General features: G+C 46.3%; 52 protein-coding genes. 16 read left to right on the plus strand and 36 right to left on the minus strand.

Annotation, left to right across the window (positions count from 1 at the left end):
• Positions 1-231: 231 nt before the first annotated feature.
• From fusA to fkpA, 8 genes are all read right to left on the minus strand, one after another.
• Positions 232-2,331 (minus strand): elongation factor G, encoded by a 2,100-nt coding sequence (gene fusA, locus R7Z10_RS21500; protein ID WP_005382794.1) that lies wholly within the window; start codon positions 2,329-2,331, stop codon positions 232-234.
• Between the two features lie 75 nt (positions 2,332-2,406).
• Entirely contained in the window at positions 2,407-2,877 is a 471-nt protein-coding gene (gene rpsG / locus R7Z10_RS21505) for a 30S ribosomal protein S7 (protein ID WP_005382796.1), read from the minus strand.
• Positions 2,878-2,978: 101 nt separating this feature from the next.
• On the minus strand, positions 2,979-3,353 hold the full coding sequence (rpsL, locus tag R7Z10_RS21510) for a 30S ribosomal protein S12 (RefSeq protein ID WP_004399892.1): 375 nt from the start codon (positions 3,351-3,353) through the stop codon (positions 2,979-2,981).
• 177 nt (positions 3,354-3,530) lie between these two features.
• Positions 3,531-3,806: a sulfurtransferase complex subunit TusB gene (gene tusB, locus R7Z10_RS21515; protein ID WP_053350705.1), complete on the minus strand. Its 276-nt coding sequence runs from the start codon at positions 3,804-3,806 to the stop codon at positions 3,531-3,533.
• A 7-nt stretch (positions 3,807-3,813) separates the two neighbouring features.
• The gene (gene tusC, locus R7Z10_RS21520) at positions 3,814-4,170 is read right to left on the minus strand and encodes a sulfurtransferase complex subunit TusC (RefSeq protein ID WP_053350706.1); all 357 of its coding nucleotides are present in this window, start codon (positions 4,168-4,170) and stop codon (positions 3,814-3,816) included.
• Positions 4,167-4,562 (minus strand): sulfurtransferase complex subunit TusD, encoded by a 396-nt coding sequence (tusD, locus tag R7Z10_RS21525; protein WP_053350707.1) that lies wholly within the window; start codon positions 4,560-4,562, stop codon positions 4,167-4,169. Before tusD ends, tusC begins: the two co-directional genes overlap by 4 nt.
• Entirely contained in the window at positions 4,559-5,281 is a 723-nt protein-coding gene (locus tag R7Z10_RS21530; RefSeq protein WP_005382804.1) for a transcriptional regulator, read from the minus strand. The genes tusD and R7Z10_RS21530 overlap by 4 nt, the downstream gene beginning before the upstream one ends.
• Positions 5,282-5,424: 143 nt before the next feature.
• Positions 5,425-6,207, minus strand: coding sequence for an FKBP-type peptidyl-prolyl cis-trans isomerase (gene fkpA, locus R7Z10_RS21535; protein WP_017821751.1), 783 nt, complete (start codon positions 6,205-6,207; stop codon positions 5,425-5,427).
• A 128-nt stretch (positions 6,208-6,335) separates the two neighbouring features.
• On the opposite strand from fkpA, the gene R7Z10_RS21540 reads away from it, so the two are divergent.
• Positions 6,336-7,322, plus strand: a complete 987-nt coding sequence (locus tag R7Z10_RS21540; protein ID WP_017633742.1) for a WD40 repeat domain-containing protein — start codon at positions 6,336-6,338, stop codon at positions 7,320-7,322.
• Positions 7,319-7,546, plus strand: a complete 228-nt coding sequence (locus R7Z10_RS21545; RefSeq protein ID WP_005381455.1) for a SlyX family protein — start codon at positions 7,319-7,321, stop codon at positions 7,544-7,546. Before R7Z10_RS21540 ends, R7Z10_RS21545 begins: the two co-directional genes overlap by 4 nt.
• A gap of 83 nt (positions 7,547-7,629) precedes the next feature.
• Here R7Z10_RS21545 and R7Z10_RS21550 read toward each other — a convergent pair whose 3' ends face one another.
• The 5 genes from R7Z10_RS21550 to kefG form a co-directional block, all read right to left on the minus strand.
• Entirely contained in the window at positions 7,630-8,571 is a 942-nt protein-coding gene (locus R7Z10_RS21550) for an isoaspartyl peptidase/L-asparaginase family protein (RefSeq protein ID WP_031777285.1), read from the minus strand.
• 131 nt (positions 8,572-8,702) lie between these two features.
• Positions 8,703-9,254: a peptidylprolyl isomerase gene (gene slyD / locus R7Z10_RS21555; protein WP_005381451.1), complete on the minus strand. Its 552-nt coding sequence runs from the start codon at positions 9,252-9,254 to the stop codon at positions 8,703-8,705.
• Between the two features lie 92 nt (positions 9,255-9,346).
• Positions 9,347-9,547, minus strand: a complete 201-nt coding sequence (locus R7Z10_RS21560; RefSeq protein ID WP_005381449.1) for a YheV family putative zinc ribbon protein — start codon at positions 9,545-9,547, stop codon at positions 9,347-9,349.
• A gap of 33 nt (positions 9,548-9,580) precedes the next feature.
• Positions 9,581-11,377, minus strand: coding sequence for a glutathione-regulated potassium-efflux system protein KefB (gene kefB, locus R7Z10_RS21565; protein WP_017633740.1), 1,797 nt, complete (start codon positions 11,375-11,377; stop codon positions 9,581-9,583).
• Positions 11,361-11,954, minus strand: coding sequence for a glutathione-regulated potassium-efflux system ancillary protein KefG (gene kefG, locus R7Z10_RS21570; protein WP_005381444.1), 594 nt, complete (start codon positions 11,952-11,954; stop codon positions 11,361-11,363). Before kefG ends, kefB begins: the two co-directional genes overlap by 17 nt.
• Before the next feature lie 209 nt (positions 11,955-12,163).
• Here kefG and R7Z10_RS21575 point away from each other — a divergent pair, with 209 nt between their 5' ends.
• The 6 genes from R7Z10_RS21575 (at position 12,164) to crp (ending at position 17,777) form a co-directional block, all read left to right on the plus strand.
• Positions 12,164-14,083 carry an ABC transporter ATP-binding protein gene (locus R7Z10_RS21575; RefSeq protein WP_053303045.1) on the plus strand — a complete coding sequence of 640 codons (1,920 nt, stop codon included), beginning with the start codon at positions 12,164-12,166 and terminating at the stop codon, positions 14,081-14,083.
• Positions 14,080-14,568: a TIGR02444 family protein gene (locus tag R7Z10_RS21580; RefSeq protein ID WP_033907158.1), complete on the plus strand. Its 489-nt coding sequence runs from the start codon at positions 14,080-14,082 to the stop codon at positions 14,566-14,568. The genes R7Z10_RS21575 and R7Z10_RS21580 overlap by 4 nt, the downstream gene beginning before the upstream one ends.
• An 87-nt stretch (positions 14,569-14,655) precedes the next feature.
• The gene (locus R7Z10_RS21585; protein ID WP_033907159.1) at positions 14,656-15,663 is read left to right on the plus strand and encodes a hydrolase; all 1,008 of its coding nucleotides are present in this window, start codon (positions 14,656-14,658) and stop codon (positions 15,661-15,663) included.
• Positions 15,664-15,696: 33 nt separating this feature from the next.
• Positions 15,697-15,909 (plus strand): YheU family protein, encoded by a 213-nt coding sequence (locus R7Z10_RS21590; protein ID WP_005382815.1) that lies wholly within the window; start codon positions 15,697-15,699, stop codon positions 15,907-15,909.
• Positions 15,910-16,034: 125 nt separating this feature from the next.
• Entirely contained in the window at positions 16,035-16,904 is an 870-nt protein-coding gene (locus R7Z10_RS21595) for a phosphoribulokinase (protein ID WP_005381434.1), read from the plus strand.
• A gap of 240 nt (positions 16,905-17,144) precedes the next feature.
• Positions 17,145-17,777, plus strand: coding sequence for a cAMP-activated global transcriptional regulator CRP (crp, locus tag R7Z10_RS21600; RefSeq protein WP_005381432.1), 633 nt, complete (start codon positions 17,145-17,147; stop codon positions 17,775-17,777).
• Positions 17,778-17,913: 136 nt separating this feature from the next.
• Here crp and R7Z10_RS21605 read toward each other — a convergent pair whose 3' ends face one another.
• From R7Z10_RS21605 to R7Z10_RS21630, 6 genes are all read right to left on the minus strand, one after another.
• Entirely contained in the window at positions 17,914-18,705 is a 792-nt protein-coding gene (locus R7Z10_RS21605) for a DUF1338 domain-containing protein (protein WP_042523639.1), read from the minus strand.
• Between the two features lie 248 nt (positions 18,706-18,953).
• Positions 18,954-20,411: a succinylglutamate-semialdehyde dehydrogenase gene (gene astD / locus R7Z10_RS21610; RefSeq protein ID WP_258461037.1), complete on the minus strand. Its 1,458-nt coding sequence runs from the start codon at positions 20,409-20,411 to the stop codon at positions 18,954-18,956.
• 28 nt (positions 20,412-20,439) lie between these two features.
• On the minus strand, positions 20,440-21,459 hold the full coding sequence (gene astA, locus R7Z10_RS21615; RefSeq protein ID WP_005381422.1) for an arginine N-succinyltransferase: 1,020 nt from the start codon (positions 21,457-21,459) through the stop codon (positions 20,440-20,442).
• Between the two features lie 109 nt (positions 21,460-21,568).
• A complete protein-coding gene (locus R7Z10_RS21620; protein WP_005381420.1) occupies positions 21,569-22,780 on the minus strand; it encodes an aspartate aminotransferase family protein in 1,212 nt (403 codons plus the stop codon).
• Positions 22,781-23,141: 361 nt separating this feature from the next.
• A complete protein-coding gene (locus tag R7Z10_RS21625) occupies positions 23,142-23,729 on the minus strand; it encodes an aminodeoxychorismate/anthranilate synthase component II (protein ID WP_031780782.1) in 588 nt (195 codons plus the stop codon).
• 69 nt (positions 23,730-23,798) lie between these two features.
• Positions 23,799-24,278 carry a MarR family winged helix-turn-helix transcriptional regulator gene (locus R7Z10_RS21630; RefSeq protein ID WP_005381417.1) on the minus strand — a complete coding sequence of 160 codons (480 nt, stop codon included), beginning with the start codon at positions 24,276-24,278 and terminating at the stop codon, positions 23,799-23,801.
• 122 nt (positions 24,279-24,400) lie between these two features.
• Between R7Z10_RS21630 and R7Z10_RS21635 the strand changes: the two genes are divergently transcribed.
• From R7Z10_RS21635 to R7Z10_RS21650, 4 genes are all read left to right on the plus strand, one after another.
• Positions 24,401-25,273, plus strand: a complete 873-nt coding sequence (locus R7Z10_RS21635; protein ID WP_318105914.1) for an EamA family transporter — start codon at positions 24,401-24,403, stop codon at positions 25,271-25,273.
• A gap of 39 nt (positions 25,274-25,312) precedes the next feature.
• Positions 25,313-25,906 carry an NAD(P)H-dependent oxidoreductase gene (locus R7Z10_RS21640; RefSeq protein ID WP_318105917.1) on the plus strand — a complete coding sequence of 198 codons (594 nt, stop codon included), beginning with the start codon at positions 25,313-25,315 and terminating at the stop codon, positions 25,904-25,906.
• A gap of 147 nt (positions 25,907-26,053) precedes the next feature.
• Positions 26,054-27,226, plus strand: a complete 1,173-nt coding sequence (locus R7Z10_RS21645; RefSeq protein WP_005381411.1) for a M20 aminoacylase family protein — start codon at positions 26,054-26,056, stop codon at positions 27,224-27,226.
• 52 nt (positions 27,227-27,278) lie between these two features.
• Entirely contained in the window at positions 27,279-28,790 is a 1,512-nt protein-coding gene (locus R7Z10_RS21650; protein WP_053303039.1) for an AbgT family transporter, read from the plus strand.
• Between the two features lie 6 nt (positions 28,791-28,796).
• Here R7Z10_RS21650 and R7Z10_RS21655 read toward each other — a convergent pair whose 3' ends face one another.
• Positions 28,797-29,711, minus strand: a complete 915-nt coding sequence (locus R7Z10_RS21655; RefSeq protein ID WP_033907171.1) for a LysR family transcriptional regulator — start codon at positions 29,709-29,711, stop codon at positions 28,797-28,799.
• 167 nt (positions 29,712-29,878) lie between these two features.
• Entirely contained in the window at positions 29,879-32,833 is a 2,955-nt protein-coding gene (locus R7Z10_RS21660; RefSeq protein WP_318105920.1) for an ExeM/NucH family extracellular endonuclease, read from the minus strand.
• Between the two features lie 544 nt (positions 32,834-33,377).
• On the opposite strand from R7Z10_RS21660, the gene R7Z10_RS21665 reads away from it, so the two are divergent.
• Complete coding sequence (locus R7Z10_RS21665; protein ID WP_005381401.1) at positions 33,378-33,752, plus strand: hypothetical protein; 375 nt, start codon at positions 33,378-33,380, stop codon at positions 33,750-33,752.
• 55 nt (positions 33,753-33,807) lie between these two features.
• On the opposite strand, the gene trpS is transcribed toward R7Z10_RS21665, so the two are convergent.
• The 5 genes from trpS to nsrR all read right to left on the minus strand — a co-directional run bounded on the left by trpS (position 33,808) and on the right by nsrR (position 39,597).
• Positions 33,808-34,824: a tryptophan--tRNA ligase gene (gene trpS / locus R7Z10_RS21670; RefSeq protein ID WP_005381398.1), complete on the minus strand. Its 1,017-nt coding sequence runs from the start codon at positions 34,822-34,824 to the stop codon at positions 33,808-33,810.
• A gap of 116 nt (positions 34,825-34,940) precedes the next feature.
• Positions 34,941-35,627, minus strand: coding sequence for a phosphoglycolate phosphatase (locus R7Z10_RS21675; protein ID WP_318105923.1), 687 nt, complete (start codon positions 35,625-35,627; stop codon positions 34,941-34,943).
• A gap of 110 nt (positions 35,628-35,737) precedes the next feature.
• Positions 35,738-36,481 carry a 23S rRNA (guanosine(2251)-2'-O)-methyltransferase RlmB gene (gene rlmB / locus R7Z10_RS21680; protein ID WP_005381395.1) on the minus strand — a complete coding sequence of 248 codons (744 nt, stop codon included), beginning with the start codon at positions 36,479-36,481 and terminating at the stop codon, positions 35,738-35,740.
• Between the two features lie 67 nt (positions 36,482-36,548).
• Entirely contained in the window at positions 36,549-39,056 is a 2,508-nt protein-coding gene (rnr, locus tag R7Z10_RS21685; protein ID WP_017821742.1) for a ribonuclease R, read from the minus strand.
• A 115-nt stretch (positions 39,057-39,171) separates the two neighbouring features.
• Positions 39,172-39,597 carry a nitric oxide-sensing transcriptional repressor NsrR gene (gene nsrR / locus R7Z10_RS21690; RefSeq protein WP_017633731.1) on the minus strand — a complete coding sequence of 142 codons (426 nt, stop codon included), beginning with the start codon at positions 39,595-39,597 and terminating at the stop codon, positions 39,172-39,174.
• 157 nt (positions 39,598-39,754) lie between these two features.
• On the opposite strand from nsrR, the gene hmpA reads away from it, so the two are divergent.
• Positions 39,755-40,939: an NO-inducible flavohemoprotein gene (gene hmpA, locus R7Z10_RS21695; protein WP_213905010.1), complete on the plus strand. Its 1,185-nt coding sequence runs from the start codon at positions 39,755-39,757 to the stop codon at positions 40,937-40,939.
• Between the two features lie 80 nt (positions 40,940-41,019).
• Here the strand turns inward: hmpA and R7Z10_RS21700 are convergent, their stop codons facing one another.
• Together R7Z10_RS21700 and R7Z10_RS21705 are read right to left on the minus strand one after the other, a co-directional pair.
• Complete coding sequence (locus tag R7Z10_RS21700; RefSeq protein ID WP_054575294.1) at positions 41,020-41,655, minus strand: tetratricopeptide repeat protein; 636 nt, start codon at positions 41,653-41,655, stop codon at positions 41,020-41,022.
• A 216-nt stretch (positions 41,656-41,871) separates the two neighbouring features.
• Positions 41,872-43,188, minus strand: coding sequence for an adenylosuccinate synthase (locus R7Z10_RS21705; RefSeq protein WP_005381385.1), 1,317 nt, complete (start codon positions 43,186-43,188; stop codon positions 41,872-41,874).
• Positions 43,189-43,360: 172 nt separating this feature from the next.
• Here R7Z10_RS21705 and R7Z10_RS21710 point away from each other — a divergent pair, with 172 nt between their 5' ends.
• Positions 43,361-43,546, plus strand: coding sequence for a DUF2065 domain-containing protein (locus R7Z10_RS21710; RefSeq protein WP_005381383.1), 186 nt, complete (start codon positions 43,361-43,363; stop codon positions 43,544-43,546).
• 63 nt (positions 43,547-43,609) lie between these two features.
• Here the strand turns inward: R7Z10_RS21710 and hflC are convergent, their stop codons facing one another.
• The 8 genes from hflC to tsaE form a co-directional block, all read right to left on the minus strand.
• A complete protein-coding gene (gene hflC, locus R7Z10_RS21715) occupies positions 43,610-44,590 on the minus strand; it encodes a protease modulator HflC (RefSeq protein ID WP_005381382.1) in 981 nt (326 codons plus the stop codon).
• A 2-nt stretch (positions 44,591-44,592) separates the two neighbouring features.
• Positions 44,593-45,798: an FtsH protease activity modulator HflK gene (gene hflK / locus R7Z10_RS21720; RefSeq protein ID WP_005381381.1), complete on the minus strand. Its 1,206-nt coding sequence runs from the start codon at positions 45,796-45,798 to the stop codon at positions 44,593-44,595.
• Positions 45,799-45,843: 45 nt separating this feature from the next.
• Complete coding sequence (gene hflX / locus R7Z10_RS21725; protein WP_005381380.1) at positions 45,844-47,133, minus strand: ribosome rescue GTPase HflX; 1,290 nt, start codon at positions 47,131-47,133, stop codon at positions 45,844-45,846.
• 38 nt (positions 47,134-47,171) lie between these two features.
• Positions 47,172-47,435 (minus strand): RNA chaperone Hfq, encoded by a 264-nt coding sequence (gene hfq / locus R7Z10_RS21730; RefSeq protein ID WP_005381379.1) that lies wholly within the window; start codon positions 47,433-47,435, stop codon positions 47,172-47,174.
• A 194-nt stretch (positions 47,436-47,629) separates the two neighbouring features.
• Complete coding sequence (gene miaA, locus R7Z10_RS21735) at positions 47,630-48,562, minus strand: tRNA (adenosine(37)-N6)-dimethylallyltransferase MiaA (protein WP_005395375.1); 933 nt, start codon at positions 48,560-48,562, stop codon at positions 47,630-47,632.
• Positions 48,559-50,571 carry a DNA mismatch repair endonuclease MutL gene (mutL, locus tag R7Z10_RS21740; RefSeq protein ID WP_318105926.1) on the minus strand — a complete coding sequence of 671 codons (2,013 nt, stop codon included), beginning with the start codon at positions 50,569-50,571 and terminating at the stop codon, positions 48,559-48,561. Before mutL ends, miaA begins: the two co-directional genes overlap by 4 nt.
• A gap of 18 nt (positions 50,572-50,589) precedes the next feature.
• Entirely contained in the window at positions 50,590-52,299 is a 1,710-nt protein-coding gene (locus R7Z10_RS21745; RefSeq protein ID WP_005381374.1) for an N-acetylmuramoyl-L-alanine amidase, read from the minus strand.
• Positions 52,293-52,757: a tRNA (adenosine(37)-N6)-threonylcarbamoyltransferase complex ATPase subunit type 1 TsaE gene (gene tsaE / locus R7Z10_RS21750; protein ID WP_005381372.1), complete on the minus strand. Its 465-nt coding sequence runs from the start codon at positions 52,755-52,757 to the stop codon at positions 52,293-52,295. The genes R7Z10_RS21745 and tsaE overlap by 7 nt, the downstream gene beginning before the upstream one ends.
• Positions 52,758-53,033: 276 nt before the next feature.
• Here tsaE and queG point away from each other — a divergent pair, with 276 nt between their 5' ends.
• Positions 53,034-54,161: a tRNA epoxyqueuosine(34) reductase QueG gene (gene queG, locus R7Z10_RS21755; RefSeq protein WP_005381370.1), complete on the plus strand. Its 1,128-nt coding sequence runs from the start codon at positions 53,034-53,036 to the stop codon at positions 54,159-54,161.
• Positions 54,162-54,857 lie beyond the last annotated feature (696 nt).

The following is a 54,857-nucleotide window of genomic DNA, read 5'->3' on the forward strand; positions in this document are numbered from 1 at the left end:
TGTTTTACCGTGGTCAACGTGGCCGATAGTACCAACGTTAACGTGCGGTTTCGTACGTTCAAATTTTTCTTTAGACACGATCGTGTTCCTTCCTAGTTATGATTCGTCGTGATCATTATTGATCGACGACGCGCCAGAAATTGTTATTTTATGCGCCAACGCCCGTTAGCGCAATATTTGGACGCCCTGATCTCGCAAAAAGTCGTAAACTTTTTGCAGTTCAATCGTCAATTAGTAACCACGCTCTGCAATAATTTTATCTGCGAAGTTTTTCGGCACTTCAGCGTACTCGTGAAACTCCATAGAGTAAGACGCACGGCCTTGAGTTGCAGAACGTAGATCAGTTGCGTAACCGAACATTTCGGATAGTGGTACTTGAGCACGGATGATCTTAAGACCAGCCACACCTTCGTCCATGCCTTCAATGATACCGCGACGACGGTTTAGGTCACCAACAACGTCACCCATCCAGTCTTCCGGAGTGGTTACTTCGACATTCATCATAGGTTCTAGAATCACAGGTTGTGCTTCTAGTGCACCTTTCTTGAATGCCATCGAGCCAGCGATCTTAAACGCCATCTCGCTTGAGTCTACATCGTGGTAAGAACCATCAAATAGTGTAGCTTTAATATCTAGTACAGGGTAACCCGCTAGAACACCACTATTCATTTGCTCTTCGATACCTTTCGATACCGAGCTGATGTATTCCTTAGGAATCACACCGCCCACGATTTCGTCTACGAATACGAAACCTTCACCAGGCTCAGAAGGCTCAAGTTTGACCCAAACATGACCGTATTGACCACGACCACCTGATTGACGAACAAACTTACCTTCAACTTCCGCTTTACCACGAATGGTTTCACGGTAAGCAACCTGAGGTTTACCAACGTTACAATCAACGCTGAATTCACGCTTCATACGATCAACGATAATGTCTAGGTGAAGTTCACCCATACCAGAGATCAGAGTCTGACCTGATTCGTCGTCCGTTTCCACGCGGAATGATGGATCTTCCGCTGCTAGTTTACCTAGCGCGATAGCCATTTTCTCTTGGTCTGCCTTAGAACGAGGCTCTACAGCAATCTGAATAACTGGTTCAGGGAACTCCATGCGTTCTAGAATCACTTTGTGGTTCTGATCACACAGTGTGTCACCTGTTGTTACGTCTTTCAGACCGATAGCAGCTGCAATATCACCAGCGCGAACTTCTTTCACTTCTTCACGCTTATTCGCATGCATCTGAACGATACGACCGAAACGCTCTTTCTTCTCTTTTACTGAGTTGTAAACAGCGTCACCCGAGTTTACAACACCGGAGTAAACACGCATGAAAGTTAGCGTGCCCACGAATGGGTCAGTCGCAATCTTAAACGCTAGCGCTGAGAAAGGTTCGTTGTCGTCAGCATGACGCTCAACTTCATTTTCTCTTTCGTCGACACCTTTAATTGCAGGTACGTCAACAGGCGATGGCAAGAACTCAACTACTGCATCCAGTACCGCTTGAACACCTTTGTTCTTAAACGCACTACCACAAGTAGCCAGTACGATTTCGTTATTTAGTGTGCGAGTACGTAGAGCTTGTTTGAGCTCAGCTTCAGTCAATTCACCTTCTTCAAGGTACTTGTCCATCAGCTCTTCGCTAGCTTCAGCAGCGGATTCAACCATGTGGTTGCGCCACTCTTCAGCAAGTTCAATCATGTCAGCTGGGATGTCTTCGTAAGTAAACGAAGTGCCTTGATCGGCATCATTCCAGTTGATCATTTTCATCTTGATAAGGTCGATGACACCTCTGAACTCATCTTCCGCACCAACGTTCAGCTGGATTGGAACAGGAGTCGCACCAAGACGATTCTTAATTTGGTTCACAACGCGTAGGAAGTCTGCGCCCGCACGGTCCATCTTGTTTACAAATACCAAACGTGGAACGTGGTATTTGTCTGCTTGACGCCATACAGTTTCAGACTGAGGTTCAACACCAGATGAGCCACAGAACACAACCACAGCACCATCAAGTACACGAAGAGAACGCTCTACTTCGATAGTAAAGTCAACGTGTCCAGGGGTATCAATGATGTTTACGCGATGCTCAGGGAACTGTGCTTCCATACCACGCCAGAATGTAGTAGTCGCAGCGGATGTGATAGTGATACCACGCTCCTGCTCCTGCTCCATCCAGTCCATGGTTGCTGCACCATCGTGAACTTCGCCGATTTTGTGAGAAAGGCCAGTGTAGAACAGAATACGCTCAGTTGTGGTTGTTTTTCCTGCATCTACGTGAGCACAGATACCGATATTACGGTATAGCTCAATAGGAGTTTTACGAGCCACGATTGTATCCTCTTACTAAGGTGTACCTTAGAGTATAGAAAAGTGCTGCGAGAGAACCTCGCAGCACAGAAGGTATTACCAACGGTAATGAGCGAACGCTTTGTTTGCGTCAGCCATGCGGTGAACGTCTTCACGTTTCTTAACCGCAGTACCTTTGTTCTCAGACGCGTCTAGCATTTCAGCAGCTAGGCGTTGAGCCATAGATTTTTCACCACGCTTGCGCGCAGCTTCAACCAACCAACGCATAGCAAGTGCGTTACGGCGAACCGGACGTACTTCTACAGGTACTTGGTAAGTTGAACCACCAACACGGCGAGATTTAACCTCTACCGCTGGGCGAACGTTTTCAAGAGCTTCTTCAAAAATAGCTAAGTGGTCTTTACCAGACTTTTCAGCCATAGCATCTAGTGCAGTGTAAACGATTTTCTCTGCAGTAGATTTTTTACCGTCAACCATTAGGATGTTAACGAATTTTGCCAGCAATTCAGATTTGAATTTTGGATCTGGAAGGATCTTACGCTGACCAATGACGCGACGACGTGGCATGGATTTATCTCCGTTGTCTTCTTCAGGTTTTATCCAAAACTTTTCAGTTTTTTCAAAAAATTAAAAATAATTTAGTGTTTGGCCTTACTTAACGGAATCCATTAAGACTTAGGACGCTTCACACCGTACTTAGAACGACCTTGTTTACGGTCATTTACGCCAGCACAGTCTAGTGCGCCGCGAACAGTGTGGTAACGCACACCTGGAAGGTCTTTAACACGACCACCACGGATTAGAACAACTGAGTGCTCTTGAAGGTTGTGACCTTCACCGCCGATGTACGATGTAACTTCGAAGCCGTTTGTCAGACGTACACGACAAACTTTACGAAGTGCTGAGTTAGGTTTTTTAGGTGTAGTAGTGTAAACACGAGTACATACACCACGTTTTTGTGGGCACGCTTCTAGTGCAGGCACGTTGCTTTTAACAACTTGCTTTGCACGTGGCTTACGTACCAACTGGTTAATAGTTGCCATTAACTAGCTCCTGATTTACTTGAAAGTAAGCTTTGTGAAAAATCTATCCCCAACTGCCAATGCAGTTAGGGACGCAAAATTCTATGCAGCAGTGAGAGGTGTGTCAAGAAATATACGGATCTTTTTTGTTCAATTAGAACAATTCATCCGTAAAGCTTTGTCGACAGCAAATCTTGTTCAATCCCAAGTTAGGGATTTATCCTGATTTGCTGTTAGCTCAACGAAGCCTGAGTAATTCACAATCGTCAGCGATGGACTGATACGATTTGCAATACCGCGAGCTTGAGTATCGCTCTCTAACACAAATACGCTGCGGTTTTTTAGGTGGGAAAATGCTTTATGTTGCGAGTTAGCAGCGTACACTGCATCTTCTATAAGTAAGATGTCATCCTGTTCACTGCATAAGGGCATGGCGTCTTCTAGAGCAGAGACTGTTTTTATGATGTGTAACATAACTTCCTCAAAAAGACAGTAGCTTGCCAGCGTGTCGTAACTTATCTTTGAGCTGTTCTGAGCTTAACGCTTGGGCCTCAATGACTAAATCCGCTTGCGCCAAACCTCGCTGGGTTAACGACTCTGAACACACAAAGACTTGTTCGATGTCGTATAAATCGAAAAGCTTTAACATCGGCGCGTAATCTTTACTCAAAATATTGTTGGGGTCTTGTCCGAGTAGAAGCTGGTATACCCCGTCCCCCATGAAAATGACGCTGATATCTTCACAGTAAGCCGACGCGGCTAACAGTGCATCCACACCTTCACGACCAGCTGCACTGCCATGTGGCGCACTACGAAATAGATAAGTTAACTGACTCAAAACTGTACCACTCTGTCTTGGGTTAACATCGCTTCAGCTAGGCTACCTAAGCCTGCTTGTTCAAAACCATCGGCTAGATTGTTCTGAACCAAACCATGTTGATTCGCTTCTTCTTCACTTACAATCCCGCGACGCAAAGCGGCCGCGACACAAGTTTCTAGGCGAACACTATGCTCTTTAGCCAAAGACTGCCACGCCTTATTGAGATCAAACTCATCGTTGGCTGGCACACTCAAAGCAGTACCATTAGTCACACCATCTTGATAAAAGAAGACGCTCACTAGCTGATGGCCTTGCTCTATCACCGCTTTGGCGAACTGATAAGCACTGCGCGCTGACTGGCTGCCATAAACGGGACCATTCACCACTAACGTGTAAGTCAGTTTGCTCACCTTTCATCATCCTCGGTTTTACGTTGACGAATGTACAAGTAAACGGTGTGTTTTGAAATATTAAGGCGATCCGCGACACGGTTGATGGCATCTTTAATATCGAAGATACCTTTGTCGTACAACTCCATCACGATCTGGCGATTTTTGGTGTTGTTAGACACGGACTTATCCGCATTGATCTCTTCGATGGTGCGTTCAACAGTTTGGTCCACCAGCTCTTCTACATCACTAGCAAAGTTGACCGAGGAAGCCGCTTCTTTCGCTTCTTGCGTCGGCATGAAAGACTGAAGGACTTGCGAGAAAGGCGCATCCAAGTTGACGTTGATACACAACAAACCAATCACGCGATTTTCGCCATTACGAATGGCGACAGTAATCGACTTCATCAACACGCCACCTTTTGCACGGGTAAAGTACGAACGTGAGAAGTTGCGCTCCGAGCCTTCGATGTCTTTTAGCATCTTAAGCGCTAAATCAGTGATTGGTGAGCCGACTTGGCGCCCCGTGTTTTCACCGTTAGCGATTTTAATTGCAGAGGTATTTAAGTCTTCTAGAGAGTGAAGAACGATTTCACAAAATGGACCTATCAGGCTGGCGATACCATCCACGACCGCCTCATAAGATCTTAAAATGATTTTGTCGTGCTCGGTAAACGGCATCACGTTAACGGATTCCATTTCGAGCAACATCTCCGCGTTTATTGTTTCTGTAGTTGTCATAAGCCTTCGAGCGAAAAATCAACAAATTGGTGTAAGTTTATCAGAAAATTTGAAAAGCAACCTAGCAAACTCACCAACTAGTGACCTAGAACAAAAAAGGCCCGTTAAACGGACCTTTTTCAATAACTTATCGCAGCTTATTGTTATTGCTCTGCGTTGTCGTTCTCAACTTTTAGCAGCTCAACTTCAAATACTAGCGTTGAGTTAGCAGGAATGCTTGGTGTGTCTTGGTCACCGTATGCTAGCTCTGGCGGGATAACGAATTTGAATTTAGAACCCACAGGCATTAGCTGAACACCCTCTGTCCAACCTGGGATTACACGGTTAAGTGGGAACGTTGCAGGTTCACCACGATCGTATGAGCTGTCGAACTGAGTACCGTCGATCAGAGTACCTTTGTAGTGTACTTGAACCGTATCAGTGTCTTTTGGCTTCTCACCTTCAGCTGGTGTCATTACTTGGTATAGAAGACCTGTATCTGTCTTCACTACGCCTTCTTGCTTCTCAAACTCAGCACGGAAGTCATCGCCAGCTTTTTTCGCTTCAGCTGCTTTCTCAGCCGCTTGTGCTTGCATCTTTTCTGCAACACGCTTGTCTAGAGATTCTAGTGCTGCACGTGTTTCTTCTTCATTCAATTCAGCATTGCCTTTGAAGACGTCTTCGATACCTTTTAGTACCAAATCTTTGTTAAGATTAATGCCGATTTCGCTTGGCTTGTCGATGCTTGTGCTTAGGTAGTTAGCAAATGAAACACCGATTGCGTATGCCGCTTTGTCGTCGTCGGTTTTAAAGTGAACCGCTTTGCCGGTTTCTGCTTGAACTTGTTCTGCTTGAGGTGCGGTTTCTGTTTTAGTTTCTTCTTTCTGACAACCTACCGCTAGCATAACTGTTGCAGCAAGTAGCGACACTTTTAAAACTGATTTCATTAAATTCTCCCAATAATGGCTCTGCCATTGGTTGTTGTGCACAAATCTTCTATGAGACTAGTGAAGACAATCGTTATACCAATATACTAGCTATATGTCTTAAGACACAAACCGGATTATTAGATGTGATGCAAAGAATTTTTCATTTATTCCTATATTTAATTGTCATCACCACGTTAAATGGTTGCTTTTTCGCCGAGCGTGAAGTGCAGCGTTGGCCGATAGAACCTCAAGGTGCGACGAGCTTCGCACTTAGCAGAGATGGACGGTTTGCTCTGCTCTATTCTCAACAACGTCATTTGATGTTGTGGGACCTAGAGCAAAATGAACAACTAGCCAATCTGGGTGAACTCGATGCCGATGCCAATGTGGTTTCCCATATCCGCATATCTGACAATGGTCGCTACGCAATTACAGCAAGCCAAATGAACTTCGCAGTTTGGGACCTAGGCTGGACGCAATCCGAAGGCCTTTGGTCTATCTCTGATGCGCTCATTCGCGACGTTGATATCACCAGTAATGGTGAACAAGTTCTGCTTGGGTTATCCAACGGTAAAGCAATTTATGTCAACTTAGTCACCGGGCGTCGCATGGAGTTCCTTGCGCATCGTGAAAAAGTCAATTCCGTGGCCATTTCTCCTAATGGGCGCTTCGCCCTAACCGGAGGTAATGACTATAAAGCGTATCTGTGGGATACCGAAACCGGACAAGTACTACGAACCTTCGAACATGAACAACGAATTGTTCGCGTGGCCCTGCAAAGAGATGGAAAATTAGCAATGACATCTGATGGCGGAAACCAAGCGATTGTTTGGAATTTAAAAACTGGACAAGAAGTCACACAGTTGAGCAGTTGGTCACGCCAATTAATTTTCTCTACCGCACGATTTTCTGACGACGGGACTCAACTAGTCACAGGAAGCCCTTCTGGCCGTGTGTCGATATGGGATACTCAAACCGGAAAACGAATGAGTGGATTTGAAGTGGAGCCCAAAAAAGACACTCGCCCTCCCCGTGCGGTCGTGTATGATGCAGCCTTTGATTCAAAACAACGCGTAATTACTGCTACTTCAGCAGGTATTGCCCAAGCTTGGCAGTTAGAGAACGGATCATGACAGAAAAAATCATTCAGCAATTGGAAGCACGCATTAATGACTTAGAATGTCAGCTTGCGTTCCAAGAACAGACTATTGAAGATCTGAACGGCGCTTTATCGCAGCAACAACTGCAAATTACCAAGATGCTCGATCAGATGAAATATGTGGTAGGTAAAGTAAAAAATATGGACTCGTCGAATTTAGCCGATCCGTCAGAAGAAACCCCACCACCGCATTATTAAAATGCAGGCTCAAATAGCATAAAGCCCAGAACATGTTCTGGGCTTTGTTGTATTAATTACTTAAGAAGGTACTCAAGAAGAAGCTATTCGTCGGCGTAGATTTTAACGCTCAGCTCGCCTTGCGTATTAATGCCTGCTCGGTACATGCCAGAACTGTTCATCGCAAAGTGCATCTCACCTTTAGCATCAATGGCAATCAAACCGCCCTCTCCGCCCATCTGTTTGAGAGCACCTTGGATAATGTGTTCACAAGCCGTATGAATATCTTCTTGTAAGTAACGCATACGTGCTGCAACGTCTTCCGCAACACGTTTACGAATAAAGAACTCACCGACACCCGTAGTGGAAACTGCCACAACGCCATTTTCGGCCACCGTACCACAACCAATCAGAGCCGAATCTCCGACTCGGTTGTATTTCTTATTCGTCACGCCACCCGTACTGGTGGCAGCGGCTAAGTTGCCTTGTTGATCTAACGCTACCGCACCAACCGTACCGTGCTTACGGTCATCTGGGTAACGAGATTCCGACAAAGCAAACAGTCCTTTCTCACGCATAGACAGCAACTGCTCATAACGGCGATCAGTAAAGAAGTAATCTTGCTCGGTATACTCATGGCCTTGCTCAAAAGCAAACTTCTCTGCGCCCTCACCCACCAACAACACATGATTGCTGTTTCGCATCACGTCACGAGCGAGCTCAATTGGGTTTCTAATATGACGAACACCTGCGACCGCACCTGCTGCAAGGTTTCGCCCATCCATCACAGAAGCGTCCATTTCAACCATTTCGTTGTTGGTCAGCACTGAGCCTTTACCCGCATTAAAGTTAGGAGAGTCTTCCAATACTTTCACTGCCGCTACGACGGCATCTAAGGCTTCACCGCCCGTTTCTAGAATTTGATGTCCCGCTTTTACCGCAGCTTCTAAATCCGCCAAGATGGATTGTTGCAGCTCATCGCTCATCTGTTCACGCAAGATGGTGCCCGCACCACCATGAATGGCAATCGAGAAAGGTTTCGTCATCACTTTGTCCAACTGTTATTCCTTGTATGGTTGGCACTACACCTTAGATAAACAAAAAGCGCAAGTTGAAAACTCAACTTGCGCTTTTCAAAGCTTTGCTAGATAAGATTATCTAGTGAAGGAGCTTATGATTAGTGAGAACCACAGCTACCGCCGCCACAGCAGCCGCCTTCTTCTTCGTGATCGTGGTCATGATCGTGACCACCACAACAGCCACCACCTTGGTGGATGTGACCGTGTTCGATCTCTTCTGCTGTTGCTTCACGTGTAGACATAACCTCTACTTCGAAAGTTAGTGTTTGACCAGCTAACATATGGTTACCGTCAACAACCACTTCGTTGCCGTCAACTTCTGTTACTTCAACAGGGATTGGACCTTGGTCAGTGTCAGCTAGGAAGCGCATGCCCACTTCGATTTGCTCAACGCCTTGGAATACGTCCGCAGGAACGCGCTGTACTAGCGCATCGTTGTGCTCACCGTAAGCTTCTTCAGGAGCTACCGTTACTGAGAACTTGTCGCCAGCCACTTTACCTTCAAGTTCTTTTTCAAGACCTGTGATTAGGTTGTTGTGACCGTGAAGGTAATCTAGGGGTGCTTCTGCTGTTGATTGATCAACAACGACACCGTCTTCCATCATTACTTTGTATGCAAGGCTTGCAACAACGTTCTTTTCAATTTTCATACTAACTCCAGGGAGATTAATTGACTTAACCTGAATGGGGTTAAGTACTGAGATATCTGGGTGTATTATGGGGATCAATTATCGAAGTTCAATTATTCCGGCTTAAAAATTCCGATCATTTCCTGATCTGAGTGTTTATTTTTCTCTACAGATTGTGGTTTGCGCTGCTCTGTAAACTCACACTCGACACACTCAACTAACTCGATGTTATTTTCAATCCACCAGCGCAGGGTATCTTGCTGGCTGCAATTTGGGCAGCTAGCGCCGGCAATAAAACGTTTCTTGATTTTCACGCTATTTCCTTAGCTTGAGTCTTGGCTCAAGTACTACTTCCAATGATTAGGTGACTGATGGTCGCTCTCCATTTCACGACCAAATATTTCTTCTAGCTCTTTGCGGGCCTCTTTCGCTCTTTGAGCTAATTTCTTATCTTCATTGTGTTGAGGCAATAAGTCCTTAAGCATAGCATTATCTAACTTGCGAAAATGTGCTTCTGCCCGCTTTGCTTGATAAGGATGCATACCCAGTTCTACGAGCGCTTGGCGACCGAGATCTAGCGCCCCTAAAAATGTTTCACGAGAGTAATTCTCTACACCATGACTCATTAACTGGTAAGCCTCGACACGGCTTCTTGCTCGGGCTAACAACTTAAGTTTCGGGAAGTGCACGCGACAAATGTCCACGATGGCCATCACCTCATCAGGTGAATCAGTACAAATAATCAATGCTTCCGCTTTATCAGCGCCAGCAGCCCTCAATAGGTCAATTTGTGTAGCATCGCCATAAAACACTTTGTAACCATACTTACGTAATAGGTGGATTTGGCTGGCATCACTTTCTAATACTGTCACTTTGATTTTATTGGCATACATTAAACGTCCGACGATCTGACCGAAACGTCCAAAGCCTGCAATGATAACGCGTGGTCGGCGATCCACGACTTTCGTGGTCATGCCCTCTTCTTCTTGATTCAGGGTATGAGCAAACCACTTCTTTTGTCCCATCAGCAAAAGAGGAGTCGTCACCATGGATAGACTGACCACCACCAACAGAAACGCCACTTGCTCTTTGGACAAAATGCCCTCTTGGCTCGCCGCGGTAAATATGACAAAGGCAAACTCACCGCCTTGGCTCAAAATTGCAGCCATACGGCTTCTCGCTTTGGCTCCGACACGGGCAGCTCTCGCCAATGCATACAAAACCAAACCCTTAACCACGACCAAAGCCACCACCGCACCGAGAATCTCTAAAGGGTGTAATGCCAATAACCCCAAGTTTACCGCCATGCCCACCGCAATAAAGAATAACCCCAACAACAGACCTTTAAATGGCTCGATAGCGATTTCCAGCTCATGGCGATACTCACTCTCTGCCAGCAAAACGCCTGCTAAAAAAGTCCCCAATGCCATCGAAAGGCCAAGCTTTTGCATCACGACCGAAATGCCAAGCACGACTAAAAGTGCAGCAACGGTAAAGAGCTCACGAACGCCGCTCATCACGACAAAACGAAATAGCGGACGTAGTAAAAAGTGACCTCCAATCAACAGTGCTACCACACTGCCTAAAATAGTGAAGACATCCAACCAACTTCCACCACTATGCCCGCCTGCTAGCAAGGGCAACATCGCCAGCATCGGGATCACTGCAATATCTTGAAAGAGCAGCACCGCAAAACCAGATTGCCCCGTTTCGGTACCATTAAGCCCTTGCTCTTCAATGACTTTAAGCGCAATCGCCGTCGAGGACAGCGCCAACCCCATCCCGATCACCAAACTCACTTGCATGCTTACGCCAAACATACTGACGACACTACCAATCACGGCGGTCGTGACCACAACCTGCGCACCGCCTAAACCTAAAATCGGCCCTCGCATCTGCCACAATTTTTTAGGGTTTAATTCCAGCCCTATCAAAAACAGTAACAACACAACCCCAAGCTCGGCAAAATGCAAAATGGCATCAACGTCGCTAATTAAGCCAAGCCCCCATGGGCCAATCAACACACCAGCGAGTAAATAACCTAAAACCGAGCCAAGCCCAAGGCGCTGAGCAATCGGCACCGCAATAACCGCAGCCGAAAGAAAGACCACACTGCTTTGAAGAAACTCACTGGTGATCGCCATACTGACCTCCTCGATCTGCCGCTTGCCAGTTTTCAAGTGGGTTACTCAGCCATCCACGGTATAACTCGGCATGTTCGTAGCGTTCAATATCCGAAACATTTCTTGACCAATACAACACCAGAGGTTCAATCCAGTGCATTTGGCATAGGGCTGCCGTCAGTTCAAACGGTTGCAAGATTTGCTCAAGTGGGTATTTGTTGTACCCCTTCGCGCTGAAGGCTTCTTCTTTACCACCTGTTGTAATGACACTGCGCCAGTATTTTCCTTCTAGCGCCGCACCTCCGCCAAACGCAAAGCCTTTACCTAACACTCGGTCTAGCCACTCTTTTAATAGGGCTGGACATGAATACATATAAAGTGGATGGTGAAATACGATCACATCGTGAGCGAGCAACAACTCATGTTCGTAATTCACATCAATAAAGAAATCAGGGTAAACACCGTAAAGATCGTGCACAGTGACGTGATCAAGCGACTGAGCTTTTTTTATCATCACTTGATTGGCAATCGAGTTATGTGGCTCTGGATGAGCATAAATGACCAGAACTTTTGGGAGAATAGACGGTGCAACAGCCAAATGGTCGTCCTTGTGGTTATTTTTATCCGTTATCAAATTGTTATACTTTTTTGTACAGCATAATGCAATTAAAGCGAATCAATCGACTTTTCCGGCCAATACCCCTACTATTCACCGCTAGATATATACCCAAGTGGCTTTAAAAACGATTGAAACCACTTCGCTATGTAACCAAGCAACGCGCACTGCGCAAAGTGAATGAAAACTTTATGATTACCTTCTCTGATATTCAGTTACTGCGTGGCGGTAAACCTCTTTTAGACCAAGCTTCTGCGACTATTCACCCTGGCGATAAAGTCGGTCTTGTGGGCAAAAACGGCTGCGGTAAATCAACGCTGTTTGCCCTACTGAAAGATGAACTGTCAATTGATGCTGGCTCATTTAGCCAACCTCAACACTGGGAGTTGGCCTGGGTCGCACAGGAAACGCCTGCGCTAGAGCGCACTGCACTGGAATACGTCATTGATGGTGATCGCGAGTACCGAGCACTCGAAAAGCAGTTGGCTGAAGCGGAAGCACAAGACAACGGCACCTTGGTTGCCGAGATACACGGTAAAATTGAAACCATTGGTGGTTACAGCATTCGCGCTCGCGCGGCAGAACTGCTCGATGGTTTAGGGTTCAGCCAAGAGCAAATGAGTTGGAGTTTGACCCAATTCTCGGGTGGTTGGCGTATGCGTCTTAACTTGGCTCAAGCGCTATTGTGTCGTTCTGATCTACTGCTACTCGACGAACCAACCAACCACTTGGATTTGGACGCGGTAATGTGGTTAGAGCGTTGGCTACAAAACTACCCTGGCACGCTGATTCTGATCTCGCACGACCGAGACTTCCTTGATCCAATTGTTGGTCGCATCATTCACATCGAGAATCAGCAGCTGAACGAATACACGGGTAACTACTCGTCATTCGAAAACCAACGCGCACAAAAGATGGTGTTGCAACAAGCGATGTTTGAAAAGCAACAGAAGCAGATGTCGCACATGCAAAGCTACATCGACCGCTTCCGTTACAAAGCATCAAAAGCACGCCAAGCCCAAAGCCGTATCAAAGCTTTGGAGCGCATGGAAAAAGTACTGCCAGCTCAATTCGATAACCCATTTAGCTTTCAATTCCGTGAGCCAGCTGCGCTGCCAAACCCAATCATGATGATGGATGAAGTATCTGCAGGTTACGGTGACAACCTCATCTTAGAGAAGATCCGCTTGAACTTGGTTCCTGGCAGTCGTATTGGTCTACTCGGCCGTAATGGTGCGGGTAAATCGACCTTAATCAAGCTGCTCTCTGGTGAACTTAACGCGCAAGGTGGTGACCTAACTTACTCACAAGGCGTGAAAATTGGTTACTTCGCTCAGCACCAGTTAGAAACGCTTCATCCTGAAGAAACGCCGCTGCAACACATGATGCAAATCGCACCCGATCAAACCGAACAGCAGCTACGTGATTACCTAGGTAGCTTTGGCTTCCAAGGTGACAAAGCACTAGAAAAAGTTGCGCCGTTTTCTGGTGGCGAAAAAGCCCGTTTGGTATTGGCTTTAATTGTGTGGCAAAAGCCAAACCTGTTGCTACTTGATGAACCGACCAACCACTTAGACTTGGACATGCGCCAAGCACTTACGATGGCACTGCAAACATTCGAAGGTGCGATGGTGATTGTTTCGCACGACCGCTATTTACTGCGCGCTACGACCGATGACTTGTATTTAGTGCATGATCGACAAGTTGCTCCGTTCGACGGTGATTTAAATGACTATTATAAATGGTTAACCGAACAACAAAGAGCGGAACGCAAAGAAGCGCAGGCTGCGCAGCCAAGCAAAGATACGGCCAACAGCGCAGCTGCGAAGAAAGAGCAAAAACGTCGCGATGCAGAGTTTCGAAAACAGACAGCGCCAATTCGCAAAACGCTGACACAACTAGAAAATAAAATGGATAAGTTAGGTGCTGCACTGGCCGAAGCTGAAGAACAATTGGCGGACAACTCACTGTATGCGGCCGAAAATAAAGCTAAACTTAACCAAGTGCTGGCACTTCAAGCTTCCAGTAAAGCTGAGCTCGAAGAAATTGAAATGGAATGGATGTCTGCTCAAGAAACGTTGGAGCAGATGGAGCTAGAGTTTAATCAATGAGTAATCAACACGCTGAATACACACTCACCCTAGAACACCTTTGGCAGTTTAGTCTGCAATTTTATGGTGTGCGAGAAGTGAAAGAGGCGTGTTTATCATTACAGAACAACTACCACGGTAACGTGAACCTACTCCTGCTGCTCAGATGGCTCGATGAGCAGCAACTCATTTTCCAAGAAAAAGACTGGCCCTTGGTGCAAGACTGTCTAGGTAGGAGCGAAACTTTACTTCACTCCTTTCGCGACCTTCGTCGCCACCTTAAGTCTCAAGTCAATGACGCTTTGTATCGTGAGACCTTGCAGTTTGAGCTGCAACTAGAAAAGCAGCAACAAGCGGATTTGGTGGACTGCATTAACTCACTTGCACTACTCAAAAATGATGGTGACCCACTGACGTTGAGATACTGTCGTCAACTCGGTGGGGAGCATTTGCAGCAAGCCTTTGCTATTCCGGTGCCAAACATTCAACCACCAAAACGCCCATAAATCTGTAGAATACCTATAATCTTTATAAAGGATTATATTAATAAGTTCTTCAACGAACACCGAAGGACCGCATAAGAGCAGTTAGGTATGACACAATTTTTCGCAGCCGCCGGGATCAAAAACCCGCATCTCCAAACGCTTTTGCCGCGTTTTATTCGCAAAAAAGCGTTGTTTACGCCGATTTGGCAAACCCTCGATACATCCGATGGCGACTTTCTCGATCTCGCGTGGAGCGAGGACCCAACCCAAGAGCCTGCACAAAAAAAGCCGATTTTTGTTTTATTTCATGGGTTAGAGGGGTGCTTCTATAGCCCTTATGCCAATGGGTTAATGAATGCATTTGCTCAATCTGGATGGCTGTCGGTGATGATGCATTTTCGTGGCTGCAGCGGTAAACCAAACAAAAAAGCACGAGCTTACCACTCGGGTGAAGTGACGGATGCTCGTTACTTCCTAGAGCACCTTGAACAACGTTTTCCTGATAATCCCAAAGTTGCAGTTGGTATTTCTCTTGGCGGTAACATGTTGGCGAATTATTTAGCCCAATATAAAGACCACCCTATTTTGAATGCAGCGACTATTATCTCAGCGCCTTTAGACCTAGCGGCGTGTGCAAACCGTATAGAACAAGGCTTTTCGAAAGTGTATCGCCGTTATCTGCTTTCTTCACTGAAACGTAACGCGTTACAAAAGCATCATCTACTGCATGGCGAGCTTGCGCTGTCCTACAACTCAATAAAACGTGTCACACGATTGTATGAATTCGATGATTTGATTACGGCACCATTGCATGGCTTTAAAGACGCACAAGATTATTACGACCAATGCTCTGGCTTAAGTAAACTACAGCAAATCACGCTACCGACACTGATCATCCATGCCAAAGACGATCCGTTCATGACCGACGATGTGATCCCGAAGTTTGTTCTGCCAGATAACATTGATTACCGTCTCTTTGAACACGGTGGCCATGTTGGCTTCCTGACAGGAACGGCGTTAAAACCTAAGTTTTGGTTGGAGGAAGCGCTGCCCGCGTATTACGAAAGTATCGCCGCAGATTACCTTTCTGCTGTATCCAAGCAACGAACGCAGTAAACTAGCCGCTCATCATAAAAGTTAGAGGTATTTATGATCATTCCATGGCAAGACATTGCGCCGGAAACATTGGAAAACTTAATTCGTGAATTCGTCTTACGCGAAGGAACGGATTACGGAACCGTCGAGGTTTCTTTGCAAGACAAAATTGATCAAGTTAAAGCTCAATTGGAAAAAGGTGAAGCGGTTATCGTGTTCTCTGAGCTACACGAAACCGTCGATATTCAGCATAAAACAAAATTTTAGACCCTTCACATTTTACCGTATCCCACTCGATGACAAGGTATTGTTACGTGCTATAGTGGGATATCGACCGTGCAGTAGTAACTCTACTGCACATTACAGGTAAGTAATTTTCGACAAGGTTTGTCATGTCAGCTAAACACCCAATTATTGCGGTTACTGGTTCGTCCGGTGCCGGCACGACCACTACATCTGAAGCCTTCCGTAAAATGTTCAATATGATGAACGTTAAACCCGCATGGGTTGAAGGCGATAGCTTCCATCGCTTTACTCGCCCAGAAATGGACATCGAAATCCGCAAAGCCCGCGAGCAAGGTCGACACATTAGCTACTTTGGCCCACAAGCTAATGACTTCCCGGGATTAGAAGAGTTTTTCCGTAAGTTCGGGCATGACGGCACTGGCAGCGTGCGCCGTTATCTGCACACGTTTGACGAAGCGGTTCCCTACAATCAAATGCCAGGCACGTTTACACCGTGGCAAGACTTACCCGAAAACAGCGACGTGCTGTTTTATGAAGGGTTACATGGTGGCGTGGTCGATGGCGATGTTAATGTTGCTCAACATGTGGATTTCTTAATTGGCATGGTGCCGATTGTGAACTTAGAGTGGATCCAAAAATTCGTACGTGACACTCGCGATCGCGGCCATTCGCGTGAAGCGGTAATGGACTCAATCGTGCGCTCCATGGACGATTACCTCAACTATATCACTCCGCAGTTTTCTCGTACTCACATCAACTTCCAGCGCGTACCGACCGTTGATACTTCCAACCCACTTAATGCAAAAGGCATCCCTAGTTTGGATGAGAGTTTTGTGGTGATTCGCCTACGCGGTATCAAGAATGTCGACTTCCCATATCTGCTGGCCATGATTGATGGCTCATTCATGTCACGCCACAACACGATTGTCGTACCCGGCGGTAAGATGAGCTTTGCAATGGAGCTCATAGTTCGGCCTATCCTACAACAGCTCATCGAAACAGGGAAAATTGGCTAAAAACCTGCCTGCGAAGATGTTTACTTTTCATACCGTGATCATGTGCACAGTTTTGCTTACAAAATCTCAATCATGGCACGATTAAAATCAAGAAATCGTTTTCGAAAAAGGATACTATTTCTTACCGAAACACAAGAGAGCTTGCAGCATATAAAAAGTGCTCTTATTCTAGTAGGCCTAATTCAGGCTTAGCTAAAATATGGATAGCGCAAGCGTACCCTGCAGAGGAAGTGAGATATTATGGTTCTAGGTAAACCTCAAACCGACCCAACATTAGAGTGGTTTCTTTCACACTGTCATATTCATAAGTACCCTTCAAAGAGCACGCTAATTCACGCGGGCGAAAAGGCAGAAACTTTGTACTACATCGTTAAAGGTTCTGTTGCGGTTCTTATCAAAGACGAAGAAGGTAAGGAGATGATCCTTTCTTACCTAAACCAAGGAGACTTTATTGGTGAACTTGGTCTATTCGAGGAAGACCAAGAGCGCACAGCTTGGGTTCGTGCTAAATCTCCTTGTGAAGTTGCTGAAATTTCTTTCAAGAAGTTCCGTCAGCTTATCCAAGTAAACCCAGACATCCTAATGCGTCTTTCTGCGCAGATGGCTCGTCGTCTTCAAGTAACTAGCCAAAAAGTGGGTGACCTGGCGTTCCTAGACGTAACTGGTCGTATCGCTCAGACGCTTCTGAACCTTGCAAAACAACCAGACGCAATGACTCACCCAGACGGCATGCAAATCAAGATCACTCGTCAAGAAATCGGTCAAATTGTTGGCTGTTCTCGTGAGACAGTAGGTCGTATTTTGAAGATGCTAGAAGAGCAGAACCTAATCTCTGCTCACGGTAAAACCATCGTGGTTTACGGTACTCGTTAATCTCAAACTAGAGTGACACGAACAAAATTATAAAAGCCACCAATGGCAACATTGGTGGCTTTTTATTTGCTCATGACCAAATGAGATAGGGTGCAGCGAACACTAATGAGTAAGCTTAACAGGTTAACCCTAAAACTTAGCCATTCGTACTTTCAAAGATTTTGTCAGCTGAAGCGGCCACGAAACCTGGGTACAAATCACCATTTTCCATCGGATAGCGCTTAGCAAATTCATAAAACCCGCCAGGGATAATTTCAGTGCCTTCGCTAAAACGAACCGCTACTTTATCTGCCATGGTCGATGACTGCTCTAGCAACACCTCAGGAGTGCCCTTCACTTCACCACCATTTTCATTAATGGTAAACCCAGCGGTACGCAGATGATCGTTTACCTGCTTCACTTCTTCATATTCATTGAGTTGGTTAACGCTCACCGTGAAGTGGTTTGCTCCGTAACCATGCGCCGCAAGCCAAGATGCGTACTCACTTTCTTTAGCCAACGTTTGGTAATCAGCAAAGCTTAAATCCCACAAGCGTCCACCATGTAAGAATGCGCTATCGTTCAGCTTGTCAGCATCGACTTGTGCCACCAAATTTTTCACAATCTCTTGTAGCTCAGGCGAGCACTCTTCAACTTTTAGCTCACTAATAAATACTTTAGGTTGCTTCGGATCTGGGTGCTCATAGTGCTTAGCAACCAGCTTTTTGCTTTCGAAAACGTAATCACCACACGCCTTGTAACCAATAGCTACAAATGGCTTAGCTAGAGTTTCAATACCAAGAGGCGCGATATTGAAGGTACGTAAAGCTATATGATCATTAATCAGAGGCTCATCTTCTTGAAGCAGCTGATGCACTTTAGCCGCCGAAGGGCAAAGACGTTGAATGTAATCTTGCCATAGCGATTCAAATAACACATCGGGCGTCATAACGACTCCTTGTTACGAGATGTAGAGTTTAAAGGTAAGCGGAAGTTGGCTGCTCGTTCACAACAAAAGTTGTCCAGAATAATGAACGAGCAACCATCAACCTGTGACGGTAAATGCCAGTCAGTCAACACGCTTTTCCGAGTCTTTGCTCACTTTTCGTGTTCTGCCAACGATCACTACAACCCATACCTAAATGATGCGCCGGCAAGGTGAGCCGCAATGCATAGTTGCGACTCTATTATTAAAACTTATAGCACTACACCTGGACTCAATGTTGCAGGCAAGACAGTTTCTTGACCTTCCATTGATGCCATTGGGTACGCACAGTAATCTGCTGCGTAGTAAGCGCTTGGGCGCAAGTTACCCGACGCCCCCGGACCACCAAATGGCGCATCACCGCTTGCCCCAGTAAGCTGGCGGTTACGGTTCACGATTCCTGCACGAATGTGGTCAACGAAGTATTCCCATTCTTGGTCGTCGGTTGAAACCAAACCAGCAGATAAGCCAAAGCGCGTATCGTTTGCTAGCGCCACGGCTTTGTCTAACCCTTCGTAGCGCACCACTTGCAGAAGTGGGCCGAAGTACTCTTCATCTGGTAACTCAGCAATGTTCGTTACATCAATGATGCCTGGAGAAACAAACGCCGCCTCTCCTGCTTTCGCTTCAATCAAGCTTTCACCGCCAAGAGACTGTAGATTAGCTTGTGCATCAAGAATAAACTTGGCTGCCGCGACCGAAATTTGCGGTCCCATAAATGGCGCAGGTTCTGCAAATGGTTGGTCTACGCGAATATTGCGTGTCGCTTCAACGAGTTTGGTGATAAGCGCATCGCCTTTTTCACCCAATGGCACATACAAACGACGAGCACACGTACAACGCTGCCCAGCACTGATAAACGCTGACTGGATGATGGTGTAAACCGTGGCATCCAAATCACCATATTTATCAGAGATCACCATCGGGTTATTACCACCCATTTCTAGTGCGAGCATCTTGCTCGGTTGACCCGCAAATTGACGGTGTAATACATGCCCCGTATTTGCGCTACCCGTAAACAGTACGCCATCGATGCCTTTTGCGTCAGCGAGGGCGATACCAGTTTCTTTCGCGCCTTGAACAAGGTTAATCACGCCTTTCGGCAGACCGGCATCTTCCCATAGCTTCATTGCCAATTCACCCGTCCATGGCGTTTGCTCAGACGGTTTGAAGACTACCGTGTTACCAGCCAGTAGCGCAGGCACAATGTGACCATTTGGTAGGTGGCCTGGGAAGTTGTAAGGACCAAACACCGCCATCACGCCCAATGGGCGGTGGCGCAATACGATTTGGTTGCCTGCTGCTTCACGGCTCGCCTCACCAGTGCGGTCATGATAAGCGCGAATCGAAATGGCAATTTTACCTGCCATGGCTGCTGCTTCAGTGCGCGTTTCCCAAATCGGCTTACCGGTTTCTTTGGCAATCACTTCGGCGATTTTTTCGCTGTTCTCTTTTACTTTCTCCGCAAAAGCCAACACGATTGCCTCACGCTCTGAAAATGAACGCTTTTTCCAGTCAATAAACGCTTCACGCGCTGCAGATACCGCTTGGTTCACCTGCTCTGCCGTTGCACCTTTGCCTTGCCAGATCACTTCTTGGTTGTACGGCGACAGAGACGTAAATGCTTCACCCTGACCTTGTACCCATTCACCTGCAATCCAATGTGTCATTGTTTCTATCCTTAAATTCTGTCGTCTGTTACTGCGGAAGAAGGCGAACGAAATCCCCTTCTTCAACCGAAAGTGCATCCGCAACGTCTGGTGCGATCATTACGCTCTGTGTCTCTGCGTCATACGCCGCTTTAGTGACTGTCGCACGGAAGTTCTCGAAAGATGAATTACACATCAAGAAGTCTTGTGTGCTGGAATGTTCAGAGATTTTGACTTGCGCGCGGAATGAATGACGTACCGACTCAATATTACGCAGATCACACTCAACCGTTGGGCCACCATCGAAGATGTCGACGTAGCCTCGGTTGGTAAAACCTTCACGCTCAAGCAGCTTCAGCGCTGGACGCGTGTTGTCATGTACTTGACCAATCACGGCTTGCGCTTCTGGGCTGAGCAGGTTGATGTAAATAGGCAGTTTCGGCATCAAGTCGGCGATAAAGCCTTTCTTGCCGATACCTGTCAGGTAATCTGCAAGCGTGAAATCGATAGAGAAGAAATGCTCTTGAAGCCATTGCCAGAATGGTGAATTACCCTCGTCGTCTGAAACGCCACGCATCTCCGCAAAGATCGTTTCAGAGAAGCGCTCTGGGTGCTCTGCCATCATTAGGAAACGACACTTCGACATTAGACGACCATTCAGACCTTGGCGGAATTTCTCACGCAAGAACAAGGTACAAATTTCGCTGTTACCCGTGTAGTTATTACCAAAAGTAAGCAGTTTAACGACGTTGTTAACGCCAAGCTTTGGCGACGAGTGCACGACTTTACTAATGTGATATGAGTAAAATGGGACATCCCAGCCGATAGATGCTTCGATTCCGGTGGTACCCGCAACCTCACCCGTTTCAGAGTCAAAGCCAACCATCAGGTAGCCTTCATCGCCTGGTTCTGCCACATCTGGCTTACCAAAGCTGTACTCTGAATGTTTGATTCGATTGGTTAACAGTTCTTCGTTAACCGGTAGAGATGTAAATCCGTGACCAGACTCCACCGCACAAGTGTGCAGTGCGTCGTAATCCGACATCGCGATAGGGCGAACTACTAGCATCAATACTCCCTCCAGATGCAAGAAGATCCTAACTATATTGTAGGAACAATTCCCCCATCAGAGATCCTTGACGGGGGTGTCTGCGTTGACGTTTAAACTGATATCGCGCTTAAACTAAAGTCGCGATCGCTTTATCCAGTTTCGCCAAGCCTTCTTCAATTTCTTGTTGTGTGATAACGAGTGATGGTGTGAAACGTACGACATTGGCACCCGCAACCAATACCATGAGACCTTGTTTACCTGCAGCAACCAGCACGTCACGCGCACGGCCTTGCCATTCTTCATTTAGTGCAGCGCCAAGTAATAGGCCTTGACCGCGCACTTCTGAGAAGATGTTGTACTTCGCGTTGATCTTCTCTAGACCTTCACGGAACATTGCTTCGCGTTCTAGCACACCAGCCAACACCTCTGGCTTAGTAACTTCATTTACAACCGCTTCTGCAACCGCACACGCTAGTGGGTTACCGCCATATGTAGAACCGTGAGTGCCCACTTTCATGTGCTCTGCCAATTTTGCTGTCGTTAGCATTGCACCGATTGGGAAACCGCCACCAAGTGATTTCGCAGTACTTAGAATATCTGGCGTGATACCTAAACCTTGGTAAGCGTAGAAGTTACCTGTTCGGCCATTACCAGTTTGCACTTCATCGAAGATCAGTAAGGCGTTGTGTTTGTCACACAGCTCGCGAACCGCTTGAGCGAACTCAGGCGTTGGTGGCACGATGCCGCCTTCACCTTGTAGTGGCTCCATCATGACCGCACAAGTACGATCAGACATGTGTGCTTGTAAAGCTTCGATATCGTTGTAAGGAAGGTGTGTCACGTCGCCTGGCTTAGGACCGAAGCCGTCAGAGTATGCCGCTTGGCCACCAACCGTTACGGTAAAGAATGTACGACCGTGGAAACCTTGTTTGAATGCAATGATTTCAGATTTCTCAGTGCCATGAACGTCTGCTGCATAACGACGTGCTAGCTTCAAAGCGGCTTCGTTTGCTTCTGCGCCAGAGTTAGCAAAGAACACACGCTCAGCAAAACTCACTTCTGTTAGCTTTTTCGCCAGACGAAGGGCTGGTTCGTTCGTCATAACGTTACTTAAGTGCCAAAGCTTGTTAGCTTGCTCTGTTAGTGCGTTTACCATTACTGGATGACAATGGCCAAGACAGCTCACTGCAATACCACCAGCAAAGTCGATGTATTCATTACCTTCCTGATCCCAAACACGTGAACCTTCACCTTTAACAGGGATCATTTCCATCGGGTTATAGCAAGGTACCATTACCTCATCGAATAAACCGCGCTCTACTTTAATTTCCGTTGTCATTGCACATTCCTTCTTGATACCGCATGCGTAGCAGATAAGCGAATTTAACCGGCTCTCTTTGCCAGCAAATAATGTTTTGCATTTAAGCTATTGCGGCATTGTATTTACATTTAATTAACCATTTCAATAGTGATTTATTCTTTTCGTTCTCGAAAGCAACTTCCATTAATCACTGCTTATGACTATTTATGCATCAAGAAAGTAAAATAGAGAAGTGATTTTTTATAAATGTTATGTAATACAGGGGATAGAAGGTTTAAAAAGACATGAATAGACAAAGAGACTCGAGAGAATCGCATAGTTTTGCAATCCGCTCACCTCAGCCAAAAGATGAATGATTTGTTAAGAAAAGTGATCGCGATCAGATCGCTTTGCGTGCTAAAAAGTTCGCAAGCAACTCGTGACCTTGCTCAGTTTTGATTGATTCTGGGTGGAACTGCACCGCATCAATTGGCAAGGCTTTATGTTGGTAACCCATTATTTCATCCATGCTTCCGTCCGGCAGTTCTGTCCATGCAGTCAGTTCAAACACGTCGGGTAAAGTACCGTTTTTCACCACAAGAGAGTGATAACGGGTTACCGTGAGTGGGTTATTCAGATTTTTAAACACACTACGACCGTTATGACGAATCGGTGAGGTCTTACCGTGCATCACTTGTCGTGCACGTACCACTTCACCCCCAAACACTTGCGCTATCGCTTGATGGCCAAGGCAAACACCCAATATTGGAAGCTTACCAGCGAAGTGTTCTATCGCTTTCAGTGAAATACCTGCTTCGTTCGGCGTACATGGCCCTGGCGAGATCACCAAATGAGTTGGGTTGAGCGCCTCAATGCCTTGGATATCGATTTCATCGTTACGCACCACCTTTACGTCTGCACCAAGCTCGCAGAAGTATTGGTAAAGGTTGTAGGTAAACGAATCATAATTATCGATAATTAACAGCATGGGACTACATCGTGGAAACCTGAAAGCGAGTATTGTGCCGCCTTTTTATCTAAACGCAAGTACGATCAGTTATTCCACCTCGGCTTGCAGGAACTTACTCAGCAGGCTTTCCAACGCATTTCTTTCTTCAGAGTCGAGACAAGTTAAGTGCTGTTCCATGCTCGCGACATGCGCTTCAAGCACCTGATCTAAAAAGGCAACACCGTCTTCCGTCAATGTCACTCGATTACTTCTGCGGTCGCTTTCGCTCGCTACGCGGTGCACCCAACCTTTTTGTACTAGGCCTTCTAATCGGGTACTTACCGCACCAGACGAAATCATCAACGTTTTGTACAACGTTGTCGGAGTGACGGGTTCGACGCTACGTCTTAACGTCGCCAGAATATCGAACTCAATCGCGCTGATCCCAGCATCACCGCACACTTGGCCATGGGCCTGTTCCCAGAAGTTTGCCGCGCGACGAATTCGCCCAACCACGCCCATCGAAGAACAATCTAAGTCAGGTCGTGCTTGCTGCCACTGCTGAAGAATCTTATCTACACCGTCCATTACATCATCCTCACGATCATCACTAACTAAAAATCTTTTCAAAAAGATACTTGACCAAAAGAAAAAACACCATTACTTTTAAAAAACAATCTTTCACAAAAGATACTTTTACAGGAGTTATTATGACCAACGCAGAAAGGATTCAAGCAATACTGCTCACCGCGATTGCTCCCACCGTTTGGGGCAGCACCTATATCGTCACTACTGAGTTGCTACCCGCAGACAGTCCCCTGCTCGCTTCTGCGATACGCGCACTGCCTGCAGGATTACTGCTCATCGCGTATACACGCTGCTTTCCGAACCAGCAATGGTGGGGAAAACTCGCTTGCCTTGGAACGCTCAACATCGGGCTGTTTTTCTACTGTTTATTTTTTGCGGCGAGCTACCTGCCCGGAGGAACGGCGGCATTGGTCATGTCGAGCCAACCGATCATCGTGATGCTACTCAGTGGGCTGGTATTAAAAAGTAAGATCGCCTTGAGCCACTGCATCGCAGCAATCTTCGGGGTGCTTGGTGTAGCGCTTATCGTCATCAACGAAACGGTGCAGATCAGCGCGCAAGGAATTGTTCTGGCGGTACTAGGTACATTAAGCATGGCAAGTGGCGTGGTGCTCACCAAATACTGGGGACGTCCGGAGAATATGTCGACATTGGCGTTCACTGGCTGGCAACTCCTCGTCGGAGGCATCCTTTTATTACCTGCAGCGCTATGGTTTGAAGGTCTACCGGAGACCATTTCGCTAAAAAACTTGGCCGGATACAGCTACCTAACCATAGTGGGCGCGGTACTCGCTTACGCACTGTGGTTTAAAGGAATCGAGCGTCTTCCTGCAACAAACGTCGCGTTTCTAGGATTTCTGAGTAGCGTCTCGGCGAGCGTGTTGGGCTACGTATTTTTAGATGAAATACTCACACCACTGCAATTGTTAGGTGCAGGAGCAATACTGGTTTCGATCTTTTTGGCCTCCCATAGTCCTAAAGCTGCAAATGCATAACTCCAATAAACAAGATATAAAATTCAAAAGGAAATGATTATGAAACTAACGATTGTCTCTGGCAGCCAAAGGGCAAATTCACAAAGTCTCAACGTAGCTCGTTTTCTCAAACAGCACGGTTTGCAAGAATTCGACCAAGTGGAGATCCTCGACCTGCATGAACTGAACCTGCCATTTTGGAATGAAGGCGTTTGGCAAGGTATCCAAGAGTGGGATGTTTGGACACCAATCGCGCAAAAACTGCAAGAGTCTAACGCGTTTGTCTTTATCACACCGGAATGGCACGGGATGGCAACCCCTGCGCTGAAAAACTTCCTATTGCTGACGACAGCAAACGAACTGGCACATAAACCAGCACTATTGGTGAGTGTCAGCGTGAGTATCAACGGTGTTTACCCGATCAGCGAATTGCGCATGACCGGCAGCAAAAATAACCACGTGTGCTTTTTGCCTGACCACCTCATTGTGCGCAACAGCGATAAACTCATCGATCAAGATGCGAATAGCGATGACAGTGATTTTGTCGCTCGCACCCAATACACCTTGAAACTGCTCAGCTGTTACGCGAGCGCATTAGCACCAGTGCATCAGGACATGCTGCCGCTTGGTAAACCATTCACCTACGGGATGTAATCGTCATTTAAGCCGCTCAGTATTGGGCGGCGTTTAGTTTAACCTCTCTCCAAGCAACTATTAGCAACGCTAATAGTTTCAGTAGTAATCCGGTTTGTTTGAATTGTTTCAATAGTGTTAAATCATTCTCAATTAAAGGGGAGATGTATGAACATTATTGAAGTCTTAGAACCTTGGTTAGCCGACGCGATTAGTCTCCGTCATGCCATTCATAAACAACCAGAATTAGGTTTTGAAGAAAATAACACTCAAGCGTTAGTGGTTGCCGAGCTCGAAAAGTACGGCGTCGATGAAATCTGTACTGATTTCGCCAAAACGGGCGTGGTGGGTGTGATTCACGGCTCGCTCGGGGACGGAAAGAGCATCGGTCTTCGCGCCGACATGGACGCGCTACCCATCCATGAAGCCAACACATTTGCCCACCGTTCGTGCCACGACGGTAAAATGCACGCTTGTGGCCATGACGGTCACACCACTATGTTGTTACTCGCTGCGCGCTACTTGGCCCAGTCGCGTAACTTTGCAGGCAAAGCGGTGCTGATATTCCAACCGGCAGAAGAAGGTCGCGGTGGCGCCGAGACCATGATCACCGACGGCGTGTTAGAGCGCTTCCCGATCGACGAATGCTACGCTCTGCACAATATGCCGGGCATTCCTGAAGGGCATTTCGCATTTAAGACGGGGCCAATAATGGCGAGCTCTGACCGTCTGTTTGTCACTGTCGACGGAAAAAGTGGTCATGCTGGCTTACCACACACAACCCAAGATCCATTACTTGTCGCGACCCATATTTACCAAGGTATTCAAGGCATGGTCAGCCGCAACTACGACCCGTTTGATCCACTAGTGGTTTCGGTCACACAGCTGCATTGTGGAGAAACAACCAACGCCATCGCCGACCAAGCTCATATGAGCGGTACGTTCCGTACTTTGTCTCAACAAACACGAGATAGCTTGGTTGAACGACTCGAGCAACTAGTAGCTCACAGCGCCAAGGCGCACGGGATGCAAGCAGAATTTAAACTCGGACCAATTTCTCACCCACCGACGGTTAACACCGAAAACGAAACTCGGCGAGCGATCGACGCAGCGGCTCAAACCGTTGGAGCTGAGCGCGTTAACCCAAGCTGTGAAGCTATGCTAACCAGCGAAGACTTCGCCTTTTTCCTCAACAAAGTACCGGGTTGCTACGGCTTTATCGGCAACGGCACTGAGGAGCAAGGATGCAGCGTTGGCCTGCACAACAAAGCCTACGACTTTAACGATCGGCTGCTGCCGATTGGCGCCGCTTACTTTATCAATTTGATTGAACAGCAATAACAACAAATGAGGGGAAGTGACTCCCCTTTTTACACAAAGGAGTGTTCTAACAATGTCGACTGCAATTACGCAAAAATCGAGTTCAGGCGCGTCAATGATCGACCGCATTGAGCGACTGGGCGATAAAGTCCCTCATCCCTTCTATTTGTTTATCTTCCTGTGCCTCAGCGTCATGCTGCTCTCTTGCCTATTCTCGTTTATTGGCGGCGGCGTGACCCATCCATCTACGGGTGAAGTAGTGCACGTTAAGAGCCTAATCAGTGGTGAAGGTCTGGTTTACATCCTGCAATCGACGGTGAATAACTTCGTCTCGTTTAAACCACTCGGATTGGTCTTATGTATGATGCTAGCGGTGGGGCTATTGCAAGAAGTAGGCTTGGCCGACAGTGCAATCAAACAATCATTGCTCAACGCGCCGCGTCAGTTTGTCACCGCGTCGATTTTCGTCACTGGTATCATCGGTAACCTCGCCTCAGACGCTGCGTTCATTTTGGTTCCCCCTCTCGCAGGTCTGATTTTTGCGGCAACCAACCGCAACCCAATTGTCGGCATCGCCGCAGGTTTTGTCGCGGTCGCGGCTGGGTTTACCGCCAACCTATTTATTGCTGGCACCGATGTATTACTTTCCGGTATTTCAACCGAAGCGTCTGCCATCGTTGAACACGTCGAAGTTAGCCCGGCAGCAAACTGGTACTTTATGTTGCTTTCCGTTCCGATTTTAGTCGTCACAGGGACGCTCATCACCGACAAATACATCGAGCCTAAATTCGCGCATAAAGTGACAACCAACCACGCCGATAGTGAACCGTCTTTTGAAATTACCACTAAGCAAAAGAGTGCGTTGAAATGGGCTGGAGCAGCGTCTTTGGTGTTTATCGCTTTGCTTTTGGCCGCCCTGCTGCCAGCCGATTCACCTCTGCGTAATGCAGACGGCGGTTTGGTACCTTCACCTTTCCTAAAAGGGATTATCCCGATCATCATGGCATTCTTCTTTATGAATGCGGTGGTTTACGGCGTCAAAGCGGGTACGATCAAACAAGCCAGTGATATTCCTGACTTGATGTCCAAAGCGCTCAAGGGCGTTGGCGGCTACATTGTCTTGGTATTTGTGATTGCCCAGTTCATTGCTTGGTTTAAGTGGTCTAATTTAGCTATCTTTATTGCGGTGAATGGTGCGGAATGGATTTCGTCTGTCGAGATGCCAAAGCTGGCGATGATGGCGCTGTTTATGATGCTTGCTGGCGTGATGAACATGATTGTGTTTAGTGGTTCGGCGCAATGGGCGATCATGGCCCCGGTATTTATCCCACTCTTTATGTTACTTGGCGTAGACCCGCAAATTACGCAAATGGGCTACCGTATTGCCGACTCCACCACCAACATCATTTCACCGACCAATCCATATATTCCGATGGTACTGGCGCTGATCGCCAAATATAACCCGCAAGTGAAATTTGGTACTTTCCTCGCGATGATGGTGCCATACGCTCTGGTGCTATTTAGTGTTTGGGGCGGGCTATTCCTGATTTACATGCTGACAGGTTTACCCGTCGGGCCAATGTAACGTCGCTTAACGACTGGGGATAAACTCAGCAAAGCCCCAGTCGCTGACATGCTTTTTCAAAATCAAACTGAACTCATCGACTAACTCTCGATGAGTTTCTTTACGTGTAATGAGCCCTACTGAGCGGTACTGAACCGGTTGAACAATCGGAATAAAGCGAACTTCCACGTTGTTGCTCAACTCACCGATAGTGGAAGACAGAATCGTCGAACCTAGTCCGCTGGAAATCATCCCTAATAGTGTTGAGGTATGCGAAGCGCTCAACTCCGGATCATAGGTTAAACCAATGCGTTGAAACGCTTCGTCAGCAAGTGTGCGTAAACTGTTCCCAGGGCTGACACCAATCGACGCGTATTGATGCGCTTGTTCCCAACTGACTTGCTTATGCTCGGCGAGCGGATGGTCTTGCCGGCAAACAAAGCACAGGTAATCGCGAAACAGTAAATCAAAGTTCAATTCTGGGTGATTCGGATTGGTGTTGATGCCGATGTCTGCCTGCCCTTGTAGTACTGAATGGGTAATGTCATCAACCCGTTCTTCAATTAAGCGAAAAGTAAAATCTGGATAGCGCTTTTTCAGGTCATTGAGGGTTTTCGGCGCTAAGGATGCACACAACGTATATAGCGACGAAACCACCAGCGACTTGTTGTAGCCGTGTTGGCGGTCTTTGTTTTGCTGAACTAGTTTATCCAAGCGATTAACGATAAATCGCGCTTCCTGATACAACTGCTCGCCCGCTTCGGTGAGGATGATTTTCCTGCCTTGGCGCTGATAGAGTTCGCTGGCAAGTTGCTGGGTCAGCTTTTTCATCATCTGGCTCAACGCAGACTGGGTGATGTGCACCTTTTCAGCGGCATAAGTAAAATTTTGTTCCTCAGCCAAGGCGATAAAAGCTTTGAGCTGACGATAGCTAATGTCCATTTAGTAGTCTCACCCTTTGCTCTGCTGAAAAAGTATACCCAAACTTGGTAACTAATACGTCAATATGATTATCCATTTCTATATTTTTTCTGAACATAAAGGCCAGCATAGGCTGGCCTTTGGTCTTTACAGTTATTTAGGAACTGTTTGTCAGGAAGTAAATTCGCTTAGCGGCGACGACGGAATAAGCCGAGACCTAGCAGCGCAAATAGCGCGCCAAAACCAAACGAACCACCATCTGAATCCTTCGACCCTTCTGTTCCAGTTTCAGTTTGCGTCATTGAAACATCACGAACAGAGCTAAACTTCACGATATTACCTGTCGAGTCTGTCACTTTCTCTTCTAACTGGTAATTACCTTGTTCTGGCGCTTGTTCAAACTCAATATTCACGCTGCGTGCGTCAATGTCAGTTTGAGTCAAGGTTTGGCTAGCCGAGTAAACTTTTGCATCACTGCTTGTCGCGGCCGCTTGTGTGGATGCTGTTAAGTTCACTGTCACAATATCGCCCGCAACCGCAGTTGGTGGTAGACGTACATCAATAGCTAAGTTTTCACCCGCTTTCGGTAAATAGATATCATCATCTGGCAAATCAATAGCAATAATCACTGGATCATGATCAGACGCTGAGAACGCATCTTTGTACTTCGGCATGTCACCCGTGTATTTGCTGCTGTATTCAAACAAGTTACTTTCTAGAGAGTTGATGTGCCAATCTTCAATTGCTACCACTTTTTGCGCTAGGCTACTGCTTGCCAATGCGTGGTCCAAATTACCCAGCTCGCCCGAATAGGTGTAAGAAAACGTATCAGTGCCGTGCAGCAACGTGTTTAAGTTGTGCAGACCGTAACCTTTTTCAATTTTGGTCTTCTCTACTTGAAGTTCACCATCACCAATGGTTGTGTAAGCAGCAGTATAAATGTCACGGCCGTATTTCTCTTTCGAGTAATCAGTCAGTGTCAGAAGTGGGTCTTCCATGCCATAAGCATTGAGGTCGCCCATGAGCAATACATCGCCTTTCACCTCTTTCAACGCTTCACCCACTGCGTGCGCAGCAGAAACGCGGAAGTTGTTACAGTTGCCTTGCAGATCCGCTGGCTCAGAATCTTCTACACCAGCAATCCACTCTTCAATACACTCAGAGCCTTTCGACTTAAAGTGGTTTACGACAATAGACAAATCTTCACCCGTCTCTTTCACCGTAAAGGTCTGAAGTAGACTGTGGCGTTGGTACTTATCGTAAGCAGGGTTACTTTCTGTGCCCTCTTTACGAGTAATTGTGTTTTCTGCAATGTGCTGCTCTGGCGTGATGATCACTTTTGCAGCGTCTTTTGGCGTTACTGCGTTAGCACGATATAAAATCGCCACCATGATCGCATCACTGCCAAAGTATTCGTCTTGGTATTTGTCTTGCTCTTCGATTTCGACATACGTGTAATGATCTTCAGCGTCAACAATCTCAGCATTTAGGGCATCAACTAAGTTTTGGATAGCACTGCCATCACCAAAGCCGTTGTTTTCCACTTCCATCAAACCAATGATGTCAGCGTCCATCTTGTTCATCGCCGCAACGATTTTCGCTTGTTGGATCAGGAACTCATCTAGGTTAGTCGCACCACGGTTTTGTCCGGTTGGGTTTTCATGGCCACTGTCAGCCACGGAGTTGAAGTAGTTCAGTACGTTGAAGCTTGCAATACGCAAATCTGAGTCCGCAATCGCTGGGGCATCTTTACGAGCCACATCGAAGCCTTCACCTGAAGTCACAAAGTTGGTGTTATCGACTTCATTGGTCGCAATCAGGCGGTATTCGTTGTAGCTGTAAGCCACGACACCCTGAAGACCTTCTACTCGAGAACCAAGGCGAATGTGCTGCTCTGAAGAGCCATCTTGGTCTGCATCTTTAGCAAAATCTGGGTAGTATGGGATTTGGCCGTTTGGTGCTTTGCCATCTGATTCTAGGTATACGCGGTTTGCTGCGTTGTCTTTTGCTAGCTCAACGGCTGCATCGCTCTCTGCCGCGTGTAATTGAGTCGGCTTTAACAATGGCGCTTCATGAGAGAGCATCATATTGTTACGACGTGAATCGTAGTCGTAAGAGAAGTTGCGAGTTACAAACAAGTCACTTGCCGAGGTCAACTCAACTTGCATCCCTTCATGACGCTCAAGCGCATCACGTAGTGTCTCACCTTCTTTGATAACAAGATCGGTAACTCGAGAGGTTTCAGAGGTGCCTGTTTTCACATAGCTGTTAGCATCAGAAGCAAGCTGAGTATTGCTGTAATACTCTTGAACTTTACCTTTCACACAAACAACGTCACCAGCTTTCAGCGCCGTGTCTGCCGCGTCAGTATGAATGAACAAGCCTTCTGAGGTCTTGTCGTTGTTGTCGCTTTCTAATGCTTGTAGGTAGAAACCTTTGGTTAGGCCAGTGGTAACAACAGTCACGACACCCGTTACGAAATGATCTTCGTCAGTAATGTATGGGTAACCATCAATGAATGGAGACGTATCGCCTTCACCTTGAATATCTTGGATGGTAGTGAAGTTAGGTTGCTGACCGTCGACTTCACAAGCGAATGGTGCTGGTGGCTCAGTCGCATTTAGCTCACCAAGGCCGTCAATGTTGTCTTTCTCAAATGCCGTCCACTGAGATGCATCATAAGTAGCAGAAGGGGTTAGTGCATCACTGTTACGAACTAATGTGGTGTCTTTACCAAAATCTACGTCACCCATCACACCGATGATGTCGTGCACTTCACCATCTTTCAGCAGTGCGATCGGGTCGTCACCGTTAAAGTTCGCAACGCTTTTATCTGTGATATCGGCGATAGCTTTGATGGTATCGCTCGCGTCACCATGCGCCAGTACATACACTTGGTTAGCTTGTATCGTCACTTGGCTAAGGTCGAATGTGCTGCCCCAAGTACCACCACCGTTTGATGATTTCGCCAACTCGTAGCCAGTGAGTGTCACCGCAGTATCACCCGTATTAGCGATCTCTACCGCTTTATTATAAGCGCCGCCTTCTACGTATTGGGAAATAATAATCTCTGCGTTCGCGTTTGCACTAAGTGCACTGGCGATGGTTAATGCGAGTATTGAGGGTTTGATTAACGTGTCCATTGTCATACCTGATATTTATGTAAATGCAAATTTAGCTCTGGTTAGAGCCTGCCATTTGCGTCTACTATCAGGTTTATTTATGAAATAAATAAGAATGAGCAATTAAAGCCGTGAAATGAATCACATGTGAATATAAGAAAATATGCCAGAGCATCCCATTCAAACATTTTTTGTAATAAATACAGAGCGCTATTGATAAACAAATCAGAATTTAGATTGATTACTCAGTTTACTTTTTCACTTCATGTTAAGGAGTAGAAAATACATCACTTGTTGAGTTGCTTATTAACCCAACCGTTCCTGTTACAAATAAAAAATATAATTAGTCACTAATTTAGAATGCTTTAATTTTCACTTGTATCACTGTTCAAGCCCAAGAATCTATTACTCGCTTCGTTCTCTCTTATACAGGCCCCTCATACTTCAAAGTTTTCATGATTTATTCAATAACTTTTCATTACTCACTAGCCAAAAACATACACAAAAGATATAACACCTGCGCGAGACAATAAGATCTCATTAGCTGTAAACCCAGGAACGACAAATGAAAAAAATTCAACGCAGTGTGCTAGCTCTCTCCCTACTTGGCTTGATAGCGGGGTGTCAGTTGACCGCCAGTGAGCCACTTCAACCTACGGCGAATCAAGACATCATCGAATCAGCCAAAAATGAACTGGATGGTATTGAAGAGCTAGAAGTCAGTGACGAGGGTGTTATTACCTTTACTCAGCGTCTAAGAACGCCAGGAACCTACTGGATTCCAGCGAGAATTAAAGAACTCAGCTACGATATATCATGCGTACAGCTTAGTTACTTCATTGATAGAGGCATGGTTGTGAAGTCTGCCTTTCTAGGGGCTCGAGGACGTGTTGAATATTACGACATGGAACGCTGTATGAAAGACACACCATTTCAGTAATACAGGCATAAAAAAGCTCCACCAAAGTGGAGCTTTTCGTATTCGTTCTTAGCAACTATGGGCGAGCTACAAAACCTACTGCTTCGTATGCTTTCTTAAGCGTTTCAGCCGCTCGTGCCGAGGCTTTCTCAGCGCCTTGCTGCATTACCTCGTCCATGTAAGCACGATCAGCGCGAATACGGTGATATTCTGCTTGAATTGGCTCAAGCATTGCTACAACTGCCTCACCAACATCTTTCTTAAATGGGCCATACATTTCTACGCCTTGGTACTTCGCTTCAATCTCTTCGAAGCTCATGCCTGTCGCCGCGGAGTACAGACCCATTAGGTTAGCAATGCCCGCCTTGTTCTCGATATCATGACGGATACTTGGTGGCGTTTCGGTATCGGTTTGCGCTTTGTTGATCTTCTTAAGGATCGACTTAGGCTCTTCCAGCAGCGTGATAACGTTCTTACGGTTGTCATCAGATTTAGACATCTTCTTCGTTGCGTCTTGAAGGCTCATTACACGCGCATTTACTGTCGGAATGTAAGGCTCTGGAACTTGGAAGATTGGCTGCTCTGGCGAGTAAATATTGTTGAAACGCGTTGCGATATCGCGCGCTAATTCTAGATGTTGCTTCTGGTCACTGCCTACAGGTACTTGGTGTGCACCGTAAAGCAAAATGTCAGCCGCCATCAACACCGGGTAGTCAAATAGACCGACGTTTACGTCATTCGCGTAACGTGCCGATTTGTCTTTAAACTGAGTCATACGGCTCAGCTCACCCATTTGAGTGTAGCAGTTAAGAAGCCAACCTAATTGAGCATGCTCTGGTACATGTGACTGAACAAATAGCGTGCTCTTCTTCGGGTCAACACCAACTGCCAGACAAATTGCCAGTGCGTCTAGAGTTGCTTCATGCAGCGCTTTAGGGTCCTGACGAACCGTAATCGCGTGAAGGTCTACCACACAATATTGGCAATCATAATCGTCTTGCATCTGCTGCCATTGACGTAGAGCACCCAAGTAGTTACCGATACTTAGTTCACCTGAAGGTTGAACACCACTCAATACAATGGGTTTGCTCATTAGAATGATTCCTTTGACTTCTTAATCTAATTAAATGAAAAAAACCGTGCAGTAATAGGTGCACGGTTTACTCAGTGTACTCATTAACGAGTATTTTGGAAGCTCTTTTGTAGCCGTTATGCAGAAACCGCTACAACGTCCAATAATTCTGCCAAACTGTCAGCGACGAAATCTGGATTTGATGCTGAAATAGGTTCACCGTGGTTGTAACCATATGTCAGACCAAATGAGGCACTGCCTGCATTCTTTGCTGCGAGAATGTCGTTTTTCGAGTCGCCAACCATCAGCATTTCACTTGGTTGGATTTGGTGCTTTTCCATCAACCAGTTCAATGCTACTGGGTTTGGTTTTTTCTCTGAGAATGCATCACCGCCAAGGACATCAACGAAGTATTTTGCGATGTCGTGCTTTTCCAAAACGTCAGGCACAAACTTTGAAGGTTTGTTAGTCACCAACGCCATAACAAAGCCCGCTTTGTGCAGCTCTGCTAGTGTCTCTTTTACCGTTGGATAAAGATGACTTAGCTTGTGACCGCTTTGCTCGTAGTAATCATCAAACAATACACGCGCTTTAGCACGAAGCTCTTCACTCAGCTCCGGGTTGATGGTCAGGCTTTGGCTTAATGAGCGACCAATAAGCACGTCTGCACCGTTACCCACGTAATCACGAACTTGTTCTTCTGAAACCGATGGAAAGCCAAGCGCCTGTACTGCTTGGTCTGCCGCGACAGCTAGATCTGGCACGCTATCAAGCAAAGTACCATCTAGATCGAAGGCGATGAATTTAATGTCTTGTTGAGTCATAACTTCCCTGAGGATTTTTATTTATAAATCGGTGAAAACGACAAAGGATGGCACCCCATCCTTTGTTTTTATCATTATGTCTGATTCTACAGTAACTGTTTGTTTCGTCGTTACTTTGCAGCAATACGCTGACGAACTGCCTCAAACAAACAGATGCCGGATGCTACAGATACGTTCAAGCTTGAAACGCTACCAGCCATTGGGATCTTAATCAAATCGTCGCAGGTTTCACGAGTCAGACGACGCATACCGTCACCTTCAGCCCCCATTACGATAGCAAGAGGTCCAGTCAGTTTGGCTTGGTAGATGTCGTGCGTTGCTTCACCCGCAGTACCAACAAACCAGATGCCTTTCTCTTGCAATGTACGCATAGTACGAGCCAAGTTAGTCACTCGGATCAATGGTACGACTTCAGCTGCACCACAAGCCACTTTGCTTACGGTTGCGTTCATTGGCGCAGAACGATCTTTCGGTACGATGATCGCCGCAGCACCTGCCGCATCTGCGTTACGTAAACACGCACCAAGGTTGTGTGGATCGGTCACGCCGTCTAACACTAATAGCAGTGGTGATTCGTGCTGCGCCAGGATGTCATCTATATCGTTCTCATTCAGCTGCTTCGCTGGTTTCACACGAGCGATGATGCCTTGGTGATTTGCACCGCGCGCTTTGTCATCCAAGGTTTTACGTGTCATCTGCTGAATAGAAACACCACAAACCTGAAGATCATTTAGGATTGGCATTAGGCGATCATCTTGACGACCTTTTAAAACGTACGCCTCGATAAAACGCTCTGGTTCGCGCTCCAATACCGCCTTCACTGCGTGAATGCCGTAGATAAATTCGTTACTCATTGTTTAACCTGTTGTTCTGGTCGTATTGCCTGCGCCAACCGAGTTTGAACTAAGTTGGCGCTTCAACCTACTGCGCTTCTTTTTTAGTGCGCTTGGTTTTCTTCGGCTTACTGTGCGGCTTCTTTTTACGTGCTTTTTTCACTTTAGGCTTCTCGTTGCCTTCGGCGTCACCACGTTTTGGGCCATTACGCTTACTCGTTGCGCCCGTTTCTTCTGGGCGTTTAGTTGGCTCTATCGCAGGAACTGCACGAGCCGCGCCACCTTCTTTCGATGAAGAGCGAGTCGCAGCGCGTTTTTTATCTTTCGCTTTGCGTTTTGCTTCCGCTGCGCGTTTCTTCGCAGTCTTACCTTCGCCGCGTAGCTTACGACTTGTTTCGACCAATTCAAAGTCAATTTGCTTATCATCGAGGTTAACAGCCAGTACTTTTACTTTTACTGCATCACCTAAGCGATAGATGTTACCGAAACTTTCACCAATAAGTCGTTGACCAATCGGGTCAAATTGATAGTAGTCGTTCGCAAGGGTAGAAATATGTACCAAACCATCGATGTGCAAATCCGTTAAACGTACAAAGAAGCCAAAGCTAGTGACATTAGCAATAACACCGTCTAGTTCGTCACCGACGTGGTCTTGCATATATTCACACTTCAGCCAATCCGCAACATCACGTGTTGCATCATCAGCACGGCGCTCTGTCATCGAACATTGTTCGCCGTAAAAATCCATGTCGTCAAACGAGTAATGATAGCCACCTGTTGGTGTCCAGCGATCTTGATTACGACCTTCTTCTTTAGCAATCAGATACTTGATTGCACGGTGAAGTAACAAGTCAGGGTAACGACGAATTGGCGACGTAAAGTGCGCATAGCGTTTCAATGCCAACCCAAAGTGCCCCGCGTTATCTGCGTTGTATACCGCTTGCTTCATTGAGCGTAGCAGCATGGTCTGAATCAACTCTTGATCTTGACGCCCGGAGATTTGACGTGCGAGATCAGCATAGTCCGTTGGTGAAGGCTCTAAACCACCTTTTAGCTCAAGACCAAGTTCACTTAAGAAGTCACGGAAACCTTGCAGGCGTAATTCACCTGGAGATTCGTGGATACGATAAAGCGCGGGCTCTTTCGCTTTTTCTACCAGCGATGCCGAAGCAATGTTGGCTAAAATCATACATTCTTCGATGATCTTATGCGCGTCATTACGAATTACTGGCTCAATGCTTTCGATTTTACGTTCCGCATTGAAAATAAATTTGGTTTCAACGGTTTCAAATTCGATTGCACCGCGTTGATCTCGTGCTTCTTTCAGCACTTTGTACATCTTGTGCAACTCTTCTAGATGAGAAACAAGCGGCTGGTAGCGCTCACGTAGTTCTTCATCCCCTTCTAGAATCGCGCTCACTTTGCTATATGTGAGACGAGCGTGCGAGTTCATCACCGCCTCGTAATGCTTGTAACCAGACAGCTTACCTGTATCGGAAATGGTCATTTCGCACACCATACACAAGCGATCTACTTGCGGGTTGAGCGAACATAGGCCGTTCGATAGTACTTCTGGCAACATCGGCACAACTTGCGACGGGAAATATACTGAGTTACCACGATTGATCGCTTCTTTGTCCAACGCAGAGTCAGGACGAACGTAGTAACTGACGTCAGCAATCGCTACCCATAAACGCCAACCACCTTCTTTGTTCTTTTCACAGTAAACGGCATCATCAAAGTCTCGTGCGTCTTCGCCGTCAATGGTCACTAGTGGCAAATCACGTAGATCCACACGACCAACTTTCGCTTCTTCTGGTACTTCTTCGCCTAAGTTTTCGATTTGTTTATCGACGGCTTCTGGCCATTCGTGAGGGATTTGGTGTGTACGAATCGCAATTTGTGTTTCCATACCTGGTGCCATGTTTTCACCAAGGACTTCAACCACTTTACCCATCATGCCGCGTGAGCGTGAGCCACGATCAGTAATTTCAATTACGACTACGTTACCCATGCGTGCACCCGCTTTGTGCTCATTTGGGATCAGGATATCTTGGCTGATACGCGAGTCATCTGGGACAACGTAGGAGTATCCATATTCAAGGAAGAAACGACCGACGATTTGATCATTACGCTCCTCTAGCACACGCACCAAACGTCCTTCACGGCGGCCGCGCTTGCTGTTGTCTGTAGGTTGCACTAAGACAAAATCACCGTGGATGATGTTCTTCATCTGATGGTGCGGTAACAGAATATCATCATCCTTGCCGACGCTGCCTTCTGGACGTACCCAACCATGGCCATCACGATGACCAATCACGTAACCTTTCACCATTTCAAGTTTTTCAGGCAATGCATAGCACTGACGGCGGGTAAACACCAGTTGGCCATCTCGCTCCATCGCACGTAGCCGACGACGCAACCCTTCGTATTGCTCTTCGCCCTCAAGCTTTAGTGCCTCAAACAAGTCGTTACGATTCATTGGAACGCCCGCTTGCTCTAGAAACTCGATGATAAACTCTCGGCTTGGAATTGGATTTTCGTAATTTTTGGATTCACGATCTGCAAAAGGATCGTTTGGAATATTGTCTGACATAGGCACGCCTATCTAGCAAGGAAGGTATATGGCTAGTATATCTGAGTCTCTCGATAAGCTACAGAATTGCTTTGAAAAAAGAATGATCGAGATCGACTCTAGGCATGCAAATGAGTTAAGGACGAGCCAGCAAGATCAAAAGTTCAGAATTGTCACTGAGCAAGGATTCAATCGTGCAGTTATCCAACTCCGCCAGAAAGGCACTTTTTGCTTTCGCCAATTTATCTTTGAGGCGGCAAGCAGGGGTAATATGGCAAAAATCCACACCACAGTTGACTAAATCTAACGGCTCTAAATCGCGCACAACACCACCGACTGTGATTTCAGATGCTGGCTTCATCAGCCGGATACCACCGTTTTTTCCGCGCACGGTATGGACATAACCCAACTGTCCTAACCGATTGATAACTTTAACCATATGGTTGCGCGACACACCAAATAAATCCGTCACTTCGGTAATGCTGGTTAACTCATCTTCCGGCAACGAAGCCAAGAAAATTAAGGTTCTCAACGCATAATCAGTGAAACTAGTTAACTGCATATTCTCTCCCAAAGTGCGACTCAATAACCCGCTGGTGATGCTAAAACCCCAAACTTGAGCTATCGATAAAAGTGTAAATCTTTTCTTGATCGAAAGATACATTTGAGATACAACTTTAAACATGCATTATAAATACAACTTAAATTAGGAAGCCCTTATGCTCAGCAATCAAACTATCGAGATCGTCAAAGCGACCGCACCACTCATCGCCGAAACAGGACCAAAACTGACCGCGCACTTTTACGAGCGTATGTTTACTCATAACCCTGAGTTGAAAGATATTTTTAACATGAGTAACCAGCGTAACGGCGATCAGCGTGAAGCATTATTCAACGCTATCTGTGCCTATGCTGCCAATATTGAAAATTTGCCAGCTCTGCTTGGCGCAGTAGAGAAAATTGCGCATAAGCACACGAGCTTTTTGATCACAGAAGATCAGTACCAAATCGTTGGTAAGCATTTACTTGCGACAATCGATGAGCTTTTTAATCCAGGTCAAGAAGTGTTGGATGCTTGGGCTGAGGCTTACGGCGTACTTGCGAATGTATTTATTCAGCGCGAAGAACAAATTTACCAACAAAATGAAGCTTTGGAAGGCGGCTGGCGCGGTCTACGCGAATTTGAATTAGTCGATAAAAAGATTGAGAGCGAACACATTTGCAGCTTTGTATTCAAGCCAACCGATGGTCAAAAAGTGGCGCCGTATAAACCGGGACAATACCTTGGCATCTACATCAACAGTGACCAGTTAGAAAACCAAGAAATTCGCCAATATAGTCTGTCTTCTGCGGTCCAAGAGAACACTTACCGTATCTCGGTAAAACGTGAAGAAGGCGGAAAAGTGTCGAACTACCTGCACGATAACCTGAACATTGGCGAAAAAGTGCAGCTTGCGGCCCCTGCCGGTGATTTCTTTATGGATGCCGAACCACAAACACCCGTTGTTCTAATATCTGCTGGTGTGGGACTTACTCCAACGCTGTCAATGCTAGAAAGTCTCTCAGCACATCAAGCACCTGTAACTTGGGTTCATGCAACAGAAAATGGCCAACAGCATGCTTTCAAGCAACACGTAAACCAACTCGTTGCAGAAAAAGAAAATATGAACGCGCTCGTTTGGTATAACCAACCAACGACAGAAGACAAACTAGGTGAAGACTTCCACTTCACGGGCTTGGTCAATCTGTATGAAATTGAAGCTGCATTAAAGCAAGATAACGTGCAGGTGTACTTCTGTGGCCCTGTAGGATTTATGCAGCACATAGCGAAACAGCTATTAGAACTTGGCGTACCAGAAGAGCAATTCCATTACGAATGCTTCGGTCCACACAAAGTGGTTTAAGCGCTACCAACTATCGGGAAAACAACAAAGCCCACGTGACGTGGGCTTTGTTGTATGAAGTTGTTTGCAATATTGAAGCGTTACCAAAAGGTGTCTCGCCGTTTAGCTCGAGCAATAACGTTTTGTGGCATGCGCTGTTCAAGGCCGTTTCTCAATACAGTTATGCGCTTATGCTGCCGCTTATCTGCTGTGACAGAGTTATATAACCAACGATACGCATCTTCGTAATCGAGTGGACTGCCATAATCACGTAAAAGCAACTCGGCCAGATGAATACGCGCGTTTAGGTTTCCCATTGACGCAGCTTCTCGCAAATATGGAATTGCACGTTCTTTATCTTGCTGTACTAAAGTGCCACGCGAATAGTATCGGCCAATCTGCTCTAGTGCAGCAGGTAACCCCTGATGCGCTGCATTTTCGATGTAGTAAAGACCCAGTTCGACATCTTGCTCGACACACACACCCCAAGCCAACATATCTCCGTACAGAAACTCATAAGCGGGTAAGTTAATTCGAGTCGCACGAGCTACGATATCCTCCACCAGCTGGCAGTTATCAGCGCGCACACGTTGTAAGTGCTTATTTTGCTCAATAAGCTTTATCAGCTCTGCTTCGGTATAGATCGGAACTGGTGCCCCCACATCAGCAACATTGGCTTTCCCTGTGGTAGCAACCAAGGTCAACAACAGTGAAGCAGCCACTGTTCGTAACTTCATAAACGTACCCTTAAGGTATCTAAGAAACCAAAGATCGGTGAAGGATCTCCTCTGCTTGATAACCTTATCGGCAAAAAACAGCTAAGCTTTAGACAATTTTTGCCTCTGATTTAGGCTCAGCGGCAAAAGCTTGCCATATGAGAGTCACGCTGTTTTTGTTCAGATACAAAAAAGCCGACCATAAGGTCGGCTTTTGCAATCTTTAACGGCTATCAATTAAGCTTCGAATGGGTGAACTTTGATGATAGTTTCGTTACGGTCAGGACCTGTAGAGATGATGTCTACTGGAACGCCAGTTAGCTCTTCAATACGCTTGATGTAGTCAAGAGCGGCTTGTGGTAGAGCATCTAGTGACTTAGCACCAAATGTATTCTCAGACCAACCTGGCATTGTTTCGTAGATTGGTGTTGCTTTTTCGAATGCTTCAGCAGCCATCGGAGAAACTTCTAGCACAGAGCCATCTTCCATCTTGTAACCAGTACAGATTTTTAGCTCTTCTAGACCATCTAGTACGTCTAGTTTAGTTAGACAGAAACCAGATACAGAGTTGATTTGGATTGCACGACGCATAGCAACAGCATCGAACCAACCTGTACGACGTAGACGACCAGTTGTCGCACCGAACTCGTGGCCAACTTCACCTAAGTGCTTACCAATTGGATCTTGCTTATCTAAACCGTCGTATAGTTCAGTCGGGAATGGACCAGCACCAACGCGAGTACAGTACGCTTTCGCGATACCCAAGATGTAACCGATGTGACGAGGACCAAAACCAGAACCTGCAGCAACACCACCAGCTGTCGTGTTAGAAGACGTTACGTACGGGTAAGTACCGTGGTCGATATCAAGTAGTGTACCTTGTGCGCCTTCGAACATGATCTTGTCGCCGCGCTTGCGTGCTGCGTCTAGTTCGTCAGTTACGTCGATAACCATTGACGTTAGTAGTTCAGCGTAGCCTTTAGCTTGCTCAAGTACTTCTTCGTAGCTTACTGGCTCCGCTTTGTAGAAGTTAACTAGTTGGAAGTTATGGAACTCCATGACTTCTTTTAGCTTCTCTGCGAAAGTCGCCATATCGAATAGGTCGCCAACGCGTAGACCGCGACGAGCAACTTTATCTTCGTATGCTGGACCGATACCACGACCAGTAGTACCGATAGCTTTTTTACCGCGAGCGATTTCGCGAGCTTGGTCCATTGCAACGTGGTAAGGAAGAATTAGCGGACATGCTTCAGAAATGAAAAGACGCTCGCGTACTGGAATACCGCGCTCTTCAAGAGGCTTCATTTCTTTAAGTAGAGCTTCAGGTGATAGTACAACACCGTTACCGATAACACATTTTACGTTATCGCGAAGGATACCTGATGGAATTAAGTGAAGAACGGTTTTTTCACCGTCAATTACGAGAGTGTGACCTGCGTTGTGACCGCCTTGGTAGCGTACCACGTATTTTGCATCTTCAGTTAAAAGGTCTACGATTTTACCTTTACCTTCGTCACCCCATTGGGTGCCTAGAACGACTACGTTATTTCCCATCTTTCCAAGTCTGATTGCTAGTTAAAAATGGATTCTAGCACCGAATCACGCTTCTTGCAGTCATTTTTTGTTCACAGAGTTGCTACCAGAATGTCATCTTGCCGCTTTGTTCATTTTGAAATCAGCATATCACTGATAGTATTTAGCTTTCTCTATTCGACTGGAAAGCGCTATGTCTGAATCCATATGGTTGGCGATTGGGCTCGTCTTGATCGTGGAAGGCATTGGGCCACTGATTGCTCCTAACGGTTGGCGGAATATGGTGGCTCAATTAAGTGAACAACCCAACAATCAGCTACGACGCATCGGTGGCTGCCTAGTAGTTGCTGGAGCCGTCATCGCCATCATGATGAGCTAGCACTTAGCATCAGATACAAAAAAGGCTCCCTAAGGAGCCTTTTATTTCAATGAGACGCGGAGATTATTTCTCCATGCTGCCCTTCGACTGGTTCATGTATTGGAAGAACTCACTCTTCGGATCAAGCACCAGAATATCGCTCTTAGAGCTGAAGGACTTCTCATACGCACGTAGCGAGCGTAGGAAGCTAAAGAACTCAGGGTCTTTGTTGTACGCTTCAGCATAAATCTTCGCAGCTTCAGCATCCGCTTCACCTCGTGTCACACGCGCAGTTTTATCAGCTTCAGCTAGAATAGTTGCTACTTCTAGTTCTGCTTGAGCACGAATAACTTCCGCTTTTTCACGACCTTGAGAACGGTGCTTACGAGCAACGGACTCACGCTCCGCACGCATACGACGGTAGATAGACTCACTGATTTCATCAGGCAGGTTGATTTTCTTCATTCGGAAATCAACGACACGAACACCCAAGTCTTTCATTGCGCTTTCACGCGTGTCCTTCAATACTTCAGACATGATTAGGTCGCGTTCACCATCAATCTCAAGCGCCTCACGAGCCGCTTCAGTTGCGACAACATCAGCACTTGCGTCTTCTGGTAGCACATCATCGTTACGTGGACCAGATACGATCTGTTTGATTTCACGAGCACCGATTTCAGAACGAAGCACGTCCGTCACTTTACGCTCAAGTAGTGCCTCTGCCGTTAGCGAGTTACCACCGCCAGTCGCGAGGTAGTAGCGACCAAAATCCTCAATACGCCACTTCACGTAGGTATCAATGATAACGTCTTTTTTCTCGGACGTTACGAAACGGTCAGCACGACCATCCATTGTTTGGATACGTGCATCAAGTTGTTTCACACGGTCAAACAAAGGCATCTTGAAATGCAGACCAGGCTCGTAAATTCGAGTGATGTCGTTGTTGTCTTTCAAGACACGACCAAATCGAACCACGATACCGCGCTCACCTTCAGGAATCACAAACAAAGACATCAACATTAATGCCAGTGCGATTACCAGTACAGGGATCATTAACTTACGCATTCTTAGTATCTCCCTTGACGTGAACCTGTTGAACGAGACTGCGAGTTCGAAGTGTCTTCTTGTGTACGATCAGACTCAAGTTGAATTTGATCATAGGTTGAAGATGACTTCGATTTACGTTTGGTATCTGCTTTGCCCTCTTGTCCCGCCAACTTATCAATTGGAAGGTAAAGAAGATTGCCGCTTGATTCCGAGTCAATCAACACTTTCGAAGTGCTTGAGTACACCTCTTCCATTGCGTCAATGTACAGACGATCACGCGTTACACCAGGCGCTGCTTGGTATTCTGGTAGTAGTTTTTCGAACTGTGCTACCTGACCAAGAGCCTCGTTAGTGACACGCTCATTGTAACCTTGTGCTTCTTTCTTCAAACGCTCCGCACGACCCGTTGCCTTAGGCAAGATTTCGTTCTTGTATGCTTCAGCTTCACGAATGAAACGCTCTTCATCCTCACGTGCTGCGATTGCATCATCAAACGCATCTTTCACTTGCTCTGGTGGACGAGCAGACTGGAAGTTCACATCAACAAGTACCAGACCCATATCATAGCTATCAATGATTTGGTTCAGTGTTTCTTGCGTAGTTTGACGAATTTGCTGACGACCACTGGTTAGAATGCTATCCATCAATGAGTCACCAATTACTGCACGTAGTGCAGAATCCGTTGCTTGACGCAAGCTGTCGTCTGCATTGGTTACACGGTACAAGTATTTGTATGGGTCAGTCACTCGGTACTGAACATCCATCGCAACTGTTACAACGTTTTCATCTTTAGTCAGCATTAGACCAGATGCACGTAGTGAACGAATCGCTTGTACGTTTACCGCTTCGTACTCATCAATAAAGCGAGGACGCCAGTTAAGACCTGGGTCTACGATACGATCGTATTTACCTAAACGCAGTACAACACCACGCTCTGCTTCACCGATGGTGTAAAAACCAGCGAAGAACCAAACTGCAACAGCAATCAGAGCAATCACGCCAAAGCCAATTGCACTACCACCACCGCCGCCGATTGGAGAACCACCGCCGCCTTTTTTACCAAACTTGCCGCCCAGCTTTTGACTCAGTTTGTTGAACACTTCATCTAAATCTGGCGGACCTTGATCTCGGCCACCAGGACGCTGGCCACCACGATTATTATTACCCCAAGGGTCATTATCGCGGCCATTGTTGCCGTTGTTATTTCCAGGCTCATTCCACGCCATTAGAAAGCTCCATCATTTGATATGACGTTATACTGTAGCAGTCCTTTAAGTGACTATAAAGCCAGTCAAAACTGCCCCTTCTCTTTTTTCAAGTCTAGACCAATCTACTTGCTGCATTCGAATATCGATCAACAAGTTACCATCCTGGTCATATTCCTCACGTTGAATACACTTCATTTGGAAGAAGGTACTACGGAATCGTCCTTGATACTGTGGAGGAATTCGCAACTGATGCTCGACCATTTGTGACGCCAGACGTTCCGTCAGAGCCTCAAACAGGACATCAATGCCCAACCCATCCATTGCTGAAACCCAAACTGCGCGAGGTACGCCTTCCTCGTCTCGTTCTATACGTGGTTTCTGCGAATCTAGATTGTCGATTTTGTTCATGACAACCAGAGTCGGCACTTCATGCGCGTCGATCTCTTCTAGTACTTCATGAACAGCTTGAATATTCTCACGAAAACGCTCATCACTGGCATCAACAACATGTAACAAAATGTCAGCTTCTTGCGTTTCCTGCAAGGTTGCCTTGAAGGCCGCAACCAAGTCGTGTGGCAAATGTCGAATAAAACCAACCGTGTCTGCCAAGATGGCAGGACCAACATCTGCTAACTCTATCTTACGTAAAGTCGGGTCCAAAGTAGCAAATAATTGATCAGCCGCGTACACGCCAGCTTCTGTAATACGGTTGAAGAGTGTCGACTTACCCGCGTTGGTGTAACCCACAAGTGAAACCGTTGGGATTTCAGCTCGATTTCGGGCGCGGCGCCCTTGTTCACGCTGCTTCGCTACTTTGTCTAAGCGTCGCAGGATGGCTTTGATTCTGTCACGCAATAAGCGACGGTCGGTTTCCAGCTGGGTTTCACCCGGGCCACGTAAACCGATACCACCTTTCTGCCTTTCAAGGTGCGTCCAACCACGAATCAAACGAGTAGAGATATGACGAAGTTGAGCCAGCTCTACCTGTAGCTTACCTTCGTGTGTTCGAGCTCGTTGAGCAAAGATATCGAGAATAAGACCAGTGCGGTCGAGAACTCGACATTGGCACAGTGCTTCGAGGTTACGTTCTTGGGCAGGAGAGAGGGCGTGATTAAAAATCACAATTTCGGCACCCGTTGATTGTACCGCTGTAGCAATCTCTTGGGCCTTACCCTCTCCGACATAGTATTTCGGGTGTGGGGATTGACGACTACCAGTTACTACTTGTAGCGCCTCTACCCCAGCAGAAGAAACTAGCATTTCGAACTCAGCCAGATCTTCCCATTCACCTTCTTGCGTGAAGTTGATATGAACAAGTACGGCTCGCTCACCGGATTCATAACGGTCAAACAAGCAATCAACTCCTTATTTTAAAAATACTCGATGAAGAATTAATCTTCTGATTTCTCTTGTGGACGCTCACCTTGTGGACGTTCACCGCTGTGATGGCTCACTGGACGAGCCGGCACAACTGTTGAGATCGCGTGCTTGTACACCATTTGGTTAACAGTATTCTTCAGCAGGATCACAAATTGATCGAATGATTCGATCTGACCTTGTAGTTTAATACCATTCACAAGGTAGATAGATACCGGGATACGCTCACGACGTAGCGCGTTTAGAAATGGGTCTTGTAGAGATTGCCCCTTAGCCATTTTTATTTTCCTTATTTAATTTGTAGTTGTAATTATTTAGCTAGTGGTGCAATGCAAAAGATACGGCTTTTGCATCTGAGCTAAACGAATCAAAAATGCACTCTAAGTAATTAGCAGCATAGTATAAAAACCGCCAACAACAGATCCTTTGAGAGTGCGTTCACGCAAAAACGATCACATTATACACAGCTATGTCAATCAGATGCTATTGCTTCCGACATCGTTTCTAATGCCTGTTCAATGTTCTCGCTATCCAACCAAGTTAAATCATCCCAGCTGCGTAACCAGGTGATTTGACGCTTGGCCAATTGACGAGTCGCGCATACGCCACGAAATACCGCTTCGTCACGTGTACACTCCCCATCTAAATACTCCCACATCTGTCGGTAGCCAACGCATCGTATGGAAGGAAGATCGGGGTGAAGATCTTTTCGCGAATGTAACGCTTTCATTTCTTCTTCAAAGCCCGCTTCCATCATCTTCTCGAAACGGAGTTCAATCCGACGGTGAAGTTCTGCCCTATCCTTGGGAGCTATTGCAAACTGCTTGACTCGGTATGGTAGGCTTTCACCTTTCGTTTGAGTCAATTCAGTCAAAGTTTTACCTGAAATGCGAAAAACTTCCAATGCCCGAGATAAACGTTGGGGATCATTGGGATGGATTCTCGCGGCTGACACAGGATCAACCTCTTTGAGTTCATCGTGCAACACTGACCAACCTTTAGTCAATGCCTCTTGTTCAATTTGCTGACGAATTTCAGGATTTGCAGCAGGAAGTGGTGATAAACCTTCAAGTAACGCCTTGTAATACAGCATTGTTCCACCCACAAGAAGTGGAATTTTTCCTTCTGCAACAATATCATCCATCGCTTTCAATGCATCTCGACGAAAGTCGGCGACAGAGTAAGATTCACTTGGATCCAAAATATCTATCAAGCGATGAGGCGCCAAACTTAACTCTTTTTCATCCGGTTTCGCCGTACCGATATCCATCCCTTTGTAGATCAAAGCAGAATCAACACTGATGATCTCAACCGGAAATTTTTGACGAAGACGAATCGCCAGCTCAGTTTTGCCTGATGCAGTTGGCCCCATTAAAAATAGCGCCAAAGGTAGTTTATCTGTCATGGTTTTAATTTGGCTATCGTGGCAGAGAAATCAACAGCGGATACGAATTTTGTATCTTCTAATGGCAATTGACCATGTCTTAGCTGTTCAAGTTCCGCAATAATTTGAATGGCTTCAGAAAAAGTATAGTGACTCTTCATTGTCGTGACCTGTAATGCGAGCCAATCTATCAACTCAGACAGCATCTGAGCCGCTGCTATACCTTCGTTCACACAAGATTGCGCGTAAGATAACAGATCTGGTACTAAATTTTGTAAGTTTTGTTGACGCAGCGGAGCTGGGACGCCCATCACCATTAAGGCGTGCTCGTTTCTCGCTTTCAATTGAATACCAAGCAATGCCAAATCTTGTTGATAATCTTGGGCCAGTCTCACTAATTCGGCCTCTAACTTAATAGATAGAGGAACAAGCAGAGGTTGTGCCTTGAGTGCACCATCGCTTGGAGTGAGCTGGCCTTTTACACGATAAAATTCTGCTCTAGGTAACGAGACTAACGCCGCCCCACTGTCACTGCTCATCAAAACAAATTGTTCATCGACCACCATCAGCGCTTTGCCCAATGCAGTAATCGATGGCATTGATGTGTGCGAAGTTATCGTTTGGGGCGCTATTGGAGTGACTGCCTGAGCCTCAAACTCTGGCGTTTTCAACAGCTCGTGATAAGCGCGTACTTCTTGTTTAGTTGGCGCTGGTTCTACGTGGCGCTCTTTACTGTGACTTGGCTTTGGTGCAGGTTTGGATTCCACCCAATCATTACGTTTGAATGACTCCACTACGCGCGCCTCTCGCACGGAGGTTTCACTAGGACCGCTATTACGAGGCTTCACTTCATAATCACTGCGTCCAGGATAAGCCGGTGTACTCTCTATCGCTTGATAAACCCGCTCTGGTACTGGTGAAGATGCTGGCTCTTGTACTTTTTCAGGCTCTGGCGAATGCTCAATCTCTTCGGACTCAGTCGGTTCCACGCGATGAAATGCCGATTCATTCACCTGTGGTTTATCAATCACGGCGCTTTGCGCAAGTGCATCCGTCAAAGCTTGATAGATGAAATCATGCACCAAACGAGCTTGGTGGAAACGCACTTCATGCTTAGCAGGGTGAACATTCACATCTACTTGGTGCGGATCTAGCTCAATAAAGAGCACATACGCAGCAAACTGATCTGGCTTTAAGCTCATTTCATAGCTTTGACGAATCGCGTGATTGATTAATTTGTCACGCATCATTCGGCCATTCACATAGCAATATTGTAAATCGCTTTGCTGCCTTGCTCCCTCTGGCGTGGTAATCCACCCATGTAGCTTTAACCCTTGATGCTCAAGCTCGATTCTGAGCATATGCCGCACAAACGCATTACCGCAGACAGCAGCAATACGCTTTTCGGTTTGAAGCTGATTTTTCGCCGCGCGATATTGACGGATGATCTTGCCGTTATGACGCACATTGATGGTGACATCAAAGCGGCTTAACGCAATACGTTTCAATAACTCATCAATATGAGCAAATTCGGTTTTCTCCGTACGAAGAAACTTGCGACGCGCTGGAGTATTAAAAAATAAGTCCAACACCTCAACAGTCGTGCCAATCGGGTGCGCTGCTGGCTTAAGCTTCACCTGCATATCACGCCCTTCGGAGTAGGCACTCCAGGCTTCTTCTTGTGCCGCAGGACGCGACGTGAGCGTCAAACGCGAGACTGAGCTAATACTGGCTAACGCTTCACCGCGAAAACCTAGACTCATAATGGCTTCGAGATCATCTAAGGTATGTATCTTAGATGTCGCATGACGACTGAGCGCTAAGCCAAGTTCATCTTTCGCGATACCTTTTCCGTTATCACGAACACGAATCAGCTTTGCGCCTCCTTTCTCGATATCGATATCGATTCGAGTTGCGCCAGAATCAAGACTATTTTCAACCAGTTCTTTAATCACAGAAGCAGGTCTTTCGACCACTTCCCCTGCGGCGATTTGGTTTGCAAGTCTGGCTGGCAAAATTTTAATCGTCATAATGAGTTAGAAGCTCACCTACTTGTTTGGAATGATCAGGACTTGCCCAACCGCTAGCTGATCAGAGCGTAAGTTATTCGCTTTACGAATGCTCGATACGCTAACGCCGTATTTGGACGCTATTTTGCCAAGGAACTCACCCCGAGAAACCTTGTGCTTACGAATCGGTTTATCTTTTACCGCGACCGTTATCTTCAACTTTTGCCCTACCCACAAGGTATCTGACTTCAAGTTATTCTCTCGGCGGATATCTGAAACCTTCACTTTATAGTGATTCGCAATCTTACCTAAGAACTCACCAGACTTAACCTTGTGCGTAATGGTTTCTGTCTCAACAGTAATCGGTTTACTTGGCACTTTAATCGTACCAGCAGAAGGAATGTTGAGCTTCTGACCAATTGCCAAGCCTGTCGACTTCAAGTTGTTTGCCGACATCAGCGCTTTAGAGCTAAGCCCATATTTGTTCGCGATCACCGATAATGACTCGCCACGCTTTACAATATGTACCATTGGCTTCGCTGAAGGCGAGAACACCGTACCCTCTGGTGGGTTATCTTTTAAGTACTTGACGACCGCCTTAGTGATAGCCTGAGCTAACTTATCTTGGTGCGCTCGTTGAAACAGTAAACGCTCTTCTGTTGGGTTAGAAATAAAGCCCGTTTCCACTAGCACAGACGGAATCTGTGGAGAGCGTAAAACCGCAAGGCTGGTGTTGATCGGTTTGGTGTTATGCAGGTGCGCAACACGTCCCATCTCACCTAGGATTTCTGTTGCCAGCTTATAACCTTCTTTTTGTGAATGACTAAACTGCAAGTCCAACAAAGTTTGGTTCACGTTACGATCTTTTGTCTTCGTGAAGAACGCATTACCCGAGCCGCCCAATAACTCAGACTGTTTCTCATGGTTCTCGACCCAACGAGCAATTTCGGTATTTGCACGACGAGTATTTAGTACGAAGACCGATCCACCGCGAGGCTTCGGTGAAGTAAACGCATCTGCGTGAATGGAGATCAGCAAGTGCGCATCATTTTCACGAGCAATCGCGACACGACGGTTTAAGTTTACAAAATAATCTCCCGTACGAGTCATGCGCGTTTTAATACCAGGAGTCGCATCGAGCTGAGCAGCAATTTTTCTTGAGATACTCAATACCGCATCTTTCTCGTACTTACGACGTGAAGGGCCAATAGAGCCAGGGTCTTCCCCACCGTGACCAGGGTCGATAACAATTAACACTTCTTGAGCTCGTTGAACTGAACTCATGTCTTTGCTGGCCGCCGCTGGCTTACTCGGTTTAGAGGTCGATGCCTTCTTACCGTGCGGTAAATCAATCACCAAGCGGTGACCATACTGCCCACCTGGTGTTGGGCTTAATTTAAATAATTCCGCTTGAACGCTCTTTTTTAGTTCAAACACCAAACGATAAGTGCCCTTCTCTGGAGGCGAGCTTTTTCGTACCAGTTTTAAAACAGGGCTATCCGTAACAGTAACAGGCAGTTTGGCCTGCATCGTCGTGCTTTTTAAATCCACGACAAGGCGATCCGGCCCTGATAAAGAGAAATAGGAATAGTCAGCTTCCGAGCCTAAATCGATGACAACACGTGTTTCATCAGGTGAAGGCCAAACTCGAAAACTCTTAACGACGTTAGCAAATGCTAAATTGGGGATGAGAAGGAGAAAAGTGGCGACAAACGTCGCCACTACTCTAAAATTTGAAAAACTCAACATAGCTCCAATCGACTGAGTAACTGCACACCATAATCATTATTAGCTGTTAGTTCGGCTACACGTTGCTCACCTTGGTAGCGAATGTTTACATCAAGATCCGGTTGTGGCAGTAAGCCATGCCCTTTTTCAGGCCATTCAACCAAGCAAATCGCATCGTCTGTGAAATAGTCTCGAATACCCATAAACTCAAGCTCTTCAGGATCCGCAAGACGATAAAGGTCGAAGTGATATACTTGCCACTGATCCAACTGGTACGGTTCGACTAGAGTATAAGTTGGACTTTTCACGTTACCTTGATGACCAAGAGCACGGACAAAACCACGACTAAAGGTTGTTTTACCTGCACCCAAATCACCATGCAGATAAATTGTGGTTTGCTGGGAACAAAGCTGAGCCAAAGCGGTGCCTAGTGCAACCGTTTCATGCTCATCTTTTAAATTGAATTGTTTCGTGCTCATTGATGCTTCTCTAACTAATGATCGTTGACTATATAAAAATCAAAAGAACAGGAATAGTAAACCGTGTTGGTTTTGAGAGACAAGCTTTCAAATGTCATATGTGCGAAAAAAGTATCCAATAAACGGTATCTTAATCATCTTAGTATCGACCTAGATTTAGAATATATGCAAATGACTTCAATAAGCAGTATTCACAACATCAAAAACGTACCTAACTGGGTAGCACCAAAGCCAGAGATCCGTTAAGATCCGCCCCCCTTTATTCCGGTGGTTAACATGAACTACGAACAACTCGCACAACAAATCAAAGTTTGGGGAAAAGAACTCGGCTTCCAAAAAGTTGGGATCTGCGACGTTGATCTGAGTGAACATGAAGCAGCACTACAAAAATGGCTTGATGCAGGCTATCACGGCTCAATGGATTGGATGGCTCGTCACGGTATGATGCGTGCTAGACCCCATGAGCTACTCCCGGGAACCGTTCGTGTTATCAGCGTCCGGATGGACTATCTGCCACCAGAGGCTCAATTCGCTTCGAACCTCGCGAATAAAAGTCATGCCTATATTAGCCGCTACGCACTAGGGCGCGATTATCACAAGCTCGTCAGAAAGCAGCTAAATAAGCTCGGCAAACTTATTGAACAAGAGGTTGGTCAATATGGTTACCGACCTTTCGTTGATTCCGCACCAATATTAGAGCGACCTCTCGCCCAAAAAGCGGGCTTAGGTTGGACCGGGAAACATTCCCTGATTTTAGATCAAGACTGTGGATCGTGGTTCTTTTTAGGTGAACTACTTATCGACTTACCACTACCCGTAGATGAGCCAAGCGTTGATCAGTGCGGTAAATGCAAAGCATGCATTACATCATGCCCAACACAAGCCATCGTTGAAGACAAAGTTGTCGATGCCCGGCGTTGTATCTCTTATCTCACCATCGAGTTCGATGGCGTGATTCCTGAAGAGTTTCGAAAGCCAATGGGTAACCGCATTTATGGTTGTGACGACTGTCAATTGGTTTGCCCATGGAACCGCTACGCCGACATAACGGAGCAAGATGATTTCCACCGTCGTGACAGTTTCAAAAACCCTGACCTCGTCGACATGTTTAACTGGGATGAAGCGACTTTTCTAAAAAATATGGAAGGCTCCGCTATCCGTCGTATTGGTCATATACAGTGGCTACGTAACATCGCTGTCGCACTTGGTAATGCAGAATATAGTCAGCGAATCATAGATGCGCTGGAAAGTCGGCAAGGTGAAAATAAATTACTTGATGAGCACATTAAATGGGCTTTGACAGAGCAACTGAATCAACTCCCCACTGAGAGTAATTCATCTATAGAGACGAAAAAGCAACGCTTAATAAGGATAGTCGAGAAGGGACTGCCGAGAGACGCATAGAGCGTAGTCTATATGCAAGAGATTGAAAGTACTTTTGCATGTTCAATTCATGACCTTGTTCTCAATTTTGTAATGTGGAAAAAAATTTGAGATTCAAGAAAAACAAGCTAGCAGAAAAAAGTTAAACACAGCTCGGAGAAATGACTAGGATCAAAAAAATACCAGTTAATGATCGTATTTTAACGTACTCGATCCGACAAAAAACTTATTTTTTCTTTATATAACAAAGATTTAATTGGTATTTCTTTGTTGTTTCAACTTCATTTTAGAGAAAAGATCTTTCTTCCCCATCATAAAAAGTCAAGCTAAAAACACTTTATCAACCAACTTATCCACAGAACGACGTATGTGGATAACTCTGTTAATTAAAGTAGATAAAACACGCGAAGCCTCATCATACTTGTACGTCAGCCGATTCATATCGTGTTTTAAACACAAACGAAATCGTCCGACATCATATGATGCGGATAAAAGTTTAGCTTTTGGGGATTCATGCTTCGCAGCATTATGAAAAGAGCGATGTGATTGGTTGCGAGAAGCAGGCGTTGAATCAAGCGGCGCATCCGTAGACGACTTAACAATTGTATACTAAATAAGTACTCAATCTATCGTCTTGTATTTGGTTGCGGGGGCCGGATTTGAACCGACGACCTTCGGGTTATGAGCCCGACGAGCTACCAAGCTGCTCCACCCCGC

This window comes from Vibrio sp. Vb1018, from assembly GCF_033338775.1.
Lineage (GTDB): Bacteria > Pseudomonadota > Gammaproteobacteria > Enterobacterales > Vibrionaceae > Vibrio > Vibrio alginolyticus.

Excerpts from the sequence above, each read along its gene's own strand:
- rpsG (WP_005382796.1), bottom strand. The coding sequence starts at position 2,877 with ATGCCACGTCGTCGCGTCATTGGTCAGCGTAAGATCCTTCCAGATCCA.
- rpsL (WP_004399892.1), bottom strand. The coding sequence starts at position 3,353 with ATGGCAACTATTAACCAGTTGGTACGTAAGCCACGTGCAAAGCAAGTT.
- tusB (WP_053350705.1), bottom strand. The coding sequence starts at position 3,806 with ATGTTACACATCATAAAAACAGTCTCTGCTCTAGAAGACGCCATGCCC.
- R7Z10_RS21530 (WP_005382804.1), bottom strand. The coding sequence starts at position 5,281 with ATGACAACTACAGAAACAATAAACGCGGAGATGTTGCTCGAAATGGAA.
- fkpA (WP_017821751.1), bottom strand. The coding sequence starts at position 6,207 with ATGAAATCAGTTTTAAAAGTGTCGCTACTTGCTGCAACAGTTATGCTA.
- R7Z10_RS21540 (WP_017633742.1), top strand. The coding sequence starts at position 6,336 with ATGCAAAGAATTTTTCATTTATTCCTATATTTAATTGTCATCACCACG.
- R7Z10_RS21545 (WP_005381455.1), top strand. The coding sequence starts at position 7,319 with ATGACAGAAAAAATCATTCAGCAATTGGAAGCACGCATTAATGACTTA.
- R7Z10_RS21550 (WP_031777285.1), bottom strand. The coding sequence starts at position 8,571 with ATGACGAAACCTTTCTCGATTGCCATTCATGGTGGTGCGGGCACCATC.
- slyD (WP_005381451.1), bottom strand. The coding sequence starts at position 9,254 with ATGAAAATTGAAAAGAACGTTGTTGCAAGCCTTGCATACAAAGTAATG.
- kefB (WP_017633740.1), bottom strand. The coding sequence starts at position 11,377 with ATGGCGATCACCAGTGAGTTTCTTCAAAGCAGTGTGGTCTTTCTTTCG.
- R7Z10_RS21575 (WP_053303045.1), top strand. The coding sequence starts at position 12,164 with ATGATTACCTTCTCTGATATTCAGTTACTGCGTGGCGGTAAACCTCTT.
- R7Z10_RS21580 (WP_033907158.1), top strand. The coding sequence starts at position 14,080 with ATGAGTAATCAACACGCTGAATACACACTCACCCTAGAACACCTTTGG.
- R7Z10_RS21585 (WP_033907159.1), top strand. The coding sequence starts at position 14,656 with ATGACACAATTTTTCGCAGCCGCCGGGATCAAAAACCCGCATCTCCAA.
- R7Z10_RS21590 (WP_005382815.1), top strand. The coding sequence starts at position 15,697 with ATGATCATTCCATGGCAAGACATTGCGCCGGAAACATTGGAAAACTTA.
- R7Z10_RS21595 (WP_005381434.1), top strand. The coding sequence starts at position 16,035 with ATGTCAGCTAAACACCCAATTATTGCGGTTACTGGTTCGTCCGGTGCC.
- crp (WP_005381432.1), top strand. The coding sequence starts at position 17,145 with ATGGTTCTAGGTAAACCTCAAACCGACCCAACATTAGAGTGGTTTCTT.
- R7Z10_RS21605 (WP_042523639.1), bottom strand. The coding sequence starts at position 18,705 with ATGACGCCCGATGTGTTATTTGAATCGCTATGGCAAGATTACATTCAA.
- astD (WP_258461037.1), bottom strand. The coding sequence starts at position 20,411 with ATGACACATTGGATTGCAGGTGAATGGGTACAAGGTCAGGGTGAAGCA.
- astA (WP_005381422.1), bottom strand. The coding sequence starts at position 21,459 with ATGCTAGTAGTTCGCCCTATCGCGATGTCGGATTACGACGCACTGCAC.
- R7Z10_RS21620 (WP_005381420.1), bottom strand. The coding sequence starts at position 22,780 with ATGACAACGGAAATTAAAGTAGAGCGCGGTTTATTCGATGAGGTAATG.
- R7Z10_RS21625 (WP_031780782.1), bottom strand. The coding sequence starts at position 23,729 with ATGCTGTTAATTATCGATAATTATGATTCGTTTACCTACAACCTTTAC.
- R7Z10_RS21630 (WP_005381417.1), bottom strand. The coding sequence starts at position 24,278 with ATGGACGGTGTAGATAAGATTCTTCAGCAGTGGCAGCAAGCACGACCT.
- R7Z10_RS21635 (WP_318105914.1), top strand. The coding sequence starts at position 24,401 with ATGACCAACGCAGAAAGGATTCAAGCAATACTGCTCACCGCGATTGCT.
- R7Z10_RS21640 (WP_318105917.1), top strand. The coding sequence starts at position 25,313 with ATGAAACTAACGATTGTCTCTGGCAGCCAAAGGGCAAATTCACAAAGT.
- R7Z10_RS21645 (WP_005381411.1), top strand. The coding sequence starts at position 26,054 with ATGAACATTATTGAAGTCTTAGAACCTTGGTTAGCCGACGCGATTAGT.
- R7Z10_RS21650 (WP_053303039.1), top strand. The coding sequence starts at position 27,279 with ATGTCGACTGCAATTACGCAAAAATCGAGTTCAGGCGCGTCAATGATC.
- R7Z10_RS21655 (WP_033907171.1), bottom strand. The coding sequence starts at position 29,711 with ATGGACATTAGCTATCGTCAGCTCAAAGCTTTTATCGCCTTGGCTGAG.
- R7Z10_RS21660 (WP_318105920.1), bottom strand. The coding sequence starts at position 32,833 with ATGGACACGTTAATCAAACCCTCAATACTCGCATTAACCATCGCCAGT.
- R7Z10_RS21665 (WP_005381401.1), top strand. The coding sequence starts at position 33,378 with ATGAAAAAAATTCAACGCAGTGTGCTAGCTCTCTCCCTACTTGGCTTG.
- trpS (WP_005381398.1), bottom strand. The coding sequence starts at position 34,824 with ATGAGCAAACCCATTGTATTGAGTGGTGTTCAACCTTCAGGTGAACTA.
- R7Z10_RS21675 (WP_318105923.1), bottom strand. The coding sequence starts at position 35,627 with ATGACTCAACAAGACATTAAATTCATCGCCTTCGATCTAGATGGTACT.
- rlmB (WP_005381395.1), bottom strand. The coding sequence starts at position 36,481 with ATGAGTAACGAATTTATCTACGGCATTCACGCAGTGAAGGCGGTATTG.
- rnr (WP_017821742.1), bottom strand. The coding sequence starts at position 39,056 with ATGTCAGACAATATTCCAAACGATCCTTTTGCAGATCGTGAATCCAAA.
- nsrR (WP_017633731.1), bottom strand. The coding sequence starts at position 39,597 with ATGCAGTTAACTAGTTTCACTGATTATGCGTTGAGAACCTTAATTTTC.
- hmpA (WP_213905010.1), top strand. The coding sequence starts at position 39,755 with ATGCTCAGCAATCAAACTATCGAGATCGTCAAAGCGACCGCACCACTC.
- R7Z10_RS21700 (WP_054575294.1), bottom strand. The coding sequence starts at position 41,655 with ATGAAGTTACGAACAGTGGCTGCTTCACTGTTGTTGACCTTGGTTGCT.
- R7Z10_RS21705 (WP_005381385.1), bottom strand. The coding sequence starts at position 43,188 with ATGGGAAATAACGTAGTCGTTCTAGGCACCCAATGGGGTGACGAAGGT.
- R7Z10_RS21710 (WP_005381383.1), top strand. The coding sequence starts at position 43,361 with ATGTCTGAATCCATATGGTTGGCGATTGGGCTCGTCTTGATCGTGGAA.
- hflC (WP_005381382.1), bottom strand. The coding sequence starts at position 44,590 with ATGCGTAAGTTAATGATCCCTGTACTGGTAATCGCACTGGCATTAATG.
- hflK (WP_005381381.1), bottom strand. The coding sequence starts at position 45,798 with ATGGCGTGGAATGAGCCTGGAAATAACAACGGCAACAATGGCCGCGAT.
- hfq (WP_005381379.1), bottom strand. The coding sequence starts at position 47,435 with ATGGCTAAGGGGCAATCTCTACAAGACCCATTTCTAAACGCGCTACGT.
- miaA (WP_005395375.1), bottom strand. The coding sequence starts at position 48,562 with ATGACAGATAAACTACCTTTGGCGCTATTTTTAATGGGGCCAACTGCA.
- mutL (WP_318105926.1), bottom strand. The coding sequence starts at position 50,571 with ATGACGATTAAAATTTTGCCAGCCAGACTTGCAAACCAAATCGCCGCA.
- R7Z10_RS21745 (WP_005381374.1), bottom strand. The coding sequence starts at position 52,299 with ATGTTGAGTTTTTCAAATTTTAGAGTAGTGGCGACGTTTGTCGCCACT.
- tsaE (WP_005381372.1), bottom strand. The coding sequence starts at position 52,757 with ATGAGCACGAAACAATTCAATTTAAAAGATGAGCATGAAACGGTTGCA.
- queG (WP_005381370.1), top strand. The coding sequence starts at position 53,034 with ATGAACTACGAACAACTCGCACAACAAATCAAAGTTTGGGGAAAAGAA.